Source organism: Micromonospora sp. CNZ295, from assembly GCF_004217535.1.
Map to the genome: position 1 here is coordinate 1,376,003 of NZ_SHKZ01000001.1, position 57,068 is coordinate 1,433,070.

A 57,068-nucleotide genomic window follows, 5' to 3' on the forward strand; every position below is an offset into this window, starting at 1 on the left:
GTCATCGTGGACGCGGTACTGCGCACCCCGTTGATGCGGGCCTCGTGGGACGCGGACCTGTGGCTCAAGCCGGAGAGCCTGCAGCCCGTCGGGTCGTTCAAGCTGCGGGGCGCCACCCACGCGGTCGCCCGGCTCACGGCGGCCGAGCGGGCGCGCGGCGTCGTCACCCACTCGTCCGGCAACCACGGCCTGGCCCTGGCGTACGCGGCGCGCGCGGCCGGCGTGCCCTGCCGGATCGTGGTGCCGGAGGGCGCCCCGGCGGCCAAGGTCGAGCGGATCCGGGCGCTCGGCGTCGAGGTGGTCCCGGTGCCTCCGCCGCGACGGGGGCCCGAGGCCGAGCGGATCGCCGCGGCGACCGGGGCGGTGCTGGTGCCGCCGTTCGACGACCGGCGGATCATCGCCGGGCAGGGCACCGTCGGCCTGGAGATCGTCGAGGACCTGCCGGACGTCGACGTCGTGCTGGTGCCGGTCGGCGGGGGCGGCCTCTCCTCGGGCGTCGCGACGGCGGTGAAGGCGGTCCGACCGGCGGCCGTGGTGATCGGCGTCGAGCCGGAGCTGGCGGCCGACACCCGCGACTCGCTCGCGGCCGGTGCGGTCGTGGCGTGGGGCGAGGAGCGCACCTACCGGACGATGGCCGACGGTTTGCGGCTGCCGCCGTCCGAGCTGACCCTCGCGCACCTGCTGGACCGCCTCGACGGCATCGTCACGGTGTCCGAGGAGGAGATCCGCGTGGCGATGGGCCGGCTCGTCCGGGACGCGCGCCTGGTGGTGGAGCCCAGCGCCGCGGTGGCGGTGGCCGCCCGGCTGTTCCGCGCCGCCGAGCTGCCGGGCGGGCGTACGGTCGCGGTGGTGACCGGCGGCAACGTGGACGCGGCGGTGCTCGCGGCGGCGTTATGAGAGTTGAGCGGGGCCCCTCGGAGAACGCGAGGCGTCAACAAGGGGCCCCTCCGTTCACGCGTGGCTGAGCTTGTCGAGGATCCAGGCGTTGATGAAGGCCTCCTCGCGCCAGGCGTCGTAGCGGCCGCTCGGGCCGCCGTGCCCGGCACCCATCTCGGTCTTGAGGAGGTAGTCGCCCCGCGGCGCGGTCGCCCGCAGCCGCGCGATCCACTTCGCCGGCTCGTGGTAGAGCACGCGGGTGTCGTTGAGGCTGGTCACCGCGAGGATCGCCGGGTAGTCCACGGCCCGCACGTTCTCGTACGGCGTGTACGACTTCATGTACGCGTACACCTCGGGGTCGTCGAGCGGGTTGCCCCACTCCTCCCACTCGGTGACGGTCAGCGGTAGCGACGGGTCGAGGATCGAGGTGAGCGCGTCCACGAAGGGCACCTGCGCGACGATCCCGGCGAACGCGTCGGGGGCCAGGTTGGCGACGGCGCCCATCAGCAGGCCGCCGGCCGAGGCGCCCCGGGCGACCAGCCGGTCGGCCCCCGTCCAGCCGGCCTTGACCAGGTGCCGGGCGCAGGCCACGAAGTCGGTGAAGGTGTTCTTCTTGGCCAGCAGCTTGCCCTGGTCGTACCAGCGCCGGCCCAACTCGCCGCCGCCCCTGATGTGCGCCACGGCGAAGATGACGCCCCGGTCCAGGAGGGACAGCCGGGCGACCGAGAACCAGGGGTCCATGCTCGCCTCGTACGAGCCGTACCCGTAGATCACGCAGGGCGCGGAGCCGTCGCGCGGCGTACCGGCCCGGCAGACCAGCGAGATCGGCACCCGGGTGCCGTCGTCGGCGAGCGCCCAGTCCCGGTGCTGCTCGTACGCGGCCGGGTCGTACGGGTGGCCGTCCGGCCCGGGCAGCACCGGCTTCTGCCGCCGCAGCGTCATGCGCCGGGTGACCAGGTCGTAGTCGTACACCGAGTCCGGGGTGACCAGGGAGGTGTAGCGCAGCCGGAGCCGAGCCGTGCGGTACTCCGGGTTGCTGTCCAGGCCGACGCTGTACAGCGGCTCCGGGAAGTCGATGTCGTGGGCGTCGCCGCCGCCGACCGGCAGTACGCGCAGCCCGGTGAGCCCGTTGGTGCGCAGGGTGACCACCAGGTGGTTCTCGAACGCGTCGATCGCCTCCAGGCGGGTGCCCGGGGAGTGCTCGATCAGCGGCACCCAGTCGCCCGGGGCGTCCGCCGACGTGTACGCGAGCGCGAAGTCCTCGGCGCCGTCGTTGTGCAGGATGAGGAACCGGTGGCCGTGGTGCTCCACCGTGTACTCCACACCCTGGCGGCGGGGTGCCACGGACGCCGGGGCGCCGGTCGGGTTGCCGGCGGGGATGACCAGGACCTCGCTGGTCACCTTGCTGTGGATGTCGATGAGGATGAACTTCTCCGAGCGGGTCAGCTCGACGCCCACCCAGAACCGCTCGTCGTCCTCCTGGTGGACCACCGCGTCCTCGCTCGACGGGGTGCCCAGCGTGTGCCGCCAGACCCGGTTCGGCCGCCACGCGTCGTCGACGGTGACGTAGAACAGCACCGAGGCGTCGGCGGACCAGGCGGTGCCGTAGAACGTGTCCGGCACCTCGTCGGGGAGCAGTTCCCCGGTGGTGAGGTCCTTGACCCGCAGCGTGAAGCGCTCGTCGCCGGAGAAGTCGGTGGAGTATGCCAGCCAACGCCCGTCCGGGCTGACGTCGAACGCCCCGAGCGCGAAGAAGTCGTGGCCTTCGGCGAGCAGGTTGCCGTCGAGCAGCACCTCCTCGCCCTCCAGGGGCGCGCCGTCGGCGCTCACCGGTGGGTCGGTCTCGCCGTCGCGCACCGCCCGGCGGCAGTGCACGCCGTACTGCTGCCCCTCGACGGTGCGGGTGTAGTACCAGTGGTCGCCCTTGCGGGTGGGCACCGACAGGTCCGTCTCCTGGGTCCGGCGGCGGATCTCCTCGAACAGCCGGGTACGCAGGTCCGCCAGGTGGGCCGTCCGGGCCTCGGTGTACGCGTTCTCCGCGGTCAGGTGGGCGATCGTCGCCGGGTCGTCCTTGGCGGCGAGCCAGGCGTACTCGTCGACGACCGTGTCGCCGTGGTGGCTGCGCTCCGTCGGAACCCGCTTGGCGACGGGCGGTGGGGTCTCGGTGGTCACGGCGTCACGTTACCGGTCCGCGACCCGGTCACCCGCTCGTGCGACATGCCTTCCGCAACTTTCGAACATGTGTACGATGGCCGGCATGGCGGCAGCAGCGAGTTCCACGGACCGGCCCGGCGCCCTCGACATCACCCGGCGGCTGGCGGAGATCTGCGGGCCGCCCTTCGCCCGCCTCGCGGGCCCCGCCGACGAGGTGGCCGGCCGGCCGGCCCGCTGGGTCGCGGTGCCGGGCAGCACGCGGGCCGCCGCCGAGGTGCTTCGGCTGGCCGCCCGGCACGACCTGACCGTGGTTCCCCGCGGTGCCGGCACGAAGATCGACTGGGGTGCGGCCCCCGACCGGGTGGACATCATGCTCGACACCGGCCGGCTCGCCGGCATCGGTCACCAGCGGGTCGGCGCGCCGACCGCCGAGGTCGGCGCCGGCACCCCGCTGCGCGCGGTCCAGGCGGCCCTCGAGCGCACCGGCCAGCGCCTCGCCCTGGACGCGCCCTCGCCCGGCGCCACGCTCGGCGGGGTGCTGGCGGCCGGTGAGGCCGGCCCGCTGCGGCACCGCCACGGCACGGCCTGCGACCAGCTCGTGGCCCTGCGCTATCTGGACGCCGGCGGCGCGCTGGTCGGCTCCGGTGGCGGCGCCGAAGGGCTGGAGCTGGCCCGCCTGCTCTGCGGTTCCCAGGGCGCGCTCGGTGTGCTGGTCTCCGCGACCCTCCGGGTCCAGGCCGTCCCGGCGAGCCGGATCTGGGTCACCCGACCCGTCTGGACGCCGCTGGAGGTGCACGACCTGGTGCGTACGGTGCTCGCGGCCCGCCTCGACCCGGCGGCCGTCGAGCTGGACCTCCCGGCCGGCGCGGGACCCCAGCCGCGGCAGGGGCGCCGGGCCGCGTCGATGGCGAGCCACCCGTCGATGACGGGGCGCGCCACGGCCGGCCCGGCCCGCGCCGGCACCCTCGTCGTGCTGCTCGAGGGCGGGCCCGCCGACGTCGCGGAACGCGCCGACCGGCTGGTGTCGCTGCTCGGCGCGGGCGCCTCGGCGAGCCACTCGGCGCCGGAGTGGTGGCGACGTTATCCGTTCGGCCCCGGTGACACGGCGCTGCGCCTGGAGGTGCCGATCACCGACCTGCACGCGGCCGTGTACGCGCTCCGCGACGCCGCCGGCACACCGGTCCCGGTCCGCGGCTCCGCCGGCCTGGGCGTGGTGCACGCGGCGCTGCCCGGCGCGATGCCCGCCGAGCGGGTCGCCTCGATCCTCGCCGCGGTCCGCGGGGTCCTGCTCGCCCGGCACGGCCGGTGCGTGGTGGTCTCCGCCCCGGAGCCGGTCCGGCGGGCGGTCGACCTCTGGGGCGAGCTGGCCGGCCTGGCCCGGCTCCGGGCCGCCAAGGAGCACCTCGACCCGCAGCACCGGCTCGCACCGGGCCGCCTCCCCGGCGGCCTGTGAGGCGGCGCCGGCAGTCCAGCCACCAGCGCGTCAGGTCACTGCCGATCGGCGCGAAGCGCAACCCGCTCACGGCCACGCCGGCCACGGTCACCGCGAGCAGCAGCCGCCAGGTGCGGGAAGGGGTCGCCCGGCGGGCGCGGGTCAGCCGGCCTCGTTGCGCAGGACCAGGATCGCGATGTCGTCGCGGGGCGTCTCGGGCGAGAAGCCCAGCGCCGTCGAGCGGAGCCGGGCCGCCACCACGTCCGCCGAGTAGCCGGCCAGGGGGGCCGCCGCGTCCCGGAGCCGGTCCACCCCGAACAGTTCCCGGCCGCGCCGCCGTTCGGTGACCCCGTCGGTGTAGAAGATCAGTGCGTCGCCCGGGCCGAGGGAGAGCTCCGCCGCCGGCGAGGCGATCGAGTCGAGCAGGCCGAGCGCGGTGCCTCCGGTGCCGACGAAGCGCACCCCACCGGCGGCCGTCAGCAGCACCGGCCGGTCGTGGCCGGCGAGATGCAGCGAGACGTCGAGCTGGTCGCCGTCGCCCGGCCCGACCGCGGCCAGGGCCAGCGTGCAGTACCGCCCGCTGCCCCGCTCGACCAGCGCCTCGTTCAGCCGGGTCAGCGCCTCCGGCAGCGGCTTGCCGTCCCCGACCAGCGTGCGGATGACGTCCCGGACCAGGCCGGTGACCGTGGCCGCCTGCACGCCCTTCCCGGAGACGTCGCCGATCACGACCAGCCACCGCCCGTCCGGCAGCGGCAGCACGTCGTAGAAGTCGCCGCCGACGTCGGCGTCGTCGCCGGTCGGGACGTACTCGGCGGCGAAGCCGATCCCCTCGACCACGGGCAGCACCGGCGGCAGCAGCGACTGCTGGAGCGCCTGCGCGACCCGCCGGCGTTCGGCGTGGATGCGGGCGTTGTCGATCGCCAGCGCAGCCCGGCGGGCCACGTCCTCCAGGACGGCGACCTCGTCCGGATCGTGGCGGTGCCGCTGGTGCCGGCCCACCGCGAGGGTGCCGAGCCGCTGGCCGCGGGCGATCAGTGGGACGGCGAACCCCTCGGTGGGCGCGCCGAGCGGCATCTGGGTGCCGTTGCGGGACGCCTCCCGCAGCCGGGCCTGGATCGAGTCCGGCCCGGTCTCCGCGAGCACGGCGTGCAGTTGCGGCAGCACCGACTCGTCCGCGTGACTGGCGGCCGCGAGGCGCAGCCGGCCCCACTCGTCGGTGGTGTGCACCGCGCACCACTGTCCCAGCCGGGGTACCACGAGCTGCGGGATGAGCGCCATGGTCAGTTCGACGTCGAGGGACTGCGCGAGCAGTTCACTGGCCTCGGCGAGGAACGTCAGCCAGGCCTGCCGGCGCACGTCGGCCCGGCGCAGCCGGTCGTTCTCCAGGTGCAACGACAGCCGCTCGGCCATCAGCGACGCCAGCGGCCGGGCGTACGCGGACGGCGCGGCGTCCAACTCCAGCTCACCGGCGTACGGCCGGTGCACGGTCAACGGCACCCGCACCAGCTCGTTGCCGGCCCGGGGTTGGCGGCCGTAGCGGGCCAGCACCTGCGGGCCCTGCCCGTCGCCCCGGTCGAGCCGGACCACGCCGCCGGCCGCGCCGACCATCTCGGCCACCCGGGTCAGCAGGCTGGTCGAGAAGTCCGGGAGCGGGTCCTCGGCGTACGGGTCGGGGGCGGTCTGCATCAGCTCGCTCATCGCCGCCGCGCTCGGCGCGGCGCTGTCCCCGCCGGGGAGGCCGTTCCCGGCGCCGGCCGGGGCCGCCGGGGCCGCGGTGACCGCCGCCCGCGGGGCGGCGCCGGCCGGTCCGGGCCGGTCCAGCCGGAACCAGACACCCTTGCCGCTGGGGTGGTAGGTGGTGCCCCAGCGGCTGGCGAAGTGGTCGACCAGCAGCAGGCCCCGCCCACGCTCGGAGACCTCCGTGATGTCGCTGCTCTCGTTGCGTACCCCGACGGTCAGCTCGTCGACCGGCCCGCCGGCGAAGTCCGAGACGGTGACCGTGAGCCCGGAAGGGTCGGCGACGACCTCGACGTCCAGTTCGGTGCGGGCGTGCTCCACGGCGTTGGTGGAGAGCTCGGTGGTCAGCAGCAGCGCCTCGTTGGTCAGCTCCGCGAGGTCGGCCTCGGCGAGCACGGACCGGACGAGAGCTCGGGCCGCCGCGGGCGTACGGCGGTCGGCGGGGAGGCGGACCCGCCGGACGTGCTCGTCCGGGGCACCGACCGACGCGGTCCCCCGCTCCGCTGACATCCCCGTATCCTCCACCGCCGGCCGCTTGAGTGCCAAGCTTGTCACGCCCGGCGGTCACCGTCCGGCGACCGGTGGTCGCGGAGCGTGTCGGGTCCGGCACCGACCGCGGCCGGTGCCGGCGGCGCTGCCCGGCCGTCCCGGCGGGCCGACAGGGCGCCGCGCGGTCGCGCCGGCCCTGGCGCGGACCGGGTCGTGGGCACAATAGTGGGATGGCCGGCTCCCGGCAGCCGGTGGCCCCCGACGTGAGCGAGGAATGATGACCACGGCGAAACAGCCGGTGGCGGATCCGTCCGCGCCGGACCACGAGGCGGTCCTCGTCGAGCTGACCGAGGCGCTGCGGCGGGTCCGCCGCGGTGATCTCAAGGTCCGGCTGCCCCGCCGGGCGGGCCGGGCCGGCGAGGTGGCGGACGCCTTCAACGAGGTGGTCTCGCTACAGGAGCGGCAGTACCACGACCTGCGGCGGATCAGCCGGATCGTCGGCCGGGACGGCCGGCTCACCGAACGCCTCGACGACGAGGGCCTGGACGGCTCCTGGGCGGAGGGGCAGCGTGCGGTCAACTCGCTGATCGACGACCTCGGGCGGCCGACCACCGAGATCGCCCGCGTCATCGTGGCGGTCGCCGAGGGCGACCTCTCCCAGCACATGGCGCTGGAGATCGACGGCCGGCCGCTGCGCGGCGAGTACCTGCGCATCGGGCGCACGGTGAACACGATGGTGGATCAGCTGTCGTCGTTCGCCGACGAGGTGACCCGGGTGGCCCGCGAGGTGGGCACCGAGGGCAAGCTCGGCGGCCAGGCCGACGTCCGCGGTGTGGCCGGCACCTGGAAGGACCTCACCGACTCGGTGAACACCATGGCGTCGAACCTGACCGGCCAGGTGCGGTCGATCTCGCAAGTGGCGACGGCGATGGCGAAGGGCGACCTGTCGCAGAAGATCACCGTGAGCGCGCGGGGTGAGATCGCCCAGCTGGCCGACACGATGAACTCGCTGACCGACACCCTGCGGCTCTTCGCCGAGCAGGTCACCCGGGTGGCTCGCGAGGTGGGCACGGACGGCAAGCTCGGCGGTCAGGCGGAGGTGCCGAACGTGGCCGGCACCTGGAAGGACCTGACCGACAGTGTGAACTCGATGGCGTCGAACCTGACCTCGCAGGTGCGCAACATCGCCCAGGTGTCGACCGCGGTGGCCCGGGGCGACCTGTCGCAGAAGATCACCGTCGCGGCGCAGGGCGAGATCCTGGAGCTGAAGGACACCGTCAACACGATGGTGGATCAGTTGTCGTCGTTCGCCGACGAGGTGACCCGGGTGGCCCGCGAGGTGGGCATCGAGGGCAAGCTGGGCGGCCAGGCCCAGGTGCGCGGTGTCTCCGGCACCTGGCGGGACCTCACCGAGAACGTCAACCAGCTCGCCGGCAACCTCACCAGCCAGGTCCGCAACATCTCCCAGGTCTCCACCGCCGTGGCGAAGGGTGACCTGTCGCAGAAGATCACGGTGGACGCGCAGGGCGAGATCCTGGAGCTGAAGAACACCGTCAACACGATGGTGGATCAGTTGTCGTCGTTCGCCGACGAGGTGACCCGGGTGGCCCGTGAGGTGGGCACCGAGGGCAAGCTGGGCGGTCAGGCGCAGGTCAAGGGCGTCAGCGGTACGTGGCGGGACCTGACCGACAACGTGAACTCGATGGCGTCGAACCTGACCTCGCAGGTGCGCAACATCGCCTCGGTCACCACGGCGGTGGCGAAGGGCGACCTGAGCCAGAAGATCACCGTGGACGCCCGGGGCGAGATCCTGGAGCTGAAGTCGACGGTGAACACGATGGTGGATCAGTTGTCGTCGTTCGCCGACGAGGTGACCCGGGTGGCCCGCGAGGTGGGCACCGAGGGCAAGCTGGGCGGCCAGGCCCAGGTGCGCGGCGTCGCCGGCACCTGGCGGGACCTGACCGACAACGTGAACTCGATGGCGTCGAACCTGACCTCGCAGGTGCGCAACATCGCCCAGGTGTCCACCGCGGTGGCGAAGGGTGACCTGTCGCAGAAGATCACGGTGGACGCGCAGGGCGAGATCCTGGAGCTGAAGAACACCGTCAACACGATGGTGGATCAGCTGTCGTCGTTCGCCGACGAGGTGACCCGGGTGGCCCGTGAGGTGGGCACCGAGGGCAAGCTGGGCGGTCAGGCGCAGGTCAAGGGCGTCAGCGGTACGTGGCGGGACCTGACCGACAACGTGAACTCGATGGCGTCGAACCTGACCTCGCAGGTGCGCAACATCGCCTCGGTCACCACGGCGGTGGCGAAGGGCGACCTGAGCCAGAAGATCACCGTGGACGCGCAGGGCGAGATCCTGGAGCTGAAGAACACCGTCAACACGATGGTGGATCAGCTGTCGTCGTTCGCCGACGAGCTGACCCGGGTGGGCCGCGAGGTCGGCATCGAGGGCAAGCTGGGCGGTCAGGCGCAGGTCAAGGGTGTCTCCGGCACCTGGCGGGACCTCACCGAGAACGTCAACCAGCTCGCCTCGACCCTGACCACCCAGTTGCGCGCCATCGCGCAGGTCTCCACGTCGGTGACCCGGGGCGACCTGACCCAGCGGATCGCCGTCGAGGCGCAGGGCGAGGTCGCCGAGCTGAAGGACAACATCAACCAGATGATCGTCACCCTCCGGGAGACGACCAAGAAGAACGCCGAGCAGGGCTGGCTGGACTCCAACCTGGCCCGGATCGGCGGTCTGCTCCAGGGACAGCGGGATCTCGGCGAGGTCTGCCGCATGATCATGATGGAGGTGACCCCTCTCGTCGACGCCCAGCTCGGCGCGTTCTTCCTGGTCGACAACTCCGAGGGAAGCCTCCGGCTGCGGCTCGCCGCCTCGTACGGGTACGTCGCCCGGGGGCACGACGTGACGTTCGGCCCGGGTGAGGGCCTGGTCGGGCAGACGGCCCTGTCCCGCCGCACCATCCGGGTCAGCGCGGCACCGGACAACCGGCTCACGCTCCGCTCCGGGCTGGCCGACACGCCGCCGGCCGACCTGGTCGTGCTGCCCGTCCTCTTCGAGGGCGAGCTGCTCGGCGTGATCGAGTTCGCCAGCGTGGCGGCCTTCTCCGACCTGCACCTGTCGTTCCTGGAGCGCCTGGTCCTCACCATCGGCATCGCGGTCAACACGATCCAGGCGAACCGGCGTACGGAGCAGCTGCTCGCCCAGTCGCAGCGACTGGCCCACGAACTGCAGGAGCAGTCGGCCGAGCTCCAGCGCACCAACGCGGAGCTGGAGGACAAGGCGAAGCTGCTGTCCGAGCAGAAGGGCAACATCGAGACGAAGAACCGGGAGATCGAGCTGGCCCGGCTCGGCCTGGAGGAGAAGGCGCAGCAGCTCACCCGGGCCTCGGCGTACAAGTCGGAGTTCCTGGCCAACATGAGCCACGAGCTGCGTACGCCGCTGAACTCCCTGCTGCTCCTGGCCCGGCTCCTCGCGGAGAACTCGGAGCGGAACCTCACCCCGAAGCAGATCGAGTTCGCCCGGACGATCCACAGCGCCGGCTCGGACCTGCTCTCGCTGATCGACGACATCCTCGACCTGTCCAAGATCGAGGCCGGTCGGATGGACGTGGAGCCCACCGAGATCCGGTTCGCCGAGATCCGCGGCTACGTCGAGCAGGCGTTCGTGCCGCAGGCCGAGGAGAAGGGCCTCGGCTTCGAGGTCCAGGTCAGCGGGGACCTGCCGGAGTCGATCGTCACCGACGCCCAGCGGCTCCAGCAGATCCTGCGCAACCTGCTCTCCAACGCGGTGAAGTTCACCGACACCGGCGCGGTGACGCTGACCATCGCCCCGGCCCCGGAGGACGCGGTCTTCGACGTGCCGGCGTTGACCAACGCCCGGCAGGTGATCGCGTTCACCGTGGTCGACACCGGCATCGGGATCTCCGACGACAAGCTCTCCATCATCTTCGAGGCGTTCCAGCAGGCCGACGGCACCACCAGCCGCCGGTACGGCGGCACCGGGCTGGGCCTGTCGATCAGCCGGGACCTGGCCCGGCTGCTGGGCGGCGCGATCAACGTGTCGTCGGCGCCGGGGCAGGGCTCGACGTTCACCCTGTTCGTCCCCGACGTGCTGGCGCCGGACGCGGTGGTGGCGCCGGCCCCGCCGTCGCCCACCCGGGCCGGCCTGCCGTCGTCGCTGCTGATGCCCCCGGTGGAGCTGCTGCCGGAGGCGTCCGAGGCGCCGGCGACCCGCCGGCTGGAGGGCGCGACCGTGCTGATCGTGGACGACGACGTACGGAACGTGTTCGCCCTGACGAGTGCATTGGAGTTGCACGGTATGACCGTGTTGTACTCGGACAACGGGGCGGACGGCGTCCGCCTGCTGGCCGAGCATCCGGAGGTGGACATCGTGCTGATGGACGCCATGATGCCCGACCAGGACGGATACGAGACGACCCGGCAGATCCGGCGCAACCACCGGTTCGCCGACCTGCCGATCGTCTTCCTGACCGCGAAGGCGATGCCCGGTGACCGGGAGTCGGCTCTGGCGGCCGGGGGCAGCGACTACATCACCAAGCCCGTCGACCTGGACGAGCTGATCGAGTTGATGTCGTCCTGGATCGTTGGCGGCCGGAGTGAGGAGAGTTCGTGACCCAGATGGCGAAGGCGCTGCTGGTGGACGACCGCCGGGAGAACCTGATGGCGCTGGAGGCGATCCTCCAGGGGCTCCCGGTGCAGTCGGTGGCCGTGGAGAGCGGTGAGGCCGCCCTGAAGCAGCTCCTCGTGGACGACTTCGCGGTGATCCTCCTCGACGCCCAGATGCCCGACATGGACGGCTTCGAGACGGCCAGCCACATCAAGCGGCGGGAGCGGACCCGGCATGTGCCGATCATCTTCCTCACCGCCGCCGATCGCGACGCCCAGCTGGCCCTGCGCGGGTACGCGGCCGGCGCGGTCGACTACCTCACCAAGCCGTTCGACCCGTGGGTGCTCCGCGCCAAGGTCTCGGTCTTCGTTGAGCTGTGGGTGAAGACCCGGCAGCTCGCGGCCCAGTCCGACCTGGTCCGGGAACGGGACGCCCAGTGGCGGCTGCTGACCGACGCGGTCGACGAGGCGACCGCCCTGCTCCGCGCCGAGTCGGACCCGGAGGCGGCGGCCCGCGCCATCGACCTCCTGGAACAGGCCCGCTGGGGCAACAACCCAGCCTGACCCACCAGCCCTCGCCCCACTCCGCCCTCGCCCCACTCCGCCCTCGTCGCGCTCCTTGCCGCGTCGATCTTGCACTTTCGGCCCGAGATATGCCCGAGTCGCCCCGATTCGTCGGGGTCGAAAGTGCAAGATCGCGGGGCCCGAGGGTGGGGCGTGGGGCCCGAGGGTGGGGCGTGGGGCCCGAGGGTGGGGCGCGGGGGCGGGTGGGTTCGTATCAGGGAGTGGGGGATTCGTTGCGGATCATCAGGGCGCTGCGGAGGCCGGTGATGTCGAGGACGCGAAGCAGGAACTCGCCCACGTTGGTCAGGACCAGCAGGCTCTGCGCGTGACTGGCCTTGCGGCTGAGCACGACCAGCGTGCCCAGGCCCTGCGAGTCGCAGAAGGTGACGCCGGCCAGGTCGAGCACGATCCGCGGCGGTGGGTCGGTCAGCACCTCGTTGACGACGGTCGAGAGCTGGGCGGCCGTCAGCATGTCGATCTCACCGGCGAGACGAAGGACTGCTTCGTCACCCGACCGGTGCAGCGTGATGGACAGTTCGGCACGATCCACCCGGTCAGCCTAGCGCGATCTCGATTCACCGGCCTGTCGGAGACGGGGCCGCCCCGGTTACCCCGGGTGACCGGGGCGGGCCAGGGTGAGCCGGGTAACCCGGGTGCGGGGTGCCTGCCGATCCGGCCGCCGACGCTGACACAATGGCGGCATCGTGACCGACGTGTTTCCCGCCGGATCCGGCCGCTACCCGGCCGACGCGCCGGCCTCCGAGGCCCTGTTCGACCGCGCCCGCGCCATCGTGCCGGGCGGGGTGAACTCCCCTGTGCGGGCGTTCCGTGCCGTCGGCGGCACCCCGCGCTTCATGGTCCGCGGGGCGGGTCCGTGGCTGTACGACGCCGACGGGCGGCGCTACGTCGACCTGGTCTGCTCCTGGGGACCGCTGATCCTCGGGCACGCCCACCCCGAGGTGGTCGAGGCCGTGCAGGCCGCCGCCGCGAAGGGCACCAGCTTCGGCACGCCCACCCCGGGTGAGGTGGAGCTGGCCGCGGAGATCGTCGACCGGACGCCGGTCGAGCAGGTGCGCCTGGTCAATTCGGGCACCGAGGCCACCATGTCGGCGATCCGGCTCGCCCGGGGTTACACCGGCCGCGCGAAGATCATCAAGTTCGCCGGCTGCTACCACGGGCACTCCGACGCGCTGCTCGCCGCCGCGGGCTCCGGTGTCGCCACGTTCGGCCTGCCCGACTCGCCCGGCGTGACCGGCGCGGCGGCCGGTGACACGATCGTGCTGCCGTACAACGACCTCACCGCCGTCGAGGCCGCCTTCGCCGCCGAGGGTCCGCACATCGCCGCGGTCATCACCGAGGCCGCCGCCGGGAACATGGGCGTGGTCGCTCCGCGCGACAACTTCAACCAGCGGCTCGCGTCGATCGCCCACGCGCACGGTGCGCTGCTCATCGTCGACGAGGTGATGACCGGGTTCCGGGTCTCCCGCGCCGGGTGGCACGGCCTCGACGCCTCCGACGCCGACCTCTGGACGTACGGCAAGGTCATGGGCGGTGGCCTGCCCGCCGCGGCGTTCGGCGGGCGCGCGGAGATCATGGCGCGGCTGGCCCCCGCCGGCCCGGTCTACCAGGCCGGCACCCTCTCCGGTAACCCGCTCGCCTGCGCCGCCGGCCTCGCCACGCTGCGGCTCGCCGACGACGCGCTCTACCGCAGGCTGGACGACACGGCCGCCGTGGTGGGCAAGCTCGCGGGCGACGCGCTGGCCGCCGCGGGGGTGCCGCACCGGCTGTCGTACGCCGGCAACATGTTCTCGATCTTCTTCACGGACGCCGAGGTGGTCGACTACGACAGCGCCCGCACCCAGCAGGTGCCGGCGTTCAAGGCGTTCTTCCACGCGATGCTCGCGGCCGGGGTCTACCTGCCGCCGAGCGCGTTCGAGTCGTGGTTCGTGTCGGCGGCGATCGACGACGCCGCCCTGGAGCAGATCGCCGCGGCGCTGCCGTCGGCGGCAGCGGCGGCTGCGGCAGGTCACGGGGGGTAGCGGTGAGCGCGAGGAGTGAGCCGGGTTTGCGAGCCCCGCAGTCGCGAACGAAGGGGGCACGGTCGTGAGTAAGACGGTGGTCCACGTGCTGCGTCACGGGGAGGTACACAACCCGGACGGCATCCTGTACGGGCGGCTGCCCGGCTTCCGCCTCTCCGAGCTGGGCGTGCAGATGGCGAAAGCCGCCGCGCAGGGGCTCGCGGAGCGGGAGGTCGTGCACGTCGTCGCCAGCCCGCTGGAGCGTGCCCAGCAGACCGCCGAGCCGATCGCCGCGCAGTTCGGGCTGCCGGTCGGGGTGGACGAGCGGCTGATCGAGAGCGCCAACTGGTTCGAGGGCAAGAAGGTCTCGCCGGGCGACGGCTCGTTCCGCGACCCGCGCAACTGGTGGGTGCTGCGGGACCCGGTCACCCCGTCCTGGGGCGAGGCGTACCGGGCCATCGCCGAGCGCATGTTCGCCGCCCTGCACGCCGCCCGGGTGGCCGCGGAGGGGCGGGAGGCGGTGCTGGTCTCCCACCAGCTGCCGATCTGGACGCTGCGCCGGTACGTCGAGCGGAAGCGCCTCTGGCACGACCCGCGTAAGCGGCAGTGTGGCCTGGCCAGCCTCACCACGTTCCACTTCGAGGGTGCCAAGGTGGTCGGGATCGGCTACTCCGAGCCGGCCGCGCACCTGATCGCGATATCGCCGACCGCCCGGACGGCCAAGGGGGCCTGATGAACGCCCGGAGGAGGTTGGGCGCCGGTCTGCTCGCCGCCGTCGCCACGGTGGCGCTGACCGCCTGCTCCTCGTCGACGGGCGAGGAGGCGTGCGCCACCAGCACCGACGGCGTCTTCGAGTGCGCTCCCGAGCAGCGTTCGGCGGCCCCGAAGCTCGCCGGTGAGCTGCTCGACGGCGGCAGCTACGACGTGGCGAAGGACCGCGGGCAGGTCGTCGTGGTCAACTTCTGGGGTTCCTGGTGCGCGCCCTGCCGGGCCGAGGCCGACGACCTGGAGGCCACCTACCAGGCCACCAAGGGCTCCGGCGTGACCTTCCTCGGGGTCAACGTGCAGGACCAGCGGGACAAGGCGAAGGCGTTCGAGGCGGGCCGGGTCACCTACCCGAGCCTCTTCGACCCAGGCAGCCGGCTGGCGCTCGACCTGGACATCCCGCCGAACACGGTCCCCGCGACCGTCGTGCTGGACCGGGACGGCCGGATCGCCGCGGTGATCCGGGCCGCGGTCAAACAGCAGGGCCTGCAGCCCATCGTCGAGCGGATCGCCGCGGAGTCCCCCGCACCGACCGGCGAACGCTGATGGGCGAGACCTTCCGCGAGATCGCCCAGTCCGGCCCGCTGCTGCTCGCCATCGGCGCGGCGGCGCTGGCCGGCCTGGTCAGCTTCCTCTCGCCGTGCGTGCTTCCGCTGATGCCGGGTTACCTGTCGTACGTGACCGGCCTGGCCGGCGCCGACCTGGAGGGGGCAAGGAAGGGCCCCCTCTTGACGCCTCCGGTAGCGGACGGGTCCCTTGGCGACGCGCCGAGGGACGGGGGGGTCGCGCTTCGGGAACGCACCGCCCGGGCCGCCGTCGCCGCCGTCGCCGTGGTCAAGGGGCGGGTGCTCGCGGGGACGCTGCTCTTCATCGCCGGCTTCACGGTGGTCTTCACCGCCACCGCCGTTCTCTTCTCCACCGTCGGCAAGATCTTCTTCGAGTACGAGCGGGCGCTGGAAATCGGCATCGGCGCCCTGGTCGTGGTGCTCGGCCTCGGCTACCTCGGGCTGATCCCCGGCCTGCAACGCGAGCTGCGCATCCAGCGGCTGCCCGCCGCCGGGTTGCTCGGCGCGCCCGTGCTCGGGGCGGTCTTCGCGCTCAGCTGGCTGCCCTGCACGGGGCCGACCCTGGGCGCGGTGCTCGGCATGGCCACCGTCGAGGGGCAGACCGACCGGGCCGTGGTGCTGGCCGTGGCGTACTGCCTCGGGCTGGGGGTACCGTTCGTCGTCTTCGGGCTGGGCTTCCAGCGCCTGCTCGGGGTCTTCCGCGCCGTCCGGCGCAACAGCCGGTGGGTCACCCGGATCGGCGGCGCGCTGCTGATCGTCATCGGCCTGGCGCTCGTGAGCGGCGGCTGGACCAACGTCGTGATCTGGCTGCAGACCACCGTCGGGGTGGGTGAGGTGAGCATCTGATGAGCGTCGTGGACGAGCGGCCGGCTCCGCCGGCCGAGGCGCCCCGGCGCCGTGCCAACCCGGTCCTGGCGCTGCTGCGCAACTCGTGGCGGCAGCTCACCAGCATGCGTACGGCGCTGGTCCTGCTCTTCCTGCTCGCGATCGCCGCGATCCCCGGCTCGGTGCTGCCGCAACGCGGCGTCAACCCGGAGGACGTCCGGGACTACTTCGCCGCGCACCCCGACCTGGCGCCGGTGCTGGACCGGATCGGCGCGTTCGAGGCGTTCGGCTCGGTCTGGTTCTCCGCGATCTACCTGCTGCTGTTCACCTCGCTGATCGGCTGCATCACGCCCCGCCTGCGGGACCACTTCCGGGCCCTGCGGTCGCAGCCCCCGCCGGTGCCGAAGCGGCTGGACCGGCTGCCCCAGCACGCGGTGTTCGCCGGGCCGGCCGGTGGTGCGGCCGCGATCGCCGAGTCGCTGCGCCGCCGCCGCTGGCGGGTGGTGGTCCGTGGCGACGAGGTCTCCGCGGAGAAGGGCTACCTCAAGGAGACCGGCAACCTGCTCTTCCACACCTCGATGGTGGTGGTGCTGGTCGGCGTCGCGCTCGGCTCCTGGTACGGCTGGAGCGGCAACCGCCTCCTGGTCGCCGGCGCGGACAACGCGTTCTGCAACACCAAGCAGCAGTACGCCGAGACGAAGTTCGGCCCCCGCGTCGGCAGCGGCGACCTGCCCCGGTTCTGCATGACGCTGGACGACTTCGAGGCGGAGTTCCTGGCGGCCAACGGCCAGCCGGAGTCCTTCAACGCCAAGGTCACGGTCGACGAGGACGGCGGGGCGCCCCGGGCGGCCGAGTTCTCGGTGAACTCGCCGCTGCGGCTGGACGGTGCCAACGTCTACCTGCTCGGCCACGGGTACGCCCCGGTGCTCCGCTACACCGATCGCTTCGGCAACGGCCAGACCAGCGCGACCCCCTTCCTCGCGACCGGTGACATCGGGCTGACCGGGGAGGGCGCGGCCCTCTTCCCCGACGCGAACGTCGACCCGGCGACCGGCGAGCGGGATTCGAGCCTCCAGATGGCCTTCACCGGCCTCTACCTGCCGACGGCCCCGCAGGAGGGCCCGTTCGTCCGGTCCGAGTTCCCGACCGAGCGCAACCCGCTGCTCAACCTGGTCGCGTACCGGGGGAACCTGGGTCTGGACGCGGGCATCCCCGGCTCGGTCTACGAGCTGGACCAGCGGCAGGTGCAGTCCGGCCGGGTCAAGGAGGTCGGCACCGAGCTGCTCAAGGTCGGCGAGACGTGGACGCTGGACGACGGCACCACGCTCGAGTTCCTCGGCACCGAGCCGTACATCGTCCTGTCCGTGCGGTACGACCCCGGCTCGACCCTGCTGCTGGTCAGCTCCGGCGCGCTGCTGCTCGGCCTGATGGGCTCGCTCTTCGGCCGCCGGCGGCGGGTCTTCTTCCGGGTGCTCCCGGCGGACCCCGGGTACGGATCTCCGACGAGCGGTAGTAGTTTGGTGGAGGCCGGTGGCCTGCCGCGCACCGACCATCCCGGGTTCGCCGACGAGTTCGCGCAGCTCGTGGCCACGGTCGGTGACGGGGAGCGGGACGAGCGGGCCGGCGCCGACGACCGGGCCGGAGCGCGAGAAGGAGCCGAGTGATGTCCGCACTCTCCGACCAGCTGGTGACGTTCGCGATCCTGGCGTACCTGGTCGCGATGATCAGCCACGCCGTCGAGTACGCGCTCGGCAACTCCCGTACCCGGGTCGCCGCGCCCGCCCGCGAGCTGGTCGGCGCCGGCGTCGGAGGGCCCGGCGACGTGGTCGCGACGGTGCCGGCAGCCGAGGGTGCGCCGACGGGTGCCGAGCGGACCGCCGCGCGGGCCCGGCTGGCCGGCCTGGTAGCCGTCGGCGTGACCGCCGTCGGCGCCCTGCTGCACGTCAGCGCGCTGGTCACGCGCGGCCTCGCCGCCGACCGGATGCCCTGGGGCAACATGTACGAGTTCGTGCTGACCGGCACCTGGATCGGGGTCGCCGCCTGGCTGGTGGTGCTCTGGAAGCGGCCACAGCTGCGCCGCCTCGGGCTGTTCCTCTCGCTGGTGATGGTGCTGCTGGTGGCCACGGCCGAGCTGGTGCTCTACACCCCGATCGTCCCGCTGGTGCCGGCGCTCAACTCGTACTGGTTCGTCATCCACGTGTCGACGGTCGTCTTCGCCTCCGGCATCTTCCTGCTGGGCGTGGTGCCGGCGGTGGCGTTCCTGATCCGCTCCGGCTACGAGCAGGGCCGGCGCAGCTTCCCGTACACCCTGGCCAAGCGGCTGCCGACGGCGGCGGCCCTGGAGCGGCTCACGTTCATGCTGCACGCCTTCGCGTTCCCGGTCTTCACCTTCGCGGTGATCGCCGGTGCGATCTGGGCGGAGGCGGCCTGGGGGCGGCCGTGGGGTTGGGACCCGAAGGAGACCTGGTCGTTCATCTCCTGGGTCATCTACGCCGGCTACCTGCACGCCCGGGCCACGCCGAGCGTGAAACGGAACGTGGCGACCTGGCTCGCCGTGCTCGGGTTCGCCTCGATGCTGATGAACCTGTTCGGCGTGAACATCTTCTTCGAGGGCTTGCACTCGTACGCCGGCATCGACTGAACCTGCAAAATGTATAACTACACTTATTAGAAGTGTAGTTATACTTCTTGCTGTGGACCTGGTTAAGCCTTCCGAGATCTTCGACCGCGATGTCGAGTGGGCTGAGCTGGTCCGTTTCGCCACGGACGACCGTCCTGGCGCAACCCTGGGCGTGGTGAGCGGCCGTCGACGGCAGGGCAAGACCCTGCTGCTGTACGAGCTGGCTCGTGCCACAGGCGGCTTCTACTTCGGTGCCACTGAGGCGACCCCGACGGAATCGCTGCGTCGGCTGGGCGAGGCGCTCGGTCGGCACACCGGTGCCCCCGGGCCGCTGCACCTGACGGACTGGTCGAGTGCGGTCGACGCACTGCTTGGCCTTGGCCGCGACCGACCGCTCACAGTGGTGATCGACGAGTTCCCCTACTTGGCACGGGCGAGCCGCGACCTGCCGTCGGTGATCCAGCACGCGCTCACCCCCGGCCGGGCCGAGCGAACCGGCTCCCGTGCCCGTCTCCTGTTGTGTGGTTCGGCACTTTCGTTCATGGGTGGGCTACTGGCCGGCTCCGCCCCGCTGCGCGGGCGAGCCGGACTCGAACTGCCCGTCGCGCCCCTGGACTACCGGGCGGCGGCCACCTTCTGGGGCCTTCGCGACCCGATGCTGGCCGCTCGGGTCTTCGCCATCGTCGGGGGTACGCCGGCCTACCGGCGGGAGTACGTGCAGGACGACGCGCCCGACGGCCCGGACGACTTCGATGACTGGGTCGTGCGGGCGGTGCTAAATCCCGCCCGTCCACTGTTCCGCGAGGCGCGCTATCTGCTTGCCGAGGATCCGGACCTACGGGACACCGCGCTCTACCACTCGGTGCTGTCGTCGGTCGCCGAAGGCAACGGCACCCGGGGTGGGATCGCCGGCTTCATCGGCCGGAAGGCCACCGATCTGCATCATCCACTCACGGTGCTCGAGGACGCCGGGCTCCTGGCACGGGACCCGGACCCGCTGCGTAGCGGTCGCAGCCGCTACCGCATCGCCGAGCCCCTCATCACCTTCTACCAGGCCGTGATGCGCCCGGCCTGGACGGCGCTGGAGCAGCGGCGCGGTGCGGACGTCTGGCGCCGATCCCAGCGCCGGTTCGCCAGTGCGGTGCTCGGACCGGCATTCGAAGAGATCGTCCGGCAGTGGGCGCTGCGATTCGCTGATCCGGAGACGTTGGGCGGCCTTGTCGCGGAAGCAAGCCCGGCCGTCCTCACCGATCCGTCCGCGCGAAGCAGCCACGAACTCGACCTCGTCGCGCTGGGTGAGCCACCGCTCGGCGATGGTCCGCGTCCCCTACTCGCGATCGGTGAGGTCAAGTGGGGCCGGCTGCTGGGACGGCCCGACCTGGATCGACTTGAGCGTTGCCGCGAGCTTCTCATCGCCCGCCCCGGGTTGGACGCGCGCAACGCGCGACTGTTGCTGGCCAGCGCCGAGGGCTTCACCGACGAATTGCGGCAAGTCGCCGACCATCGCACGGATGTGGTCCTGGTGGATCCAGGCCGGCTCTACTCGGGCGATTAACGTCCGTTCGCCTCAGCGTCCAGCCCGCTCGCCCCGTCCGTGGCGAGCCCTTACCGGAAGCGTTGGCTCAGGGTCTCGTTGACGCGCAGGGTGATCTGGTATGCGACCTCCGGTAGGTCGGCAAGGTCGAGCCGCTCGGCGCGTAGCGCGAACTGTGCGTGCAACTCGCGGGCGACCGCGTCGCGCAGCCTGGCCTGTAGCGGCGACAACCCGTCCGGATCGCCGACAACGTACGCGTCCAACATGCGGCAATCCTGTCCAGCGTTGGCGGCCTCGGCACAGAGGCAGTGAGATATATCGCCGCGGTCGCTCGGTTCGAACGGCAACTGTCCAAGATCTCGAAGTTGTGGTGACGAGACGTCGACAAGGGCCCCCTCCTTGCACCTCCGGGCGGTGGGGGAGACTTGCGGGCATGGCGGCTCGTGGCTTCCCGTACACCGATCTCCAGGACTTCCTCGCCGCGCTGGAACGCGCGGGTGAGCTGCGGCGGGTCAGCGCCCCGGTGGACCCGACCCTGGAGATCAGCGAGATCGTGACCCGGACGGTGCGGGCCGGGGGCCCGGCGCTGCTCTTCGAGCGGCCGACCCGGGGCGAGATGCCCGTCGCGATCAACCTCTTCGGCACCGAGAAGCGGATGGCGATGGCGCTCGGGGTCGAGCACCTCGACGAGATCGGCGAGCGGCTGGGCAACATGCTCAAGCCGGAACTGCCGGTCGGGCTCTCCGGGATGATGGAGGGCCTCGGCAAGGTCATGCAGCTCAAGTCGATGCCGCCGAAGAAGGTGCGGACCGCCCCCTGCCAGCAGGTGGTCTACCGCGGCGCCGACGTCGACCTGAACCGGCTTCCGGGGTTGCAGGTCTGGCCGGGCGACGGCGGGATCTTCCACAACTTCGGGCTGACGCACACCAAGCACCCCGAGACCGGCAAGCGCAACCTGGGGTTGTACCGGTTGCAGCAGCACTCGCACAACACGCTCGGCATGCACTGGCAGATCCACAAGAACTCGACCGCGCACCACGCGGTCGCCGAGCGGCTCGGGCAGCGGCTGCCGGTGGCGATCGCGATCGGCGCCGACCCGGTGGTCGCGTACTCGGCCAGCGCGCCGCTCCCCGCCGACATCGACGAATACCTCTTTGCGGGGTACCTGCGCGGCGAGCGCGTCGAGATGGTGGACTGCCTGACGGTCCCGCTGCAGGTGCCGGCCCACGCGCAGGTGGTCCTGGAGGGCTACCTCGAGCCCGGCGAGCGGCTCCCGGAGGGCCCGTTCGGCGACCACACCGGCTTCTACACACCGGTGGAGCCGTTCCCGGTGCTGCACGTCGAGTGCATGACCATGCAGCGCGACCCGGTCTACCACTCGATCGTCACGTCCCAGCCGCCGCAGGAGGACCACGGCCTCGGCAAGGCCACCGAGCGGATCTTCGCGCCGCTGCTGCGCTTCCTGATCCCGGACATCGTCGACTACGACCTGCCGGCGGCCGGTGTCTTCCACAACTGCGCGATCGTGTCGATCCGCAAGCGCTACCCGAAGCACGCGCAGAAGGTGATGAACGCGATCTGGGGCGCGCACATGATGTCGCTGACCAAGCTGATCGTGGTCGTCGACGAGGACTGCGACGTGCACGACTACAACGAGGTCGCCTTCCGCGCCTTCGGCAACGTCGACTACGCCCGGGACCTGCTGCTCACCGAGGGGCCGGTCGACCACCTGGACCACGCGTCGTACCAGCAGTTCTGGGGCGGCAAGGCCGGCGTCGACGCCACCCGCAAGCTCCCCGAGGAGGGCTACACGCGGGGCTGGCCGGAGGAGATGAGCATGTCGCCGGAGGTTGTCGCCCTGGTCGACAAGCGGTGGAAGGAGTACGGCATCTGATGGCCGTCGTCGACGCGCCGGCCGAGCGGCCGGGCCGGGTGAAGTCCTTCCTGAAGCTGGTGGCGATCGAGCACTCGGTGTTCGCGCTGCCGTTCGCGTACCTGTCGGCGCTGACCGCCATGCAGCTGAACGGCGGGCGGGTCCGCTGGCTCGACCTGCTGCTGATCACCGTGGCGATGGTCGGCGCGCGGACGTTCGCGATGGCCGCCAACCGGATCCTGGACCGGCGGATCGACGCGCGGAACCCGCGCACCGCCAACCGGGAGCTCGTCACCGGAGCGGTGAGCGTCCGGACGGCCTGGACCGGGGCGGCGGTCGCGCTGGTGGTGTTCCTGGCCGCCGCCGCGCTGCTCAACCCGCTCTGCCTGGTGCTCGCGCCGCTCGCGGTGGTGCCGCTCGTCGTCTACCCGTACGGCAAGCGGTTCACCAACTGGCCGCACGCGATCCTGGCGGTGGCGCAGGCGGTCGGCCCGGTCGGCGCGTGGCTGGCGGTCACCGGCACGTTCGCCGGCTCGTGGCCGGCCTGGCTGCTCGGCGCGGCGGTCGGGCTGTGGATCGGCGGGTTCGACCTGATCTACGCCTGCCAGGACGCCGAGGTGGACCGGGCGATCGGCGTGCGCAGCGTGCCGGCCCGCTACGGGCTGCGCTTCGCACTGCACGCCTCGACCGTGGCGCACGTGGTGACGTTCGCGTTGTTCGTGTGGTTCGGTGCGCTGGTCGGCTTCGGCTGGCTGTGGTGGATCGGGCTGGCGCTGACCGCGGTCGCCTTCGCATACCAGCACGTGGTGGTCAGCCCGACCGACCTGAGCCGGGTCAACCGCGCGTTCTTCACGGCGAACGGCTTCGTGGGCATCGCGCTCTTCGTCTTCGCGCTGCTCGACCTGGTGGTCCGCCTCGGCCTGCGGCCCTGACGGCCCGGCGGAGCGTCAAGAGGCGGCCCCTGCTCTACCGGAGGCGTTGAGAAGGGGCCCCTCCTCACCCGCGTAGCGGGTGCTCTCGAGGGTCCAGTCGATCGTGCCGCGGACGGCGTTGGCGACCACGTCGAGATGGTCCGTGACGGCCGCGTCCAGCGCCGGCCCGAACGACGGTACGGACGCGCGCAGCTCGACGAACCGGCGCAGCGACGCGCGCCAGCGGTCGGCTGCCAGCCGCACCGCGTCGGCCACCGGCACGCGCTGCTCGCCGGCGATCGCGAGGACCAGGTTGTGCCCGACGGCGATGGGCTCCTCGCGCTCCAACGAGGCCAGGTCGTTGAACCAGGACAGCAGGTCGTTGCCCGTGTCGGCGACCTGGCGCAGCAGCGGATGGTGGTAGACCGGATCCGGCAGCGGGCGCCCGGTCACGAACTCCACCAGCGGGTACGAGACGTACGCCGCCGAGGTGGCGCGGCGCAGCTCGACGTACTCGGCCACGCCCGGCCGGTGGCCGGTGGCCTTCCCGACGGCCTCGCGCCAGGTGCCGTCGAGATGGTGGGCGACCGCCTCGGCGATCCGTGCCCGCCACCGCGCCGGCATCCGGCGGCGCGGCTCCCGCCACGCCCGGACCAGCAGCTGGCGCAGGCCGCCGTCCAGACCGGGCGACCGGAAGCGGGCCCCGCCGTGCAGCACCGTCAGCGCGCCCGTGCGCAGCGCCCGGATCTGGTCCGGGGTGAGCCGCTCCGGCCCGTCGCAGGCGTCGTCGACCAGGAAGAACCAGGTGAAGAGCGCGGCGAGGACCCGGAGATCGGCCTCCGTCGCGCCGGGGTAGAGCCGGCCGGCGTACCGGGCGACGCCGGCGGCGGCCAGCCGTCGGCCGGCCGCCGCGTCCAGCGGCAGGTCGAGGTCGGGCAGCAGCTCGTCGACGAGCCACCGCTGCACCCCGTCGGCGTACGGCGAGAGGCGGGGCGGGATCGGGCACTCCGCCCGTAGCGACCAGAGGACCTCGCCGGTCGTCACCATTCCTCCCGCCCACGATCCGTCCGTCCGTAATTTCGCGGCACAGCATGTCAGGTCGGCGGGAAGCCCGCGCTCCCGGGCGGACAATGCAGGCCGTCCGGCGGCATCCATCGCCCACCCGGACAAACCGGGGGTGCCTGCTCGCGGACACCGGCGACCAGGCAGGCTGGAGACATGCGCGAACCATGGGTGGTCGGTGTCTCCGGGGCCTCCGGCACGCCGTACGCGGCCGCCGTCCTGCGGGCGCTGCTCGACGCCGGGGAACCGGTGGACCTGATCGTGTCCCGGGCCGCTCGGTTGACCATCCTCGACGAGACGGGCCGGCCGTTCCGTGACGGGCACTGGGCCGAGGACCTCGCCGCGTGGCTGGGGCGGGACCTCGCCGGCGCCGACATCCGCCACTGGGCCGCCGGCGACCTCGCCGCCGGCCCGAGCAGCGGCTCCTACCGGGTACGCGGCATGGTGGTCGTCCCGGCGAGCACGGCGGCCTGCGCCGGAATCGCCATCGGGCTCTCCAAGGATCTGCTGCAACGGGCGGCCGAGGTCAACCTGAAGGAGCGCCGGCCGGTGGTCGTCGTGCCCCGCGAGACCCCGGTGACCCGCAGCCACCTGGAGCACCTGATCGCGCTGCACGACGCCGGCGCGGTGGTGCTACCGGCCAGCCCCGGCTTCTACGGTGCGGGAGCGGCGGCCTCCGCCGCCCAACTGGTCGACTTCGTCGCCGGCAAGGTGCTGGACGTGCTGAGCGTGTCGCACACGCTCTTCCGCCGCTGGGCGGGCGAGTTGGGTGCGGCGCGCGACTGAACGAACCGCGCGCCGGCACACCACCTCAGTACATGCCGGCGTTCGCCGGACCGGACCCGGTCGAGGCGGTTGGACCCGCGTTCCGCGGCTTGCCCATGTCCTCCGCCTCGTCCAACATGCCCTCCCCCTCGAGCAACGCTCGCACCTCGGATTCCCGAAACCGGCGGTGCCCGCCTGGAGTCCGGATGCTGCCTATCCGGCCCGCCGCCGCCCACCTGGTCACAGTCTTGGGATCAACCCGAAACAGCGCGGCGACCTCACCCGGTGTCAGCAGGCGATCTCCAGTGTCCACAGCCCCCTCCTCGCATCGACGAAGCCCCCGGCTGAACACACTGCCCCCGGCCGGTGCGAGCCCAGAGCCGTCATGAGGGACGTATGGCAATTACAGCACCAGCGACCTGGCCTGTCCGCCAAACGCGAAAAAAGCACTGAGTGGGAAGTTAGGAAATGTTACCTGCGAACGGCTCCCTTCACGGTGAGTTTGTGAACAATTACGACTCGTAAGCATGGCCGGGTCGCCGCGCCCTGCCTCACCCCGTTACGACTAGGGTCTACAGTCCGTGGACTCGATCGACCTGAGCATCGTTGAGCTGCTGCGCGGCAACGCCCGCCTCTCGTACGCCGAGCTGGCCCGCCAGGTGGGCCTCTCCGCCCCGGCCGTCCACGAGCGGGTCGGGAAGCTGGAGTCCAGCGGTGTGATCCGCGCGTACCGGGCCGAGGTGGAGCCGGAGAGCATCGGGCTCGGCGTGACGGCGCTCATCGGCATCGTCGAGGACTCCGGCGCGGACACCGACGACGTGCTGGAGGCGTTCCGCGCCATCCCCGAGATCGAGTCCTGCTACTTCATGGCCGGTGTGGAGTCGTTCCTGCTCAAGGCGAGGGTCGGCACCATCGCCGAGTTGGAGCAGCTCATCGTGCGGTTGAGCCGCATCCCGGGCGTCGCCTCCACCCGGACCAGCATCGCCCTGTCGACAAAGTGGGAGAACCGCCCCCAGCCCGTGACCTCACCGCCCGCCTGAGCGCCCCTCGCCCGGTCGCTCAGCGCAACCTCGTGGCGGTGGTGCACCCGCCATTTCGCCGCCTTTGCTCTGCTTACCAATACGCGACAGTCACGGACCGTGCTTGCCTGTGCCGGGCAACCGCCGTGGGGGCGCAGGCAAAGCCCTGCTCAGGTCGGTGGTGCGTACAGGTAAGCAGAGCAAAGGGGCGTGAGCGGTGGTTGTTCCCTGGTGGGCTGCTCACTCACCGTCAAGTCTCATCCCCGGCTACCGTCCGTCACCCTCATCCTGGCTCTGGCGCCCGCCCAACGGCGGTAGTAGCCTGCGCCGATGACCAACCGGACGGCCCGGCCCTGCGGCGCCACCCCCGGCACCGCCGTCGTGACCGGGGCCGCCGGTGGCCTCGGGCAGGCGATCGCCGCGGCCCTGCACGCCGACGGCTGGCGGGTGCTCCTCACCGACCTCGACGCCGATGCGGTGGCCGCCGCCGCGGCGCCGCTGGGCGGGTGGTCCCGGGTGCTCGACGTCCGGGACGAGGCGGCCTGCGCCGAGGTCGCCGCCGAGGCGGCCGCGGCCGGCCCGGGGCCGGCGGGCACGCCCGGGACAGCGGAACCGGCGGGACGCGGCGGCGGGCTCGGGCTCTGGGTCAACAACGCCGGCATCCTGGTCACCGGTGCCTCCTGGGAGCACGACCCGGCCACCCGGCGCCGGGTGGTCGAGGTGAACGCCCTCGGGGCGATGAACGGCACGCTCGCCGCCCTGGCCGTCATGCGTGCCCAGGGGTACGGGCACGTGCTCAACGTCGTCTCGCTCGCCGGCCTGGTCGCGGCCCCGGGCGAGACCGTGTACGCGGCCAGCAAGCACGCTCTCGTGGCGTTCAGCATCGGCACGCTCGCCGACCTGCGGCTGGCCGGGCACCGGGACGTACACGTGTCATGCCTCTGCCCGGACGGGATCTGGACGCCGATGCTGCACGACCGGCTGGACGACCCCGCGGCCGCCGCCTCCTTCACCGGGAAGCTGCTCACGCCCGAGCGGGTGGCCCGGCGGGCCGCCCGGTTGGCCCGGCGGCCGCGACCGGTGGTCGCCGTCCCGCGCTGGCGCGGCGCGCAGGTCCGCCTGCTCGACGCGCTGCCCGGCCTGTCGCTGCGGCTGCTGCCGCTGGTGATGGCGATGGGCCGGGCCGGTCAGCGACGGCAGCGTCGCCGGACCGGGGCCGGGCCGCGCTGACCAGGCTTGCTAGGTTTCCGGCGTGACTCAACTGGACCGGTGCGACGAGGCAGGCCGGCGGTGGGTGACCGAGGCGATCGCCGCCGTGGAGGCGGACGCCAACCGGTCCGCCGACACCCACCTGCTGCCGTTCCCGCTGCCCAGGGAGTGGGGCATCGACCTGTACCTCAAGGACGAGTCGGTGCACCCGACCGGTTCCCTGAAGCACCGGCTGGCCCGTTCGCTGTTCCTGTACGGGCTCTGCAACGGCTGGATCGGACCCGACACCACGATCGTCGAGGCGTCGTCCGGGTCGACGGCGGTCTCCGAGGCGTACTTCGCCCGGATGCTCGGCCTGCCGTTCATCGCGGTGATGCCCGCCTCCACCTCGCCCGAGAAGATCGCGAAGATCGAGTTCCAGGGCGGCCGGTGCCACCTCGTGGACGACCCGGCGAAGGTCGTGGTCGAGGCGCGCTGGCTGGCCGAGGACACCGGCGGCCATTTCATGGACCAGTTCACGTACGCCGAGCGGGCCACCGACTGGCGGGGCAACAACAACATCGCCGAGTCGATCTTCTCCCAGCTGGCCCTGGAGCGGCACCCGGTGCCGGCGTGGATCGTGGTCGGCGCCGGCACCGGCGGCACCAGCGCCACCATCGGCCGGTACGCCCGCTACCGCCGGCTGCCCACCAAGCTCTGCGTGGTGGACCCGGAGAACTCGGCGTTCTACCCGGCCTGGCAGGCCGCCGACTGGTCGGTACGCACCGGCCGCGGCTCCCGGATCGAGGGCATCGGCCGGCCGACCGTGGAGGCGTCCTTCCTGCCGTCGGTGGTGGACCGGATGGTCCAGGTGCCCGACGCCGCCTCGCTGGCCGCCATGCGGGCCGGCTCCGCGGTGCTCGGCCGGCGGGTCGGCGGCTCGACCGGCACCAACCTCTGGGGCGCGTTCGGGCTGATCGCCGAACTGCTCGCCGACGGGCGGAACGGGTCGGTGGTCACCCTGATCTGTGACGCCGGCGACCGGTACGCCGACACCTACTACGCCGACGACTGGGTGACCGCCCAGGGCCTGGACCTGGCCCCGCACCTGGCGACCGTCGAGCGCTTCCTCGCCACCGGCGCCTGGCCGGGCTGACCGCGCCGTTACCGGCCGGGCCACGCCGCAACCGGCCGGGCCGCAACCGGCCGGGCTCCAGCGGGCCGGCCCTGCCTCAGCCGGCGTCGGCCCGCTGGGCGAGCCCGGGGTAGCGCAGCACGTACCCGTCGTCGTCCAGGTCCAGCTCGGCGGTGAACGAGTCGCTGGCGAAGCCCACCCGCCCCGGACCCAGCGCCGTGTAGACCTGTTCGGCGGCGACCACCACCAGGCTCGGCACCAGCACCCAGGCCACCGGCACGGTGTGCCCGGTCCCGGCGGGCGCGCCGGTCAACCCGAGCCGGCGTACCGGCAGGGTGTTGAACAGCGCCGACCCGCCCAGGTCGACGTCCCGGGCATCGAAGAGGCGGTCCGGGTCGTCGGTACCCGGCAGGCCGGCCGGCGGGTGACCGGCGGCGGCCAGCGCCGCGTCCAGGTCACCCTGCTCGGCGGTCGTCACCCGCCACCGGTCGACCGCCCGTTCCAGGCGTACGCTGCGCAGCCAGCCCGAACCCTCCGCCTCGACCACCAGCCCGGTGGTGACCCATTCCGGGTCGGTGGTGAGCTGATAACGGCAGGTGTAGGGGACCGGGTCGACGGCGAGTTGGGTGCCCCGCGCCGTCAGGCCCCGCCCGTCGTCGACGAGGGCGTGCTCGGCGCCGGCCGTGTCCGTCCGGGTCCACAGGTACGACTTCGGCATGGTCGGCATGAACCGACGCTACGCGAAACACCCGGCGCGGGCAGCGCAGTCGTCGGGCCGGGCCGTCGGCCTCCGGCCTAGACGCGCCACCGGGCGTGCTCGGATACGGCTGAGCGACCCGCCGCGCCGACGCGGTGGCCGCTCAGCCGAACCGATCGGTCAGTACGTGCCGGCCGGCCGCCCGCCGAGGCGCCGGTCACCCGAGCGCCGCTCGGAGCGACCGTCGGCCGGCCGGCCCGGGTGGCGGCGCTCGCCGAACCGGCGGTGCTCGCCCCGCTCGCCGAACCGCCGGTCGTCGGACCGCTCACCGGCACGCCGAGACTCGCCGGGCTCACCGAACTGCCCGCGCTCGCCGAACCGCCCGGGCTCCCGGCGCTCGCCGAACCGACCGGGCTCCGCGCCGAACCGCCGGTGGTCGCCGCGCCCGCTGAACCGCCCGGGCTCGCCGCGCCCGGGCCGGTCGCCGAAGCGGCGCGGACCGGCCGGCCGGTCGGTGTGGCGGCGGGGCTCGGGCTCGTCCCGGACCGGGACGCCGCTCGGCTCCCGGGCCCCGATCAGCTCGGCCAGGGCCGGGTCGCCGGCCCGGACCCGGGTCTGGGCCGGCTCGACGCCGGCCTTCTCCAGCATGGCCAGCGTGCTGCGGCGCTGCTTGGGAAGGACGAGGGTCGCCACGGCGCCGGACTCGCCGGCCCGCGCGGTGCGTCCGGCCCGGTGCAGGTAGTCCTTCGGGTCCTTCGGCGGGTCGACGTGCAGCACCAGCGAGACGCCGTCGACGTGGATGCCCCGGGCCGCCACGTCGGTGGCGACCAGGACGTTCATCCGGCCCTCCCGGAACTCGGCGAGGGTGCGGGTGCGCATCCGCTGGGTCTTGCCGCCGTGCAGGCCGCCGGCGCGTACGCCGACCGCCGCCAGCTGCTGCACCAGCCGGTCCACGCCGAGCTGGGTGCGGGCGAACACCATCGTCCGCCCCTCCCGCGCCGCGATGGACGCGGCGACCGGGAACTTGTCGTGCGGCGGGATCAGCAGCAGGTGGTGGTCCATCGTGGAGACCGCCGCGGTCGGCGGGGCGGTGGAGTGGGTGACGGGATCGGTCATGAACCGCTTGACCAGCGCGTCGACGTCACCGTCCAAGGTGGCCGAGAAGAGTAGGCGCTGCGCACCGGCCGGGGTCTTCGCCAGCAGCTCGGTGACCTCGGGCAGGAAACCCATGTCGGCCATCTGGTCCGCCTCGTCCAGCACGGTCACCTCGACGTCGTCGAGGTTGCAGACGCCACGGTCGATGAGGTCGCCGAGCCGCCCCGGCGTGGCCACCACGACCTCCACACCGCGGCGGAGGGCGTCGATCTGCCGGTCGTACGGCACGCCGCCGACGGCGGTCTTGACGAACACGCCGACCGCGCGGCCGAGCGGGAACAGGGCGTCGTTGACCTGCATGGCGAGTTCCCGGGTGGGCACCAGGATGAGCGCGCGCGGGTGCCGGGGCCGGGCCCGCTCCCCGTCGGCGAGCCGGGCCAGGAGCGGCAGGCCGAACGCCAGCGTCTTGCCGGAGCCGGTCTGACCGCGACCGAGCACGTCCCGGCCGGCGAGCGCGTCCGGCACGGTGGCGCGCTGGATCTCGAACGGGGTGGTGATGCCCTGCCGGGCCAGCGCCCGGACCAGGGGCTGGGGCAGCCCGAGGGCGGCGAAGTCGAGCATGGTGTCGGCGGCGGACGTGGGCGTGCCAGGGTCGTGCGAGGTGGTCAAGAAATGCCTTTCGAGCGGGGCGCATCTTCGCGATGGCCCGCCGCGGCAGAATGCCGCCGGATCGCCCGCAAGACCGCCCAAGGGGCGCACGCGAGGGCGCGCCGGGTCAGTGATCTCCACCAGTGTACGGCGACCGACCCGGCTCGCCACGCCGTCGCCGCCGCGCAGTGGGCGGGCTCACCCGCTCAGCAGGTTGCCGACCAGCCCGTCCAGGGCGTCATTGGCCAGCAGTACGACCAGCACACTGATCGCGACCAGCAGGCCCAGCGACGCGGCGAGGACGACCAGCACGCGGGCGTTGCTGGACCGTTCCTCGGCCGGCGTCTCCGTCCAGCCCTGGGCGAGGATGTGCCCGGTCAGCGAGCCCGACGTCTCGAGCGAACTGGCCGGGAAGGCCACCGTGGAGAAGCCCGGCCCGTCCGTGGCGCCGCCGTAGAGCCCGCTCAGGTCGCCCTCGTACCGGTCGGGGTGACCGCCGCCCGCGGGCCGCCAGGGATCGGCGCCGCCCGCCGGTTGGGCCGGGTTACCGCCGGCGGGCGCGGCCGGCGCGGAAGCCGGTTCCCGCCGGCTGGCCGGACTCGCCGGTGGCGGCCAGGCTGGCAGCGCCGGCTCCGGCACGACGACCGGCGGGGTGGGCGGGCCGGGCGGGGCGGAGACCGGGGCGGCGGCGCGGGCACCGGCCTGGCCGGGCGGGGCGGAGACCGGTGGCGCAGGTGGCCCGGCGGCCGGCGGAGCGGAGACCGGTGGCGCGGCCGCGGGCGGCGCGGACACCGATGCGGCCGCGCGGGGGCCGGGGACCGGAGCCGGAACGGCGGCCCGACCGGTGAGCCGGTGCGGCTCGGCTGACCCACCCGACGTGGCTGGTGGCGGCGGGAACGGGGGTGCCGGGGTCGGGCCGGGCGGTGGTGGTGGCGGCGGGACCGGCGGGCCGGGCGGCGGCGCCGGTGGGCCGGGCGGAACCGGGCCGGGAGGCGTCGGCCGAGGCGGGACGGGCCCCGGCGGGTACGGCCCGGGGGTGGGCGGCGTCGGGCCCGGAACGGGAGGGCTCGGCGAGGGCGGTTTCGGCCCGGGCACAGGCGGGACCGGGGTCGGCGCGGGCTCCGGATCCGGGACGGAGGGCTTGGGTGGCTGCGCCGGCTCCGGTGGCTGTGCCGGCTCGGGCGGCTCCGGGTTCGGGCCGGCCCGGTAGATCCGGGCCTCCCCGGTCACCGAGCGGATGGCCGCCGCCTCGGCCACCGACACCCGGCTCGCGCCGGGCACCGGCGCGCTGGCCCGGGCCGCACCCGTGACCTCGGGCGAGGCGTCCGCCGGCTCGCTGCCGGCCGAGGGCTGCGCCGGCTCACCGGCCGAGGACTCCGCCGGGCCGGTCGCCCCGCCGGCCGGAGCCGTCGTCTCCGGTGCGTCCTCCGCCCCGGCGTCGCCGCCACGCTGACCGGGAACGGCGGCCGGGGACTGCAAGGCGGCGGAGCCGGTGGCCCGGTACGTGGTGGTGCCGGGGGCCGGCGGGACCGCCCCGGCCGACGGCGGCGCGACCGCGGTGGCGACGCTCGCCCGGGCCCGGGTGGGCACGGAGGACGCGGACCCGGGCCGCTTGGCGTCGGCGTCCGCAGGAGCCGGTCCGGCGGGCGGCGCGGACGTCGGGGCCTCACCCGCCGGCTCGCCGGGCGTGCCGTCGAGCTCGGGGGCGGACGGATCCACCGGGACTTTCTGCTCGGCCATGCTCGCCCTCCGCGCCACGCTCGCACCCGGATCCTTGCCGCCGGACCGGGCGTGCCTGAGTCTCACCGTGCCACATTCCGGGCCGGTGGCACAGCCGGAGTGGCCGCCGGCCGGTACGGCTCAGCTGTCGGCGCTGGCCGAGGCGCTGGCCGAGGCGCTGGCCGAGGGCCCCAGGCTGCTCGCGGCCGTGGTGGGCACAGCGCGGCTGGTGGTCGTGCTGGGCGACGGCGCCGAGGGCTCGGCGGTGGGGCTGGACGGCTCGGTGGTGGACGGCGCGCTCGTCTCGGGGGCGGGCGTGCTGCCGGTCGGCGACGGCGACGGGGAGGTCGTCCCGGTCGGGGTCGGCGACGGCGATGTGGTCGGTGAGGTCGTGGCCGACGGCGTCGGCGTCGGGGTGATCGGCGCCGTCGGCGTCGGCGTCGGCGAGGTGCTCGGCTTGGGCGTGGTGCTCGGGGTGGGGGAGGTCGTCGGCGCGGGGACCGCCCCGACGACCCGGGTGGCGGCGTAGAGGCGGGACCAGCGCACCGTCGAGATCTTGACCACGTCGCCGGTGCTCGGGGCGTGGATCATCTTGCCGCCGCCCACGTACATGCCGATGTGGTGGATGCTCGTCCAGCTCGATCCGGAGGCGAAGAAGAGCAGGTCGCCGGGGAGCAGGGCGGTGCGGGCCACGGTGCGGTGGCGGGTCGCGTAGTACTGGTCACGGGAGACCCGGGGCAGGTCGTGGTAACCGGCCGACCGGTACGCGGCCCAGATCAGGCCCGAGCAGTCGAACCGGTCCGGCCCTTCGGCCGCCCACAGGTACGGGTCCCCGAGCTGGGCCTTCGCGTACGCGACCGCCTTCCGGGCGGTGGGGTGCGCGGCGAGCCCGTTCGCCGTCTCGTTGGCGATGTACGCGGCGCCGAGCGCCTGCTCGGCCGCCTCCTGCTGGCGTTCCAGCTCGAGGAGTTGGGCGGCGTTGTCCCGGCGCAGCTTGGCGAGCTTCGCCTCCTCGGCGCGCAGCGCCTGCTCGCCGGCCGTGTACGCGGTGCTCGCGAACCGCACCCGGGTCTGCGCCGCCGTCAGCGCCTGCTGGGCGGCCTGTTCTCCGGTGCGGGCCCGGTTGAGTTCCCGGGTCGCGGCGGTGGTGTCGCCGCCCTCGACCTCCTCGCCGCGGGCGATCCGGGACAGCTGGCTGAGGTCGTGCAGGTCGGTCGCGAACTCGCCGGGCGGCAGCGCGGCGGCGGCCTTGATCGCGTCGGCGACGGCGGTGTCGGCCCGCTCCTGTGCCCGGGCCAGCGCGTCCCGGGCCAGGGCCAGGTCGCGCTCGGCGGCGGCGAGCTGCGCCTCCGCCTCCGTCCGCTGCTGCCGCAGCAGGAGCAGTTCGTCGCCGAGCTGGCCGGTCCGCGCTTCGGCGGCGTAGATCTGCGCGGCGAGCGGCCCGTTGACGAGACTGGTGACGGGCGTGCCGGCGCCGGGGGTCGGTGTGAGCGGCACGCCGCCGGGCAGGGTGAACGCCCCGGAGACCACCGGCCGGGCGCCCGAGTCGGGCACGGTGCCGGGCAGCGGCGGGTCGGCGTACGCGGGTGCGCTCAGAACGGCGGCGGCGACGGCGCCGAGCAGGGCCGACCAGAGCACTGGGCGCAGCACCGGCGAGATCGCCGGATTCCGCCGAGCCTGTCGTCGTCCGTGGCCGCTGTAAGGCATTCCGCTCCCGTCCGGCGTCGGCACCGCGCCTCGTGCGCGCGGCGTCAGGACGCTACCAGTGGTGTCTGTCGCGCCCCACCCTGTCTTACCGCACGTGGGCAACGATGTCGATGCGTGGCGTGGTAACGGCTGGCTGAGAGTCCGGTGAAGTGTGTCGCTGCCCGCCGACCGCGCTGACGGTGGGCCGGCCGGCCGACGTAGGCTCGACCGGGACCGCAGGTGGAAGGGACGGGGCTGGACATGGACGCCGGACTCAAGCGTGAGCTCGAAGCGAAGGTGTACGCCGGCGAGCGGCTGACCCGGGAGGACGGGATCGCCCTCTACGAGAGCGACGACCTGACCTGGCTGGGGCGGCTCGCGCACCACCGCCGGACGGAGCTGAACGGTGACCGGGTGATGTTCAACGTCAACCGGCACCTCAACCTGACCAACGTGTGCAGCGCGAGCTGTGCGTACTGCTCCTTCCAGCGCAAGCCGGGCGAGAAGGACGCGTACACGATGCGCATCGACGAGGCGGTCCGCAAGGCCAAGGAGATGGAGGACGAGCAGCTCACCGAGCTGCACATCGTCAACGGCCTGCACCCGACCCTGCCCTGGCGCTACTACCCCAAGGTGCTGCGGGAGCTGAAGGCGGCCCTGCCGAACGTGAAGCTCAAGTGCTTCACCGCGACCGAGGTGCAGTGGTTCGAGAAGATCAGCGGCCTGAGCGCCGACGAGATCCTCGACGAGCTGATGGACGCGGGCCTGGAGTCGCTGACCGGTGGTGGCGCGGAGATCTTCGACTGGGAGGTGCGGCAGCACATCGTCGACCACGCCTGCCACTGGGAGGACTGGTCGCGGATCCACGCGCTGGCCCACAGCAAGGGCATGAAGACCCCGGCGACGATGCTCTACGGCCACATCGAGGAGCCCCGGCACCGCGTCGACCACGTGCTGCGCCTGCGCGAGCTGCAGGACGAGACGGGCGGCTTCGTGGTCTTCATCCCGCTGCGCTACCAGCACGACTTCGTCGACTCGGCGGACGGCAAGGTCCGCAACCGGATCCAGGCGCGTACCACGATGGCCTCCCCGGCGGAGTCGCTGAAGACGTTCGCGGTGTCCCGGCTGCTCTTCGACAACGTCCCGCATGTGAAGTGCTTCTGGGTGATGCACGGGCTCTCGGTGGCCCAGCTCTCGCTCAACTTCGGCGTGGACGACCTGGATGGCTCCGTCGTCGAATACAAGATCACCCACGATGCGGACTCGTACGGCACGCCCAGCACCATGCACCGCGAGGACCTGCTGAACCTGATCTGGGACGCGGGCTTCCGCCCGGTCGAGCGCAACACCCGCTACGAGGTGGTGCGCGAGTACGACGCCGCGCCGACGCTGGCGCAGCGGCGGGCCGAGCCGCAGCAGGTCTGGGCCTGACCGGCACGTACCCTCGTAGGACCATGACCGACCAGCAGAGCGGCTTTCCCCGGCGCGACGCCGAGGGCCGCATCGCGACCCTGGGCGACCTGCTCGGGGTGAGCCTGGCCGGCCTCGTCATCGGGGTGCTGGCCGTGGTGCTCTTCGACTGGGGGTTCGCCACGTTCGGCGCCGGCGGGTTCGGCCGGGCCAACGGGTGGTTGGCGGTGATCCTGCCGGTCTGGCTCTACTGGGACGACTTCCGCGCCTGGGAGTTCGGCGCCGCACGCGTGGTGGCGGCCCTGGTCGGCGCCGCGGTGGCGCTGACCGCCGGGCTGGTGATGGCCGGGCTGGCGGCCGGCCTGCCGCCGTTGGTGTCGGGCGGGCTGGGCGCGGCGACCTTCACCCTGGCGTACGCGGTGGTGTGGTTCCACGGCGTGCGGTGGCTCGCCCGGCGGACGGGCTGAGACCGTCGCCGGCCGGCGGCGGAGAACGGAGTACGCAGATGAGCGCGGCGGTCAAGTACACGCTGGGCCGGATCGGGCTGTTCGCCGTCGTGCTGGCGGCCCTCTGGTTCGTCGAGCTGAACCTGTTCCTCAAGCTGCTGGTGGCCCTCGTCTTCTCGGCGGCCGCCTCGTTCTTCCTGCTGCGCCCCTGGCGGGACGAGATGGCCGAGGAGATGGCGGCGGCCGCCGAGCGCCGCCGGACCGAGAAGGAGCGGCTGCGCTCCGCCCTGGCCGGCGAGGACGAGGACCCGGGGAAGTCCTGACCGGGAGGGCGCGCGCCCTCCCGGCCAGGTCCGTCACCAGTTGGTGCTGCCCGGCACGTGCGGCCAGGGAAGTCGCTCGGGCTTGATCAGGTAGACCACGCCACCGGAACCGCCGGACACCCCGCCGCTGGCGTTGATCCGCTTGGTCCGCAGCCAGATCTGCTCGAACTGCTCCCGCTTGTAGACGTTGCGCACCACGTCGTTGCTCGACGAGGCCGGGTCGTTGACGATCACGTCGCCGTCGGCGGTGAACCCGACGATCACGAAGAGGTGCCCGGAGGTGCCGTAGTTCGCCCCGTCCAGCTCGCTGGCGAGGAAGGACTGGCTGGTCACCACGGGGATGCCGGCGGCGATGAAGCGCTCCACCTCGTCCAGCGAGTGCAGCCGGGTGACCCGTCCCTCGAGGCCCTGGAAGCTGGCCGCGTACGCGGTGTTGAACGGCCAGTTCCCCGCGCCGTCGTAGGTGTAGTCGAAGACCATCCGGGCGGCGTGGTTGACGGTCGGGTCCGGGTAGGTCGGGTCCACCCAGGCGGTGTCCTCTTCGGACGCCTTCCGGCCCCAGTACTCGATCACCATGGTGGTGGAGGTCGGCGAGCACCAGGCCTGGCCGCCGCCGTCGTACTCGGGGTAGTGGCCGGAGTGGATGTTCTGTGAGTAGCGGGGCACGGGCAGCTCGACTCCCCAGGCGATGCCGCCGGCGCTCGGGGTGACGGTGAACCGGTCCGGCACCGTGGAGCTCATCGCGCCGAGCATCCGCACCAACGGCGCGGCCCGCTGGCCCGGCGCCCGGTACAGGGTGAGCCGCAGCTGGTACGCCCGCAGCAGCACTCCGGCGTCGGCGTCGTCGATGCTGAAGGTGTCGGTCCAGATCGTCGACCAGGGGTCGCCCTGCCGGTTCACGCTGGTGCGCTTGATGTCGGCGTCACCGGAGGCCCAGCGCCCCATGACGTACCACGGGGTCTGGTCGCCGGTGTTGTAGGTGCCCTGCATCTCGATCTGGATCCAGGTGCCGGCCGGGGTCTCCGCGTTCCAGGAGGCGATCAGCTCGGTGGCGTCGAACCCGACCCGGGTCATCGGTCCGGTCCAGGTCGCGTACTCCCAGGTGCGGGTGGTCCCGGTGTGCGGGTCGGCGTAGGTGGTGGTCCCGGCCGGGCGGTCGAGGGTCAGGCCCGGGCGGGCGCCGGGCACCGCCCGCGTGCCGGCGTGGGTGCCGCGACGCCAGTCGGGGTAGCGGGACCACTCGTGGAAGGTGATCTGTTCGTCGTGGACGACCGGCCGGCCGGCCGGGGCCGCGAGCGGCGCCGCGCCGGCGGGTGTCGTCGTGCCGAGGAGGGCGAGCGCGGTGAGGCCGGCGAGGGCGGCCGCGCCCAGACGTCGTCTGTGCATCGGTACTCCACGGGAGAGGTGGGGCATCGTCGCCGGTCAGTCTCTCGCCTGGAGGGAAGTTTCGCTATAGGTCGACGGACCGAAAATACTTGCCGATGCGAGGATCAGGCTGGCATGGAAAGTAGAGATGGATGGATGTTGATATGACCATGTGACGGGTGGTGGAGTGTGCCCACCCGCGGGAAAGATCTCCCGCGCCGCCCAGGAGGTTGTCCATGGCCTTCCGCACCCCCACCCTCCGCCGCCGCCTCGCGCTCGTGTTCGCCGTGGGGCTCGGCACGCTCACCCTCGCCGCGCCGCCGGTCTCCGCGAAGCCGAGCCCGGACCGCTCCGGCGAGCCGGCCGCCACCCAGTACCGGGTGCTCGGCCCGCGTACGGTGGCCGACCGCACCGCGGTCGCCCGCACCGGCGCGGCGATCGACTACTCCGAACACGGGGTCCTGCACGTCTCCGCCACCAGCGCCGAGGCCGCCGCCATCACCCGCCTGGGCTTCCGGCTCGAGGCGGTCGCCGCACCGCCCACCGACCGGGGCCACGAGCACGCCGACGGTGAGCTGGGCACCCTCGACTTCCCGCCCGCCGACTCCGCCTACCACAACTACGCCGAGCTGACCGCCGCGGTGAACAAGGTGGTCGCCGACCACCCCACCATCGCCCGCAAGATCAGCATCGGCACCTCGTACGAGGGCCGGGACCTGATGGCGGTGAAGATCTCCGACAACGTCGCGACCGACGAGAACGAGCCGGAGATCCTCATCAACGCCCAGCAGCACGCCCGGGAGCACCTGACCGTCGAGATGGCGGTCTACCTGCTCAACCTCTTCACCGACAGCTACGGCAGCGACTCCCGGATCACCAACATCGTCAACAGCCGGGAACTCTGGATCGTGCCGACGGTCAACCCGGACGGCAGCGAGTACGACATCGCCACCGGCTCGTACCGCTCCTGGCGGAAGAACCGGCAGCCGAACAGCGGCTCGTCATACGTCGGCACCGACCTGAACCGCAACTGGTCGTACCAGTGGGGCTGCTGCGGCGGCTCCTCCGGCTCCACCTCGTCGGAGACCTACCGGGGTCCGTCGGCCTTCTCCGCGCCGGAGACCCGGGCGCTGCGCGACTTCGTCAACAGCCGGGTGGTCGGCGGCGTGCAGCAGATCAAGGCCAACATCGACTTCCACACCTACTCCCAGCTGGTGCTGTGGCCGTTCGGCTACACGTACAACAACACCGCCCCGGGGATGAGCGCCGACCAGTACAACACCTTCGCCACCATCGGCCAGCAGATGGCCGCCACCAACGGCTACACCCCGCAGCAGTCGAGTGACCTCTACATCACCGACGGCGACAGCATCGACTGGATGTGGGGGCAGCACGGGATCTGGGCGTACACCTTCGAGATGTACCCCGGCTCGGCCGGCGGCGGCGGCTTCTACCCGCCCGACGAGGTCATCCCGCGCGAGACCTCGCGTAACCGCGACGCGGTGCTGATCCTCGCCGAGTACGCCGACTGCCCGTACCGGGCGATCGGCAAGCAGAGCCAGTACTGCGGCGGCGGTGGCGGCGGCACCACGGTCTGGTCGGACACCTTCGAGACCGCGACCGGCTGGACGATCAACCCGAACGGCACCGACACCGCGACCACCGGCCAGTGGGAGCGGGGCGCCGCGCAGGCGACCACCTCCAGCGGCGCCAAGCAACTCACCCCGTACGCGGGCAGCAACGACCTGGTCACCGGCCGGCTCGCCGGGACCGGCGCGGGTGACTACGACATCGACGGCGGCGTGACCAGCGCCCGCTCCCCGGCGGTGACCCTGCCGTCGAGCGGCACGCTGACGCTGTCCCTGGCGTGGTACCTGGCACACGGCTCGAACGCGTCCTCGGCCGACTACTTCCGGGTCAGCGTCGTGCACAACGGCGGCACCACCACCCTGCTCAACCAGGCCGGCGCGGCGACCAACCGCAACGGTTCCTGGGCGGTGGCGAGCCTGAACCTGACCCCGTACGCCGGCCAGTCCGTCCGGATCCAGGTGGAGGCGGCGGACGCCTCCGGAGCCAGCCTCGTCGAGGCCGCGGTGGACAACGTCACCATCACCGCCTCCTGAGAACAGGTGGGGCCCCGCCCCGCCCCCCGGCGGGGCCCCACCTCCACCCACACCTCAGTGGGGACGGTCCGGAGGGTGCGCTACCGTCTTACCGACCAGCCCGCAGCGAAGCCGGTGTGAAACCGGCGCTGTCCCGCAACTGTGATGCCCCGAGACCCGGGGACGAGCCAGGTCGCCTGCGGTTGGTCGCGAAACGCGCTCTCGAGGAAGGGCGCCTCGCGGACGGGCGCCCCGGCTCCCTGTCGGCGAAGCACCAGATCCTCGACCGACAGGAGGACCGATGTCCAGACGTACCCCCCGGCTCTTCGCCGCGGCCCTCGCGGTGGCCGCGCTCGCCCTCGGCGCCTGCGCCGAGAAGACCTCCGACACCCCCGCGGCCGGCGGCAGCCCGTCGGGCGCCGCCGCCTTCCCGGTGACCGTCGGCTCGCTGACCCTCGACAAGCAGCCGGAGAAGATCATCTCGCTGGCGCCGACCGCGACCGAGATGCTCTTCGCGATCGGTGCCGGCAAGCAGGTGGTCGCCGTCGACGACCAGTCCAACCACCCGGCCGAGGCGCCGAAGAGCGACCTCTCCGGCTTCCAGCCGAACGCCGAGGCCATCGCCGCCAAGAGCCCCGACCTGGTCGTGCTCTCCGACGACCGCAACAAGGTCGTGGAGCAGCTCACCAAGCTGAAGATCCCGGTCTTCCGCACGCCGGCCGCCGCCACCCTGGACGACACCTACCGCCAGCTCACCGACCTGGGCGCGCTGACCGGGCACCCCACCGAGGCCGCCGACGTGGCCCAGCGGATGAAGGACGACATCGCGAAGCTGGTCGCCGACCTGCCGCAGCGCCCGGCGAAGCTCACCTACTTCCACGAACTCGGCCCGGAGCTGTACACGGCCACCAGCAAGACCTTCATCGGCTCGATCTATGCGCTCGCCGGCCTGGCGAACATCGCCGACCCGGCCGACGCGGACGGCAAGAGCGCGGGCTACCCGCAACTCTCCCAGGAGATCATCGTCCAGGCGAACCCGGACTTCGTCTTCCTCTCCGACACCAAGTGCTGCCAGCAGAGCGCGGAGACGGTCAAGGCCCGGGCCGGCTGGGCGGGGATCACCGCGGTGAAGAACAACCAGATCGTCGAGCTCGACGACGACATCGCCTCCCGCTGGGGGCCGCGGGTCGTGGACCTGCTGCGCACGATCATCGAGGCGACCGCCAAGGTGCCCGCGTGACGGTCGCCGGAACCTTCCCGTGCAGCAGGCGTTGAGGAGGGGCCCGTCCAGCCCGCCGGCCGCGGCGCCGCAGACGTCCCGGCCGGCGGGCCTCCGCCCGCGCTGGCTGGTCATCGGCGTGGCCGCGGTGCTGGTCGCCCTGGTCGCGGGCGTGTCGCTCGGTCCGGTCAGCCTGCCGCCCGGCAGCGTCGCGGTCGAGCTGCTCAACCTCCTTCCGGGGGTGCGCCTCGACAGCGGGCTGACCGAGCGGGAGATCGCCATCGTCACCGAGCTGCGGCTGCCCCGGGCCGTGCTCGGGCTGCTGGTCGGCGGGCTGCTCGCCCTGGCCGGCGGCGCCTACCAGGGCGTGTTCCGCAACCCGCTGGCCGATCCGTACCTGCTCGGCGTCGCCGCCGGGGCCGGGCTGGCGGTCACCGTGGCGATCACCGCCGGAGTGGGGGCCGGTGGCGCGATCACCGGGCTTCCGGTCACCGTCCCGCTGGCCGCGTTCGTCGGCGCGATCGGGGCGGTCCTCATGACGTACCTGCTCGGGTCGTCCGGTGGTCGGGGCCGCTCCCCGGCGACCCTGATCCTGGCCGGGGTGGCGGTCGCCGCGTTCCTCTCCGCCGGGCAGACCTACCTCCTGCAGCGCAACTCGGACAGCATCCAGCAGGTCTACTCATGGCTGCTCGGCCGGCTCGCCACCGCCGGCTGGCACGACGTCCGGCTCGTCCTGCCGTACTTCCTGCTCACCGCCGTGGTGGTGCTGCTGCACCGGCGCGAGCTGGACGTGCTGTCGGTCGGTGACGACGAGGCGACCAGCCTGGGCCTGCACCCGCAACGGTCGCGCTACCTGCTGATCGCCGCCGCCTCGCTCGGCACCGCGGCCGCCGTCTCCGCGTCCGGGCTGATCGGGTTCGTGGGGATCATCGTGCCGCACACCGTGCGGCTGCTCGCCGGGTCCAGCTACCGGGTGATCCTGCCGCTGTCCATGCTCTTCGGCGGGGCGTTCCTGACCCTGACCGATGTCATCGCGCGGACCGCCGCCGCACCGGAGGAGATCCCGATCGGCGTGGTCACCGCCCTGCTCGGCGGCCCGTTCTTCGTCCTGGTCCTGCGGACCACCCGGCGGGGGGTGGTCGGGTGAGCGGCGACTCCGCCCCCGCCGTGGCGGTGCGGGACCTGCACGTCCGGCTGGACGGCGTACCGATCCTCGCCGGTGTGGACCTGACCGTCGCGCCCGGCGAGTGGGTCACGGTGATCGGTCCGAACGGCGCCGGCAAATCCACCCTGCTGCGGGCCGTCGGCGGCCTGCTCCCCGCCGCCGGCGCGGTCGCCCTCTTCGGTACGCCGATCCAGGCGCTGCGCCGCCGGGACCGGGCCCGGGTGGTGGCGACGGTGGCCCAGTCCCCGGTGGTCCCGGCCGGCATGTCGGTGCTGGACTACGTCCTGCTCGGCCGTACCCCGTACATCCCGCCGCTGGGCCGGGAGTCCGCCGCCGACCTGACCGCCGCGTACGACGTGCTGGACCGGCTGGACCTCACCGGCTTCCACACCCGGGAGCTGGCCACCCTCTCCGGCGGCGAGCGGCAGCGTGTCTTCCTGGCCCGCGCGCTGGCCCAGGGGGCGGGCCTGCTGCTCCTCGACGAGCCGACCAGCGCCCTGGACATCGGTCACCAGCAGGAGGTCCTCGAACTGGTCGACCAGCTCCGGCGCGCCCATGGCCTGACCGTGGTGGCCACCATGCACGACCTCTCGATCGCCGGTGAGTACGCCGACCGCATGGTGCTGCTGGCCGACGGCCGGGTCGCCGCGACGGGCACCCCCCGTGCGGTCCTGACGGAGCAGCTCCTGTCCCGCCACTACCGGGCCACGGTCCGCGTCATCGAGGGCGACCACGGCCCCCTGGTGGTCCCCGTCCGCCGCTGACCGCCTCCCCTCTCACCGCGATCTTGCACTTGCTGCCCCGACAAACAGGGCAAACAGCGCGTTTCGGGGGCCGAAAGTGCAAGATCGCGCGGGGTGGGGTGGGGTGGGGGTCAGGGCGGGGTGAGGGTGTTGAAGAGGGCGCCCTGGGGGTCGCGGAGGGACGTGTAGCGGCCCGCCGGGATCGAGCGGGGTGGGACGAGGATCTCGCCGCCCAGCGCGGCGGCGCGCCCGGCCGCGGCGTCGACGTCGGCCGCGCCGAAATACACCGACCAGTACGCGGGCGTGTCCGCCGGGAAGTCGCCGAGCGGGGCGGTCATCCCGGCGACGATCTGGGTGCCGAGGCGCCAACCGGTGTGCCCGCCGGTCGGCTGGTCCTCCGGCTGCCAGCCGAAGACCAGCTCGTAGAAGACCTTCGCGCCCTCCGGGTCGGGGGTGACCAGCTCCGTCCAGCTCAGCGAGCCCGGCACCCCGAAGACCTCCCCACCCGGCATCGCCATCGGCTGCCACACACTGAAGGCCGCACCCGCCGGGTCGCTGAAGACCGCCATCCGCCCCCGGTCGAACACCGCGAAGGGCGGCACCACGACCTGCCCGCCGGCCCGTTCGACGCGACCCGCCACCAGGTCGGCGTCGTCGGTGGCGAAGTACACCGACCAGATCGGCACCTGGTCGGGGATCGCCGGCGGCCCGGCACCGGCCACCGCCTGCCCGCGCAGCAGAAAGACGGTGTAGCCGCCGGCCTCCGGCTCCGGAGCGATCCGGCCGGTCCAGCCGAACAGCTCCGGGTAGAAGCGCCGCGCGTCGGTGAGGTCCGGCGTGGCCAGGTCGGTCCAGCAGGGCGTACCCGGCGGGACGGTGCTCACGTGGGCCCCTCTCGGTCAGGGGCCGCCGGACGGGCGGGCCCTGCCCGCATGGTGGCACCGCCGGAGCCTGGTCCGGCGTGTGAACGGGGGAAACGTCAACTGAACCGGCGACCCTCGTCCCGCCGGTACGCCCAGCCGGCCACCGCGGCGAGCCCCACGACCCAGACTCCGAGCATGGTCATCGACAACGGGTTCAGCGGATAGTCGCCGACCGCCGCCCACATCAGCTCGACCGCCCCGCGGGTCGGCAGGAACGGCGCCACCGCCTCGATGAAGCCGGGCGCCGCGTCCGGTGCGGTGAGCAGGCCACCGCCGACGGCGAGCGGAAAGAAGACCACCTGCGCCACCACGATCGCCGCGCGGCTCGGCAGCGAGTAGCCGATGGTGAGCCCCAGCAGCGTGAACGGCACCGAGACCACGGCGACGGTGGCGGCCGCCAGCAGGAACGCCCCGGCGCTGACCCGCGCCTCGGTCAGCGTCGCCGCGATCAGCACCACCGGCGTCAGGGACAGGTAGGTGATCGCGAGCCCGGCCAGGATCCGGCCGACGAAGCGTGGTGCCGGCCCGGCCGGCAGGGTCCGGGTGTACGGGTCCCAGGGCTGGTCGCGGTCCTCCGCCACGCCCACCCCGTACTGGAAGACGTTGGCGCTGAGCACCGAGAAGGTGACCATCGAGGCGGTGGCGAAGGTCGCGCCGACCGGATCGTCCCCGGCGAACGGCACCACGAAGAAGAGCATCGCGGCGGCCGGGAAGAACGCGCTGCCGACCACCGCCACCGGGATCCGGAGCGTCTCCAGCAGCTGGTATCGGGCGTGGACCAGGGCGAGTTGCACGGCGTCCTCTCAGCTGCTCACGGTGCCGGCGGGCGCCGGACCGCTCGGGGTGGCGGGGGCCGCTCCGCCCTCGGGGGTGGTGATGGCGAGGAACGCCTCCTCCAGCGAGGTCGGCCGCACCTCCAGGTCGCGGAACGGGACCCCGGCCCGGACCAGCGCCCGGACCAGCTCGTCGGCGTCGGCGGTGAACAGGTGGGTACGCGCGTCGACCCGCTCGCTGCGGACGACGCCGGGCAGCGCGGGCAGCTCACCGTCGGCCACGAGGCTGACCCGGCGTACGCCGACGATGCCCCGCACCGCGTCGACCGTGTCGTCCGCGAGCACTCGACCCTGGCCGATCACCACCACCCGCTGGGCGAGTGCCTCGATCTCCTCCAGGTAGTGGCTGCTCAGCAGCACCGTGCCCCCGTCGGCGTGGAAGGCGCGGATGGCGTCCCACAGGGTGCGCCGGGCCGCCACGTCCAGGCCGGTGGTCGGTTCGTCCAGCAGGACCAGCCGGGGCCGGCCGACGAACGCCAGTGCCACGGCCAGCCGCCGCCGCTGCCCGCCGGAGAGCCCGCCGGTCTGCCGCCGCGCCAGCTCGCCCAGGCCGAACCGGTCGAGCAACTCGTCGCGCGGGATCGGGTCGGGGTAGTGCGCGGAGATGAAGTCGACCACCTCGCCCACCCGCAGCGTCCGGGGAACCCCGGTCTCCTGCGGCGTCACGCCGATCAGCCGGCGGCTGGCCGGGTCGCGCGGGTCGCCCCCGAACAGCTCCACCCGGCCGCCCGTCGGACGGCGGACCCCGACCAGCAGGTTGAGCAGCGTGCTCTTCCCGGCGCCGTTCGGGCCGAGCAACCCGACCAGCTCGCCGGCGCGCACCTCCAGGTCGACGCCGTCGAGGGCGAGCACGTCTCCGTAGCGGCGGGTCGCCTGGACGGCACGGGCGAGGATCACGGTGCTCCCATCGGGGTGGCGGCATCCGGGCGCCCCCAGGTCTACCACCCGGGCGCCACCGCCGGCACCCCGCAGCCGCGGAGCGGGACAGCCCGGGACGGGCACGCCCGGCCCGCCCTTGCCGAACGGGACGGCCGGGACGGGCGGCGCCGCAGGGCGGCCCGCGCCGAGCGGGACAACCGGGACGGCACCGGTCGCCTATCGTGAGCATCGCCGGCGGTTGATCCGGCACTCAGCAGACGGGGAGGTTTCGTTGGCGGGTCCGGCCAGGGAGTTGGATGTCCAGCCGGAGGCGCTGACCGCGTTCGCGGCGGCGTCGCGGGACCGCGCGGAGCGGTTCGGCGAGCTGCACCGCGCGTTCGGGGACGGGCACGTCCCGCGCCACGCCTTCGGCGTGCTGCCGGCGTCGTTCGGGCTCGCCGCCGCGTACGCGGAGCAGTTCGAGGCGTGCCTTCAGGGGTTGGCGGACGCCGCCGAGGTGATGGCGGACATCGCCGAGGGGCTGACCGACACCGCCGACGCCTACACCGGCACCGATGTCGCCAACACCGGCCTCTTCGTGCCGGGCCGCCCCGCGGCTCCGGACGTGGTGGCCCCGGGCCCGGGCTTCGGCGCCAACTGAGGGGGCGGGATGAGCACCGAGGCGCTGCACCGCAACAAGACGTACTTCGAGCAGATCGTGTCCGGCACGCCGGATCCGTTCAAGCCGCTGTCGAACGCGGTCCTCTGGCCGTTCGAGCAGTTGCTGGAACTGGTGGCCGGCGAGCCCGACGACCTGATGCGGGCGGCGCAGCTCTGCCTGACCACCGGGGAGGCGGTCCGGGAGATCGCCGGCGGGCAGGTCGCCGACCGGGCCCGGCTGCGGGGTGCCTGGAGCGGGGACGCCGCGGAGAGCTTCCACGCGTCGATGGAGTCCGTGGAGGAGGCCATCGAGGAGCTGGCCCGCGGTCTGGACGGCACCAAGGAGGTGCTGGTCGACGCGGCGAACGCGGCGGTGGACGCGTTCAACCTGCTCGTCGAGCTGATCCTGGAGTTCCTGCTCTGGTTCCTCACCGAGGTCATCATCGCGGCGGTCGCGGCGGCGCTCAGCGCCGGCGTGTCGCTGGCCGCGACGGTGGTCCGCGTGCTGGCCCGGCTCGCCACCACGGTCGGCCGGATGGTCAAGATCGTCGCCCGGTTCGCCGAGGTGCTGGCGAAGCTGGCCACGAAGCTGCAGCGGGTCGCGCAGCTGCTGACGAAGTACCGTCAGGCGGTGATGGAGCTGCGCCGGGCGAAGAAGGCGTACAAGATGTGGAACAAGTCGGGTTGGACGCCGGAGGGCCGGGCGTTCCAGATCGAGCGGTTCAAGACCCTCTTCCCCGGCAAGTTCGTCATCAACCAGGTCTCCCCGGTCAACATCCCCGGTCTGGGCGGGGCGCTGCTGGACACCGGCGTCGGCCTGCACGACGTCTCGGACGGCACGAAGGGCCGGAACTACCTGGTGGACGGCACGTACCGTGAGGACCTCGGCCCGTACACCAAGGGTGTGCAGAACGTCTTCGATTCCATCCTGAACTAGCGCAAGAGGAACGACATGACCTTTCCCGGCCTGGACCGGATCGAGGCGCTGGCCCGCAACCTGGACGGTTGGCAGCGGGAGCTGGCGGCTCGGCTGAGCGAGATCGAGGAGACCAGCGCGGTGGGGGTCAGCGACTCCGGGCTGGTGCGGGTCACCGCTGCCGCCGACGGGAAGATCCTGTCGTCCGAACTGGACGCCCGGGCGATGCGGCTCGATTCGTACACCCTCGCCGATGAGTTCACCGCCGCGGCCCGTCGCGCCCAGGAGGCTGCGGCGGCCCAGGTCCGCGACCTGGTGGGCGAGGTCATCGGTGACCGGGCGGGCGGTCCGGCCGGGGCCGCCGACGACGCGGGGCGCTGAGCGGTGGACCACCATCGGGAGCGGTACGCGGAGGGCCTGGCCCGGCTGCTCGACCCGGGCGAGCAGGTACGGGCGCTCGCGCCGGCCCGCGGCGGGATGGGGCAGGGCCCCGCGGATCCGCAGCCGCCGCAGCCCACGGCCGGCCGCGGCGGGCCCGGCTTCCTCGGCGTCGTGCTCAACGTGCTGAGTCCGATCATCACCTTCGGCGGCCTGGACGACGCCGTCACCCGGCTCTTCCTCGGCCTCGGCGGTCAGGGCGAGGCCGGCTCGGCGGCGTCCCTGCTGCACCACGCACTGACCGCCGGCAAGGTCACCGACCTGCGCGAGAGCGTCCTGGCGGTGACCGACCGGCGGCTGCTGCTCGCCACCACCGGCCGGATGACGCTCACCTCCAGCCAGGCGGAGGACGACCGGGCCCGGTCCAATCTCGAGATCCGGTTCGCGCTGCCCCGGGCGGCCGTGGCGCGGGCACGCGTCGGGTGGTACAGGCTCAACCCGCGCCGGTTGCGGATCGACTTCACCGACGGGTCCTGGCTGGCCTTCACCGTGCCGCTCGGAGAGTCCGCCCGGCCGCTGCGGGAGGTCGCCTCAGCCCTGTCCGGCTGAGCCGCCGGTCAGCGGAGCGGGCAGCGGCGCGTGGTGCAGCACCGCGAGCCGGGAGACCGCACGGGTGAGCACCACGTACAGGCGGTGCAGGCCGCGCGGCTCGGCCGCCACGATGTCCGCCGGCTCGACCACGACGACGTGGTCGTACTCCAGGCCCTTGACCAGAGTCGCGGGCACCACGGTGACCCGCGCCGCGGCGGCCGGGTCGTCGGCGGTCGCGGTCTCGACGCCGGCCACGGCGAGGGCGGACCGCAACCGGTCGACCGTGTCGTCCGCCGCGATCACGGCCACCGAACCCTCGTGCGCCAGCGCCGCCCGCACCTCGGCCACCGCTGCCGCCACCGGATCCTCGACGGTACGCACGTCGAGCGCGCCGTCGCGGCGCAGCGACTCGGCCGGCGGCACGTCCACCGCGAGCGACGGAAGCAGCCGGTTGGCGAACGCGACCACCGCGGCGGGCACCCGGAAGCCGACCGTCAGGGGCACCACCGCCGCGTCCGGCTTGCCGAGGTGGCGCAGCGTCTCGCGCCAGTCGCGGGCCGCCCACGGCGCGGTGCCCTGGGCGAGGTCGCCGAGCAGGGTGATCGAGCCGTGCTCGCTGCGCCGGGCGATGGCCCGGCACTGCATCGGGGAGAGGTCCTGCGCCTCGTCCACCACCACGTGCCCGTAGCCGGCCGGCCGCTCGATCAGGCCGGCGGCCTCGTCGAGGAGCACCGCCTCGGCGGCGGTCCAGCGGGTCGCCTTCGGCGTCCGGCCCCGCTTGGTGCCGGCGCCCGGGGTGGTGAGCAGGGCCTGCTCCTCGGGGGTGAGCACGCCGTCCGCCGCACCGGCCAGTCGTTGCGGATCGGCGAGCAGCGCGTGGACCAGAGCCTCCGGGGTGAGCGCCGGCCACACCGCGTCCAGGAAGGTGGTCACCGGCTTCGACCTCGCCATCCGGCGCAGCCAGGCGTCGCTCGGCGACTCGGCCCGGCGGGCCTCCGTCTGCCGTTGCAGCAGGCCGACCACCCGCGCCCGGACCCGTTCCCGGCCGACGCCGTACGGCAGCCCCTCCCGGCGGGTCTCCTCGACCACCCGGTGCAGCGGGTCCAGCCCGATCCGCCACCGGAACGACCCGTCGGAGACCATGATCGGCTCGACCGGCTCCCCGATGTGCGCGTCGACCGCCCGCCGCAGCACGTCGGCCATCCGGATGTCGTGCTTGACCGCCGCGACGGCGGGTTCGTCGACCGCGCGCACCGGCACCCGGGCGACCAGGTCCTCCACGGTGGCCTGCTCGACCTCCACCTCGCCGAGCGCCGGCAGGACCGCCGCGATGTATGACAGGAAGGCCCGGTTCGGCCCGACGATCAGCACGCCGGCCCGGCGCAGCCGTTCCCGGTGCAGGTAGAGCAGGTAGGCGGCCCGGTGCAGGCCGACCGCCGTCTTCCCGGTGCCCGGCGCCCCCTGTACGCAGATCGAGTCGGCCAGGTCGGCCCGGACCAGTTCGTCCTGCTCCGGCTGGATGGTGGCCACGATGTCGCGCATCGGTCCGACGCGGGGGCGCTCGATCTCGGCGGTGAGGATCCGGCTGGCCGTCCCCAGCTCCTCGCCCCGGTCCAGGTGCTCGTCCTCGAAGCTGGTCAGCACGCCGTTGTTGAAGCCGAAGCGCCGGCGTACCGCCACGCCCTGCGGGTCGCGGGCGCTGGCCCGGTAGAAGGACCGGGACACCGGGGCCCGCCAGTCCAGCACCAGCGGCTCGCCCAGGTCGTCGGTGACGTGCCGGCGGCCGACGTGGTAGCGCCGCCCGGTGTGGTCCGGGTCCCCGTCGCCGAAGTCGAGCCGGCCGAAGAAGAGCGGCGTGGTGGGGTCGTCGGCGAGTTCGGCGACCCGGCGGGCGAGATGCCGGCCGAGCTGCTCGGCGGTGTACGCGTCGCCGGCGACCGTGTCGCCGGCGGCGAAGAGCGCCTCGGCACGCTCGCGCATCCGCCGCAGGGCGGCCCGGGAGACGTCGAGATGTTGGCGTTCCGCGGCGAGGTCGTCGTCCAGACTGAGGTCGGTTGCGGTCACGCTGATTTCCCCTTGAGGTCATCGGCTGATCGCTCGCGTGTCCGGGCGCGGATGGCCGGCGCCCGGCGCGGGGACGTCCGGTGCGGTGCGAAGCTCACCTCGGCCGTCAAGCGGCCTGCCAGCTTACGCCGACGTCGCGTACCCCTCCACCGATTTCCGGCTCCGACGCCGTGCCGGCGATGCCGATCGTCGGGGTGATTGGCCCGGCCGGCCCGGGCGGCGGGATCATGTCGGTATGACCGAGCCGCACACCGAGGCGCGCCGGACGATCAGCGACCCGCAGGTGATGCGGGCGCTGGCCCACCCGGCCCGGATCGCGATCCTGGAGCACCTGAGCACCAACGAGGGCGGTGCGACGGCAACCGACTGCGCCGAGATCGTCGGGTTGTCGCCGAGCGCGACGAGCTACCACCTGCGGGCGCTCGCGAAGTTCGGCCTGGTCGAGGTGGCGCCCAGCCGGGGTGACGCGCGGGAGCGGGTCTGGCGAGCCGTGGGCCGGGGCTTGATGGTCGACCCCGGTCAGGATGCCGGTCCGGAGGCCCGGGCCGCCGAGCAGGCCCTCGTCGAGGCGTACGCGGTCCGCGAACTGGAGCGGACCCGGGACTGGTTGCGGCGGGCCGGCGACGAGCCGACCGAGTGGTACGAGGCGGCGCTGTTCAGCGACAGCACCCTGGTGTTGACGGCCGAGGAGCTGGCGGAGCTGAACCGGTCGGTGGCGGATCTGCTCGACCCGTACCGGAAACGGAACCGGCCGGAGCCACCGGCCGGGGCCCGCGCGGTCGCGATCCACTACAAGGTCGTGCCGTTGGCATAGGGCCGGGGCTTGCACGACCAGTTGTGAAGGACTATTTTCGAAACATGTCCTTCACAACTGGTCCGTCGCGCTGGCGTGACGTCTGGCTGGCCACCACGGCCCGCGGCACCACCATCTGCGGGGAGTTCCTCGCCACCACGGCGCTGGCCCTGGCCCTCCAGGCCCGGGGCGCGGACGGGCTGGCCGTCTCGGGGCTGCTCCTCGCGGCGACGCTGCCACTCGTGGTGCTGGCGCCGCTCACCGGCCGGCTGGCCGACCGGGTCGACAGCCGGGTGCTGCTGGTCGCCGTCGGTGCCGCCCAGTCCCTGATCTGCGTGGTGCTCGCGCACACCGAGCACCCGATGGCGGTCGTCGCGCTGGTGGGCGTGCTCGCCTGCGGGCTCGCGGTGACCCAACCCTGCCTGGCCGCCCTCCTCCCGGCCATGGTCCGCCGGGAGGACCTGCCCCGGGCCAGCGCCATCCAGCAGACCGCCGTCTCCGTCGGCGCCCTCGGCGGGCCGGTGCTCGCCGGTCTCCTGGTGGGCCAGTTCGGCACCCGCGTACCGCTGCTGCTGAACGCGGTGTGCTACCTCGCCCTGGTGGCGGCGGGCCTGCTGCTGCGCACCCGCCGGGGTGGCCGGCGCGCGGTCGCGGCACCCGGCGCGGCCGCCCCGGCGCCGGAGTGGCGGCTGCGGCGGGACCCGTTGCTGCTGGTGATGGTGCTGACGACGGCGGCGGTCATCACCGCGATCGGCGGCATGAGCGTGGTCGAGGTGTTCTTCATCCGGGAGACCCTGGGCAGCTCGGCCACCATGTACGGCCTGGTCAGCGCCGCCTGGATGGCCGGCCTGCTGCCGGGCAGCTGGCTGGCGGCGCGGCTGGCCAAGCGGCTCAACGACGACCCCGCGCTGGTCCGTGGGGTCCTGCTGACCCTCGGCGGATGCGCGTTGGTGGTGGCGCTGGCCGCCGTCGTCCCGGCGGCGGCGCTGCTCATCCCGCTCTGGGTGGCCGGTGGCGCCGCCAACGGCGCCGACAACGTCTTCGCCAACGTGCTCACCGCGCGGCGGGTGCCCGAGTCGTCGCGCGCCCGGGCGTACGCGGTCAACGGAGCGGTCCTGCAGGGCGGCTCCATGGCGGGCTACCTGATCGGCGGTGTCCTGCTGGCGGTGGCACCGCCCCGCTCGGTGATGGCCGGTCTCGGAGTGGCGGGCCTGCTCGTCGTCGTGGCGTTCGTGCCGGTCGTCGCCCGCGCCGCCCGGCCGGACCGGGCCGGCGCGAACGCCACGCCCCGCGCCGACCTCGACCCCCCGCACGCGGCTGCGGTGTTGGCCACTCCCGCCCGACCCGGCGAGCCGGCCCAGGTCACGGGGGATACGGTCGGGGCATGGTCGAGCACGTCGCGCGCCCCCGGGTCGGGCACATCCAGTTCCTGAACTGCCTCCCGATCTACTGGGGCCTGATGCGCTCCGGTGCCCTGATCGACGTCGACCTGCACAAGGACTCACCGGACCGGTTGAGCGCCGCCCTGGTCGCCGGTGACCTGGACATCGGCCCGATCACGCTGGTCGAGTACCTGAAGAACGCCGACGACCTGCTGCTGCTGCCCGACCTGGCGGTGGGCAGCGACGGCCCGGTGCTCTCGGTCAACGTCGTCTCCACCCGGCCGCTGGCCGACCTGGACCAGCGCCGGGTGGCGCTCGGCTCGACCTCGCGGACCGGCGTCCTGCTGGCCCAGCTGCTGCTCGCCGACCGGTACGGGGTGCACCCCGAGTACTTCCGCTGCCCGCCGGACCTCACCCAGATGCTGCTGGAGGCGGACGCCGGGGTCCTGATCGGCGACGTGGCGTTGCGTGCCCTCTACGAGGCGCCGCAGCGCGGCCTCACGGTGACCGACCTCGGGCAGGCCTGGCGCGAGTGGAGCGGCCTGCCGATGGTCTTCGCGGTCTGGGCGGTACGCCGGGACTTCGCCGCCGCCCACCCGGGCCTGGCGAAGGAGGTGCACGAGGCGTTCCTGCGCTCGCGGGACCTGTGCCTCGCCGAGCTGGACCAGGTGGCCGAGGCGGCCGCCCGCTGGGAGTCCTTCGACGCGGAGACGCTGGCGACGTACTTCCGTACGCTCGACTTCAGCCTCGGTGACCGGCAGGTGGCCGGGCTGCGCGAGTTCGCCCGCCGCGCCGCCGCAGCCGGCGCCGTCCCCGAGCTGCCGGACGGTCCCGCCTTCTTCGAGGGCTGACCGGCCCCGCTCTAGGGGCGGGTGAGCAGGGCTGCCGTGATCTTCTGGCAGCCCTGCATGCCGTACTCGTAGCCCTTGGCGATCGGGTAGCGGAGCATCACGCCCATCGTCCAGGTGTCGCCGATCGCCAGGCAGTTGACGTGGTTCTCCTGCTCCCGGGTCCGGTCCACCCAACCGTTCTTGATCGCGATGGTCTTGCGCTCGGCCGCCGGGAACGCCTTGCGGATGCCGAAGTCACCCGCGCCGCGGACCAGCCGCATCTCGTTGAGCAGCCACTCCGTCCACTTCGGGCCGGCGGCCCGGCCCTCCGCGATGCACTGGCCGAGGCGGGCGGTGTCCCGCGGGGACAGGTTGGTGCGGCTCCAGCCGCGGTCGGCCGCGACGCTGCTGTCGGTCAGCTTGCAGACGGACAGCAGCCGCTTGATCGACGCCGAACCGCCGAGGCTGTTGTAGAACTGCTGGGTCCGGGTGTTGTCGCTGTCCCGGATGATCTTGGTGGCGTCGGCCAGCTTCGCGTCGCTCGGGGTCTTGCCCGCCTCCGCCGTACGGCGCAGGTAGTCGGCGACGATCCAGGACTTGATCAGCGAGGCGGTGGTGCTGGTCTCGGCCATGTTCTCCGAGCCGATGATCTCGCCGGTGCGGCGGTCCAGCACGCTCCACGCGTACCAGCCGTCGAGGTCCAGGTCGGTCAGGTCGTTCGCCGCGAAGGGCAGCGGCTCGAGCGACGGGCTGGGCGACGGCGACGGGCGGACGCTGCGGTCGGTGGGTGCACTGGTGGACCGGCCCGCCGGCGCGGCCGAGCCACCCCAGCGGGCCGCGGCCTCGGACTCGAACGGCGAGCCGGGCAGCAGGCGCAGCGAGACGAGCACGAGCCCGATCAGGATCGACGCGATGGCGACCGACCGGATCGCGGCGGTGGCGCCGCGCCGGGTGCGGCGCTCGCGGGCCATCAGAGCTTCCCGGCCGGCTGCTGCGGCACCTTGAGGGCGGCGCCGGGCTGCGGGGTGACGAGTTGGGCGGCGACGCTCGCGCAGACCTGCGCGCCGTAGTCGAGGCCGCTCCGCTGCGGGTACCGGAGCATCACCGCGAGACTCCACTTGTCGGTGACCGCCAGGCAGTTGACGTGCCAGTTGCCGTCGTAGTTCAGCGGGGTCCAGCCGTTCTTCATGGCGACCGGACCCTGGCTGGTGATCGACTCCGGCAGGCCGTCGATGATCCCCCAGCGGCCACCGCCGGAGCGCTGCTTCTGGTCCTTGGCGGCGGTCGTGCCGCGAACCTTGCTCATCTCGTCCAACAGGTAGTCGGTCCACTTCGGGCCGGCGGCCTCGCCGTCGGCGATGCAGTCACCGAGCCGGACCGCGTCCCGGGGCGACATCTCGGTGAAGCTCCACCAGCCGATGTAGCCCGGAACGGTGCCGGGCTTGGTTTCGGTCAGGCCGCACGTGTTGACCATCCGCTTGATGGTGGCCGACCGGCCGACCGCCCCGTACAGCGCGTTCGCCGCGTCGTCGTTGCTGTCCCGGATGGCGGTGGTGATGTTCTTCTTCATCGCCGCCGAGGGTGCCTTGTCCCCGAGTTGCCGCAGGTAGTCCGCGGCGAACCAGGCCTTGATCATCGACTCGGTCGAGCTGGTCGCGGTCATGTTCTTCGCACCGGAGATCGTGCCGGTCGCGCGGTCCATCAGCGCCCAGGAGAAGAAGTCGCCCTTGAAGGTCACGGACACCGGTGCGGCGGCCAGGGTCGGCGGCGGGGGCGGGGCGGGGGCGGGCGCCGCGACGCTCTCGGCACCGCCGCCGCCCCCACCGTCGCCGTTGGCGAGCCGGGCGTACGCGGCGGGGACGAGCAGGGCGCTACCGAGGAGGACCGCCGCGACGGCGAGCACCAGGGTCACGCGGGATCGCATGAGTGGGTGAGCTCCAGATGTCAGGGCCGGGGGGACCGGCTTGCGTTGTCCGGACGATCGGCGGCCGTCGCGGCCGGGGGGTGGCCTCAGCTGCATCAACGATCGTCGGCAGCCGATCGGTGTGACGGAGGAAGTCTACGTGCGGATCGGCGGTGCGCCGAGATCGCGCGAGCGGCAACTTGCCGTGAACGGCGGCATATCTGGACCCTTCGCGCCTTCTGGGGGGATTCATTGACGCGAAGTGATTCAGGTCATATGCCGTCCGGTCACTCAGCGTGTTTGGCCGGCCCCGGTTTCCGGCTAATCCTGTTACACCCACTGGAGTTCCACGCGCAAAGCTGTAACACTTGGGGAATGTATGGCAATGACTTCCCCGCCGACGACGCGTCCGGCGGCCTCCTCGGCGAGGTCGAGGCGGCCGAGGCGGCGCTGCGGGAGGCCGCCGAGCGCGGGCGGCGAGGCGCTGCCGCCGGTGCGGACCTGGGGGCCTACTTCACCGAGGTCATCGACGCCGACCAGAAGGTCGAGCCGCGGGACTGGATGCCGGAGGCGTACCGGAAGACGCTGATCCGGCAGATCGCGCAGCACGCCCACTCCGAGATCATCGGGATGCAGCCGGAGGGCAACTGGATCACCCGCGCGCCCTCCCTCAAGCGCAAGGCGATCCTGCTCGCCAAGGTGCAGGACGAGGCCGGGCACGGGCTCTACCTCTACGCCGCCGCCGAGACCCTGGGCGTCAGCCGGGACGAACTGGTCGACCTGCTGCTCAGCGGCCGGCAGAAGTACAGCTCGATCTTCAACTACCCGACCCTCACCTGGGCCGACGTGGGCGCGATCGGGTGGCTGGTCGACGGCGCGGCGATCGTCAACCAGGTGCCCCTGTGCCGCTGCTCCTACGGGCCGTACGCGCGGGCGATGATCCGGATCTGCAAGGAGGAGTCGTTCCACCAGCGGCAGGGCTACGAGATCCTCTACACCCTCGCCCACGGCACCCCCGACCAGAAGGCGATGGCCCAGGACGCGGTGGACCGGTGGTGGTACCCGTCGCTGGCCATGTTCGGCCCACCGGACTCCGACTCCACCCACTCCGCCCAGTCCATGGCCTGGAAGATCAAGCGCTTCTCCAACGACGAGCTGCGCCAGCGCTTCGTGGACATGTGCGTCCAGCAGGCCGAGGTGCTCGGGCTCACGCTCCCCGACCCGGAGCTGCGCTGGAACGACGAGCGCGGCGCGTACGACTACACCCAGCCCGACTACGACGAGCTGATGCGGGTGATCAAGGGCGACGGCCCGTGCAACCGGCAGCGGATGGAGCACCGCCGGCGGGCGCACCGCGAGGGCGCCTGGGTCCGCGAAGCCGCCGCGGCGTACGCGGCCAAGCGAGCAGAGCAGAAGGAGAAGGTCGCGGCATGACCGAGCAGTCCCCCCTCTGGGAGGTCTTCGTCCGTGCCCGGCGCGGGCTGTCCCACACCCACGTGGGCAGCCTCCACGCGCCCGACGCCGAGCTGGCCCTGCGCAACGCGCGGGACCTGTACACCCGGCGGCAGGAGGGCGTGTCGATCTGGGTGGTGCCGGCGAGCGCCATCACCGCCTCCAGCCCGGACGAGAAGGACGCCTTCTTCGACCCGGCGGCCGACAAGGTCTACCGCCACCCCACCTTCTACGCGGTGCCGGACGGGGTGGCGCACCTGTGAGCGAGCGCAGCGAGCGAACCGGCCGGCTCCGCACCGGGGCGCGTCGCGCCGCCGCCGAGCGGAGTGAGGTGGCGGCGTGAACGGCCCGTTCGGCTTCACCCTCCGGCTCGGCGACGACGCGCTGATCGCGGCGCAGCGGCTCGCCGAGTGGTCCGCCCGCGCGCCGGAGATGGAGGAGGACATCGCGCTGTCCAACATTGCCCTCGACCAGCTCGGCGCCGCGCGCCTGCTGCTGACGTACGCGGGCGAGTTGGAGGGCGCCGGCCGGGACGAGGACGCGCTCGCGTACCTGCGGGACGACCGGGAGTTCCGCAACTGCCTCCTGGTGGAGCTGCCCAACGGCGACTTCGCGGTGACGATGGCGAAGCTGTTCTTCCTGTCGGCGTACCAGCTGCCGCTCTACACCGCCCTGTCCGGGTGCGCCGACGAGCGG

At 73.1% G+C, this 57,068-nt stretch carries 51 protein-coding genes and 1 riboswitch (2 of these 52 running past the window's edge); of the genes, 34 read left to right on the forward strand and 17 right to left on the reverse strand.

The window, feature by feature from the left end; genetic code table 11:
- Positions 1-897, forward strand: partial view of a pyridoxal-phosphate dependent enzyme gene (locus EV376_RS06595; RefSeq protein ID WP_130321241.1) — the 3' portion only. Its footprint begins 42 nt before the window's first position; 897 of the gene's 939 nt are visible here — the last part of the coding sequence; its start codon lies beyond the left edge, outside the window; the stop codon is at positions 895-897.
- A gap of 54 nt (positions 898-951) precedes the next feature.
- On the opposite strand, the gene EV376_RS06600 is transcribed toward EV376_RS06595, so the two are convergent.
- The gene (locus EV376_RS06600) at positions 952-3,048 is read right to left on the reverse strand and encodes a S9 family peptidase (protein WP_130321242.1); all 2,097 of its coding nucleotides are present in this window, start codon (positions 3,046-3,048) and stop codon (positions 952-954) included.
- A gap of 85 nt (positions 3,049-3,133) precedes the next feature.
- On the opposite strand from EV376_RS06600, the gene EV376_RS06605 reads away from it, so the two are divergent.
- Positions 3,134-4,483 carry an FAD-binding oxidoreductase gene (locus tag EV376_RS06605; protein ID WP_130321243.1) on the forward strand — a complete coding sequence of 450 codons (1,350 nt, stop codon included), beginning with the start codon at positions 3,134-3,136 and terminating at the stop codon, positions 4,481-4,483.
- A 141-nt stretch (positions 4,484-4,624) separates the two neighbouring features.
- On the opposite strand, the gene EV376_RS06610 is transcribed toward EV376_RS06605, so the two are convergent.
- Positions 4,625-6,709 (reverse strand): SpoIIE family protein phosphatase, encoded by a 2,085-nt coding sequence (locus EV376_RS06610; protein ID WP_130321244.1) that lies wholly within the window; start codon positions 6,707-6,709, stop codon positions 4,625-4,627.
- Between the two features lie 253 nt (positions 6,710-6,962).
- On the opposite strand from EV376_RS06610, the gene EV376_RS06615 reads away from it, so the two are divergent.
- Together EV376_RS06615 and EV376_RS06620 are read left to right on the forward strand one after the other, a co-directional pair.
- Complete coding sequence (locus tag EV376_RS06615; protein ID WP_486482539.1) at positions 6,963-11,333, forward strand: HAMP domain-containing protein; 4,371 nt, start codon at positions 6,963-6,965, stop codon at positions 11,331-11,333.
- The gene (locus tag EV376_RS06620) at positions 11,330-11,890 is read left to right on the forward strand and encodes a response regulator (RefSeq protein ID WP_130321246.1); all 561 of its coding nucleotides are present in this window, start codon (positions 11,330-11,332) and stop codon (positions 11,888-11,890) included. The genes EV376_RS06615 and EV376_RS06620 overlap by 4 nt, the downstream gene beginning before the upstream one ends.
- A gap of 214 nt (positions 11,891-12,104) precedes the next feature.
- Here the strand turns inward: EV376_RS06620 and EV376_RS06625 are convergent, their stop codons facing one another.
- Positions 12,105-12,440 (reverse strand): STAS domain-containing protein, encoded by a 336-nt coding sequence (locus EV376_RS06625; RefSeq protein ID WP_130321247.1) that lies wholly within the window; start codon positions 12,438-12,440, stop codon positions 12,105-12,107.
- 154 nt (positions 12,441-12,594) lie between these two features.
- On the opposite strand from EV376_RS06625, the gene hemL reads away from it, so the two are divergent.
- From hemL to EV376_RS06660, 7 genes are all read left to right on the forward strand, one after another.
- A complete protein-coding gene (gene hemL / locus EV376_RS06630) occupies positions 12,595-13,929 on the forward strand; it encodes a glutamate-1-semialdehyde 2,1-aminomutase (protein WP_130321248.1) in 1,335 nt (444 codons plus the stop codon).
- A 64-nt stretch (positions 13,930-13,993) separates the two neighbouring features.
- Complete coding sequence (locus EV376_RS06635) at positions 13,994-14,641, forward strand: histidine phosphatase family protein (RefSeq protein WP_130321249.1); 648 nt, start codon at positions 13,994-13,996, stop codon at positions 14,639-14,641.
- On the forward strand, positions 14,641-15,219 hold the full coding sequence (locus EV376_RS06640) for a TlpA disulfide reductase family protein (RefSeq protein ID WP_130321250.1): 579 nt from the start codon (positions 14,641-14,643) through the stop codon (positions 15,217-15,219). Before EV376_RS06635 ends, EV376_RS06640 begins: the two co-directional genes overlap by 1 nt.
- On the forward strand, positions 15,219-16,085 hold the full coding sequence (locus EV376_RS06645; protein ID WP_130321251.1) for a sulfite exporter TauE/SafE family protein: 867 nt from the start codon (positions 15,219-15,221) through the stop codon (positions 16,083-16,085). The genes EV376_RS06640 and EV376_RS06645 overlap by 1 nt, the downstream gene beginning before the upstream one ends.
- On the forward strand, positions 16,085-17,728 hold the full coding sequence (gene resB / locus EV376_RS06650) for a cytochrome c biogenesis protein ResB (RefSeq protein ID WP_130321252.1): 1,644 nt from the start codon (positions 16,085-16,087) through the stop codon (positions 17,726-17,728). Before EV376_RS06645 ends, resB begins: the two co-directional genes overlap by 1 nt.
- Positions 17,728-18,705 (forward strand): c-type cytochrome biogenesis protein CcsB, encoded by a 978-nt coding sequence (gene ccsB / locus EV376_RS06655; protein ID WP_130321253.1) that lies wholly within the window; start codon positions 17,728-17,730, stop codon positions 18,703-18,705. Before resB ends, ccsB begins: the two co-directional genes overlap by 1 nt.
- Before the next feature lie 52 nt (positions 18,706-18,757).
- On the forward strand, positions 18,758-20,239 hold the full coding sequence (locus tag EV376_RS06660) for an ATP-binding protein (RefSeq protein WP_486482540.1): 1,482 nt from the start codon (positions 18,758-18,760) through the stop codon (positions 20,237-20,239).
- 50 nt (positions 20,240-20,289) lie between these two features.
- Here EV376_RS06660 and EV376_RS06665 read toward each other — a convergent pair whose 3' ends face one another.
- Positions 20,290-20,484: a hypothetical protein gene (locus tag EV376_RS06665; RefSeq protein WP_130321254.1), complete on the reverse strand. Its 195-nt coding sequence runs from the start codon at positions 20,482-20,484 to the stop codon at positions 20,290-20,292.
- 167 nt (positions 20,485-20,651) lie between these two features.
- On the opposite strand from EV376_RS06665, the gene EV376_RS06670 reads away from it, so the two are divergent.
- Together EV376_RS06670 and mqnP are read left to right on the forward strand one after the other, a co-directional pair.
- Complete coding sequence (locus EV376_RS06670) at positions 20,652-22,112, forward strand: menaquinone biosynthesis decarboxylase (RefSeq protein WP_130321255.1); 1,461 nt, start codon at positions 20,652-20,654, stop codon at positions 22,110-22,112.
- The gene (mqnP, locus tag EV376_RS06675; RefSeq protein WP_130321256.1) at positions 22,112-23,023 is read left to right on the forward strand and encodes a menaquinone biosynthesis prenyltransferase MqnP; all 912 of its coding nucleotides are present in this window, start codon (positions 22,112-22,114) and stop codon (positions 23,021-23,023) included. The genes EV376_RS06670 and mqnP overlap by 1 nt, the downstream gene beginning before the upstream one ends.
- 15 nt (positions 23,024-23,038) lie before the next feature.
- On the opposite strand, the gene EV376_RS06680 is transcribed toward mqnP, so the two are convergent.
- Positions 23,039-24,046: an isoprenoid biosynthesis enzyme family protein gene (locus EV376_RS06680; RefSeq protein WP_486482541.1), complete on the reverse strand. Its 1,008-nt coding sequence runs from the start codon at positions 24,044-24,046 to the stop codon at positions 23,039-23,041.
- Between the two features lie 174 nt (positions 24,047-24,220).
- Between EV376_RS06680 and EV376_RS06685 the strand changes: the two genes are divergently transcribed.
- On the forward strand, positions 24,221-24,850 hold the full coding sequence (locus EV376_RS06685; RefSeq protein WP_130321258.1) for a UbiX family flavin prenyltransferase: 630 nt from the start codon (positions 24,221-24,223) through the stop codon (positions 24,848-24,850).
- A gap of 25 nt (positions 24,851-24,875) precedes the next feature.
- On the opposite strand, the gene EV376_RS06690 is transcribed toward EV376_RS06685, so the two are convergent.
- Complete coding sequence (locus EV376_RS06690; protein ID WP_130321259.1) at positions 24,876-25,142, reverse strand: BldC family transcriptional regulator; 267 nt, start codon at positions 25,140-25,142, stop codon at positions 24,876-24,878.
- A gap of 268 nt (positions 25,143-25,410) precedes the next feature.
- On the opposite strand from EV376_RS06690, the gene EV376_RS06695 reads away from it, so the two are divergent.
- From EV376_RS06695 to cds1, 3 genes are all read left to right on the forward strand, one after another.
- The gene (locus tag EV376_RS06695; RefSeq protein ID WP_130321260.1) at positions 25,411-25,869 is read left to right on the forward strand and encodes an Lrp/AsnC family transcriptional regulator; all 459 of its coding nucleotides are present in this window, start codon (positions 25,411-25,413) and stop codon (positions 25,867-25,869) included.
- Positions 25,870-26,178: 309 nt separating this feature from the next.
- Complete coding sequence (locus EV376_RS06700; RefSeq protein WP_130321261.1) at positions 26,179-27,078, forward strand: SDR family oxidoreductase; 900 nt, start codon at positions 26,179-26,181, stop codon at positions 27,076-27,078.
- A 22-nt stretch (positions 27,079-27,100) separates the two neighbouring features.
- Positions 27,101-28,192: an L-cysteine desulfhydrase Cds1 gene (cds1, locus tag EV376_RS06705; RefSeq protein ID WP_130321262.1), complete on the forward strand. Its 1,092-nt coding sequence runs from the start codon at positions 27,101-27,103 to the stop codon at positions 28,190-28,192.
- A gap of 76 nt (positions 28,193-28,268) precedes the next feature.
- Here cds1 and EV376_RS06710 read toward each other — a convergent pair whose 3' ends face one another.
- The 4 genes from EV376_RS06710 to EV376_RS06725 form a co-directional block, all read right to left on the reverse strand.
- A complete protein-coding gene (locus tag EV376_RS06710; RefSeq protein WP_486482542.1) occupies positions 28,269-28,898 on the reverse strand; it encodes a putative glycolipid-binding domain-containing protein in 630 nt (209 codons plus the stop codon).
- 150 nt (positions 28,899-29,048) lie between these two features.
- Complete coding sequence (locus EV376_RS06715; protein ID WP_486482543.1) at positions 29,049-30,632, reverse strand: DEAD/DEAH box helicase; 1,584 nt, start codon at positions 30,630-30,632, stop codon at positions 29,049-29,051.
- A gap of 177 nt (positions 30,633-30,809) precedes the next feature.
- A complete protein-coding gene (locus EV376_RS30750; RefSeq protein WP_486482544.1) occupies positions 30,810-32,351 on the reverse strand; it encodes a hypothetical protein in 1,542 nt (513 codons plus the stop codon).
- A gap of 120 nt (positions 32,352-32,471) precedes the next feature.
- Positions 32,472-34,037, reverse strand: a complete 1,566-nt coding sequence (locus EV376_RS06725) for a C40 family peptidase (RefSeq protein ID WP_130321263.1) — start codon at positions 34,035-34,037, stop codon at positions 32,472-32,474.
- Positions 34,038-34,277: 240 nt separating this feature from the next.
- Here EV376_RS06725 and mqnE point away from each other — a divergent pair, with 240 nt between their 5' ends.
- From mqnE to EV376_RS06740, 3 genes are read left to right on the forward strand one after another with little or no spacing between them, the layout of a single operon-like run.
- Entirely contained in the window at positions 34,278-35,447 is a 1,170-nt protein-coding gene (gene mqnE, locus EV376_RS06730) for an aminofutalosine synthase MqnE (RefSeq protein WP_130321264.1), read from the forward strand.
- Positions 35,448-35,470: 23 nt separating this feature from the next.
- On the forward strand, positions 35,471-35,893 hold the full coding sequence (locus EV376_RS06735; protein WP_130321265.1) for a hypothetical protein: 423 nt from the start codon (positions 35,471-35,473) through the stop codon (positions 35,891-35,893).
- Positions 35,894-35,931: 38 nt separating this feature from the next.
- Positions 35,932-36,195, forward strand: coding sequence for a DUF4229 domain-containing protein (locus tag EV376_RS06740; protein WP_130321266.1), 264 nt, complete (start codon positions 35,932-35,934; stop codon positions 36,193-36,195).
- Between the two features lie 33 nt (positions 36,196-36,228).
- Here the strand turns inward: EV376_RS06740 and EV376_RS06745 are convergent, their stop codons facing one another.
- Positions 36,229-37,581, reverse strand: coding sequence for a C39 family peptidase (locus EV376_RS06745; protein ID WP_130321267.1), 1,353 nt, complete (start codon positions 37,579-37,581; stop codon positions 36,229-36,231).
- Positions 37,582-37,796: 215 nt separating this feature from the next.
- On the opposite strand from EV376_RS06745, the gene EV376_RS06750 reads away from it, so the two are divergent.
- From EV376_RS06750 to EV376_RS06765, 4 genes are all read left to right on the forward strand, one after another.
- On the forward strand, positions 37,797-39,683 hold the full coding sequence (locus tag EV376_RS06750) for a M14 family metallopeptidase (RefSeq protein WP_130321268.1): 1,887 nt from the start codon (positions 37,797-37,799) through the stop codon (positions 39,681-39,683).
- Between the two features lie 66 nt (positions 39,684-39,749).
- Positions 39,750-39,881: riboswitch (cobalamin riboswitch) on the forward strand.
- An 82-nt stretch (positions 39,882-39,963) separates the two neighbouring features.
- Positions 39,964-40,902: an ABC transporter substrate-binding protein gene (locus EV376_RS06755; RefSeq protein WP_130321269.1), complete on the forward strand. Its 939-nt coding sequence runs from the start codon at positions 39,964-39,966 to the stop codon at positions 40,900-40,902.
- Positions 40,903-40,933: 31 nt separating this feature from the next.
- Positions 40,934-42,028: an iron ABC transporter permease gene (locus tag EV376_RS06760; protein WP_130328552.1), complete on the forward strand. Its 1,095-nt coding sequence runs from the start codon at positions 40,934-40,936 to the stop codon at positions 42,026-42,028.
- A 20-nt stretch (positions 42,029-42,048) separates the two neighbouring features.
- Entirely contained in the window at positions 42,049-42,810 is a 762-nt protein-coding gene (locus EV376_RS06765; protein ID WP_130328553.1) for an ABC transporter ATP-binding protein, read from the forward strand.
- 110 nt (positions 42,811-42,920) lie between these two features.
- On the opposite strand, the gene EV376_RS06770 is transcribed toward EV376_RS06765, so the two are convergent.
- From EV376_RS06770 to EV376_RS06780, 3 genes are all read right to left on the reverse strand, one after another.
- The gene (locus EV376_RS06770) at positions 42,921-43,673 is read right to left on the reverse strand and encodes a VOC family protein (RefSeq protein ID WP_130321270.1); all 753 of its coding nucleotides are present in this window, start codon (positions 43,671-43,673) and stop codon (positions 42,921-42,923) included.
- A gap of 95 nt (positions 43,674-43,768) precedes the next feature.
- Positions 43,769-44,506 (reverse strand): ABC transporter permease, encoded by a 738-nt coding sequence (locus EV376_RS06775; RefSeq protein WP_130321271.1) that lies wholly within the window; start codon positions 44,504-44,506, stop codon positions 43,769-43,771.
- A 9-nt stretch (positions 44,507-44,515) separates the two neighbouring features.
- Entirely contained in the window at positions 44,516-45,442 is a 927-nt protein-coding gene (locus tag EV376_RS06780; protein WP_130321272.1) for an ABC transporter ATP-binding protein, read from the reverse strand.
- 253 nt (positions 45,443-45,695) lie between these two features.
- On the opposite strand from EV376_RS06780, the gene EV376_RS06785 reads away from it, so the two are divergent.
- Genes EV376_RS06785 through EV376_RS06800 form a run of 4 tightly spaced genes read left to right on the forward strand, consistent with a single transcriptional unit; the run spans position 45,696 to position 47,966 of the window.
- Complete coding sequence (locus EV376_RS06785) at positions 45,696-46,064, forward strand: type VII secretion target (protein WP_130321273.1); 369 nt, start codon at positions 45,696-45,698, stop codon at positions 46,062-46,064.
- Positions 46,065-46,073: 9 nt separating this feature from the next.
- On the forward strand, positions 46,074-47,000 hold the full coding sequence (locus tag EV376_RS06790; RefSeq protein WP_130321274.1) for a WXG100 family type VII secretion target: 927 nt from the start codon (positions 46,074-46,076) through the stop codon (positions 46,998-47,000).
- Between the two features lie 15 nt (positions 47,001-47,015).
- A complete protein-coding gene (locus EV376_RS06795; protein ID WP_130321275.1) occupies positions 47,016-47,360 on the forward strand; it encodes a YbaB/EbfC family nucleoid-associated protein in 345 nt (114 codons plus the stop codon).
- 3 nt (positions 47,361-47,363) lie between these two features.
- Positions 47,364-47,966 (forward strand): hypothetical protein, encoded by a 603-nt coding sequence (locus EV376_RS06800; RefSeq protein WP_130321276.1) that lies wholly within the window; start codon positions 47,364-47,366, stop codon positions 47,964-47,966.
- On the opposite strand, the gene EV376_RS06805 is transcribed toward EV376_RS06800, so the two are convergent.
- Positions 47,949-50,012 carry a helicase domain-containing protein gene (locus EV376_RS06805; protein ID WP_130321277.1) on the reverse strand — a complete coding sequence of 688 codons (2,064 nt, stop codon included), beginning with the start codon at positions 50,010-50,012 and terminating at the stop codon, positions 47,949-47,951. The two genes, EV376_RS06800 and EV376_RS06805, sit on opposite strands and share 18 nt — an antisense overlap.
- Before the next feature lie 235 nt (positions 50,013-50,247).
- Here EV376_RS06805 and EV376_RS06810 point away from each other — a divergent pair, with 235 nt between their 5' ends.
- Genes EV376_RS06810 through EV376_RS06820 form a run of 3 tightly spaced genes read left to right on the forward strand, consistent with a single transcriptional unit; the run spans position 50,248 to position 53,038 of the window.
- Positions 50,248-50,826 (forward strand): helix-turn-helix domain-containing protein, encoded by a 579-nt coding sequence (locus tag EV376_RS06810; RefSeq protein ID WP_130321278.1) that lies wholly within the window; start codon positions 50,248-50,250, stop codon positions 50,824-50,826.
- 44 nt (positions 50,827-50,870) lie between these two features.
- Complete coding sequence (locus EV376_RS06815) at positions 50,871-52,238, forward strand: MFS transporter (protein ID WP_130321279.1); 1,368 nt, start codon at positions 50,871-50,873, stop codon at positions 52,236-52,238.
- Positions 52,190-53,038 carry a menaquinone biosynthesis protein gene (locus EV376_RS06820; protein ID WP_130321280.1) on the forward strand — a complete coding sequence of 283 codons (849 nt, stop codon included), beginning with the start codon at positions 52,190-52,192 and terminating at the stop codon, positions 53,036-53,038. The genes EV376_RS06815 and EV376_RS06820 overlap by 49 nt, the downstream gene beginning before the upstream one ends.
- An 11-nt stretch (positions 53,039-53,049) precedes the next feature.
- On the opposite strand, the gene EV376_RS06825 is transcribed toward EV376_RS06820, so the two are convergent.
- Entirely contained in the window at positions 53,050-53,988 is a 939-nt protein-coding gene (locus tag EV376_RS06825; protein ID WP_130321281.1) for a serine hydrolase family protein, read from the reverse strand.
- On the reverse strand, positions 53,988-54,941 hold the full coding sequence (locus EV376_RS06830; RefSeq protein WP_130321282.1) for a hypothetical protein: 954 nt from the start codon (positions 54,939-54,941) through the stop codon (positions 53,988-53,990). The genes EV376_RS06825 and EV376_RS06830 overlap by 1 nt, the downstream gene beginning before the upstream one ends.
- Before the next feature lie 354 nt (positions 54,942-55,295).
- Between EV376_RS06830 and paaA the strand changes: the two genes are divergently transcribed.
- The 3 genes from paaA to paaC all read left to right on the forward strand — a co-directional run.
- Entirely contained in the window at positions 55,296-56,354 is a 1,059-nt protein-coding gene (paaA, locus tag EV376_RS06835) for a 1,2-phenylacetyl-CoA epoxidase subunit PaaA (protein WP_130321283.1), read from the forward strand.
- Complete coding sequence (gene paaB, locus EV376_RS06840; RefSeq protein ID WP_130321284.1) at positions 56,351-56,635, forward strand: 1,2-phenylacetyl-CoA epoxidase subunit PaaB; 285 nt, start codon at positions 56,351-56,353, stop codon at positions 56,633-56,635. The genes paaA and paaB overlap by 4 nt, the downstream gene beginning before the upstream one ends.
- Before the next feature lie 76 nt (positions 56,636-56,711).
- Positions 56,712-57,068, forward strand: the 5' portion of a protein-coding gene (gene paaC / locus EV376_RS06845) for a 1,2-phenylacetyl-CoA epoxidase subunit PaaC (RefSeq protein ID WP_130321285.1). The gene runs 369 nt beyond the window's last position; the window shows 357 of its 726 coding nt (coding positions 1-357); its start codon is at positions 56,712-56,714; its stop codon lies off the right edge, out of view.

Excerpts from the sequence above, each read along its gene's own strand:
- EV376_RS06605 (WP_130321243.1), top strand. The coding sequence starts at position 3,134 with ATGGCGGCAGCAGCGAGTTCCACGGACCGGCCCGGCGCCCTCGACATC.
- EV376_RS06610 (WP_130321244.1), bottom strand. The coding sequence starts at position 6,709 with ATGTCAGCGGAGCGGGGGACCGCGTCGGTCGGTGCCCCGGACGAGCAC.
- EV376_RS06615 (WP_486482539.1), top strand. The coding sequence starts at position 6,963 with ATGATGACCACGGCGAAACAGCCGGTGGCGGATCCGTCCGCGCCGGAC.
- EV376_RS06640 (WP_130321250.1), top strand. The coding sequence starts at position 14,641 with ATGAACGCCCGGAGGAGGTTGGGCGCCGGTCTGCTCGCCGCCGTCGCC.
- EV376_RS06645 (WP_130321251.1), top strand. The coding sequence starts at position 15,219 with ATGGGCGAGACCTTCCGCGAGATCGCCCAGTCCGGCCCGCTGCTGCTC.
- resB (WP_130321252.1), top strand. The coding sequence starts at position 16,085 with ATGAGCGTCGTGGACGAGCGGCCGGCTCCGCCGGCCGAGGCGCCCCGG.
- ccsB (WP_130321253.1), top strand. The coding sequence starts at position 17,728 with ATGTCCGCACTCTCCGACCAGCTGGTGACGTTCGCGATCCTGGCGTAC.
- EV376_RS06665 (WP_130321254.1), bottom strand. The coding sequence starts at position 20,484 with ATGTTGGACGCGTACGTTGTCGGCGATCCGGACGGGTTGTCGCCGCTA.
- EV376_RS06670 (WP_130321255.1), top strand. The coding sequence starts at position 20,652 with ATGGCGGCTCGTGGCTTCCCGTACACCGATCTCCAGGACTTCCTCGCC.
- mqnP (WP_130321256.1), top strand. The coding sequence starts at position 22,112 with ATGGCCGTCGTCGACGCGCCGGCCGAGCGGCCGGGCCGGGTGAAGTCC.
- EV376_RS06685 (WP_130321258.1), top strand. The coding sequence starts at position 24,221 with ATGCGCGAACCATGGGTGGTCGGTGTCTCCGGGGCCTCCGGCACGCCG.
- EV376_RS06700 (WP_130321261.1), top strand. The coding sequence starts at position 26,179 with ATGACCAACCGGACGGCCCGGCCCTGCGGCGCCACCCCCGGCACCGCC.
- EV376_RS06710 (WP_486482542.1), bottom strand. The coding sequence starts at position 28,898 with ATGCCGACCATGCCGAAGTCGTACCTGTGGACCCGGACGGACACGGCC.
- EV376_RS30750 (WP_486482544.1), bottom strand. The coding sequence starts at position 32,351 with ATGGCCGAGCAGAAAGTCCCGGTGGATCCGTCCGCCCCCGAGCTCGAC.
- EV376_RS06725 (WP_130321263.1), bottom strand. The coding sequence starts at position 34,037 with ATGCCTTACAGCGGCCACGGACGACGACAGGCTCGGCGGAATCCGGCG.
- mqnE (WP_130321264.1), top strand. The coding sequence starts at position 34,278 with ATGGACGCCGGACTCAAGCGTGAGCTCGAAGCGAAGGTGTACGCCGGC.
- EV376_RS06735 (WP_130321265.1), top strand. The coding sequence starts at position 35,471 with ATGACCGACCAGCAGAGCGGCTTTCCCCGGCGCGACGCCGAGGGCCGC.
- EV376_RS06740 (WP_130321266.1), top strand. The coding sequence starts at position 35,932 with ATGAGCGCGGCGGTCAAGTACACGCTGGGCCGGATCGGGCTGTTCGCC.
- EV376_RS06745 (WP_130321267.1), bottom strand. The coding sequence starts at position 37,581 with ATGCACAGACGACGTCTGGGCGCGGCCGCCCTCGCCGGCCTCACCGCG.
- EV376_RS06750 (WP_130321268.1), top strand. The coding sequence starts at position 37,797 with ATGGCCTTCCGCACCCCCACCCTCCGCCGCCGCCTCGCGCTCGTGTTC.
- EV376_RS06755 (WP_130321269.1), top strand. The coding sequence starts at position 39,964 with ATGTCCAGACGTACCCCCCGGCTCTTCGCCGCGGCCCTCGCGGTGGCC.
- EV376_RS06790 (WP_130321274.1), top strand. The coding sequence starts at position 46,074 with ATGAGCACCGAGGCGCTGCACCGCAACAAGACGTACTTCGAGCAGATC.
- EV376_RS06795 (WP_130321275.1), top strand. The coding sequence starts at position 47,016 with ATGACCTTTCCCGGCCTGGACCGGATCGAGGCGCTGGCCCGCAACCTG.
- EV376_RS06810 (WP_130321278.1), top strand. The coding sequence starts at position 50,248 with ATGACCGAGCCGCACACCGAGGCGCGCCGGACGATCAGCGACCCGCAG.
- EV376_RS06815 (WP_130321279.1), top strand. The coding sequence starts at position 50,871 with ATGTCCTTCACAACTGGTCCGTCGCGCTGGCGTGACGTCTGGCTGGCC.
- EV376_RS06820 (WP_130321280.1), top strand. The coding sequence starts at position 52,190 with ATGGTCGAGCACGTCGCGCGCCCCCGGGTCGGGCACATCCAGTTCCTG.
- EV376_RS06825 (WP_130321281.1), bottom strand. The coding sequence starts at position 53,988 with ATGGCCCGCGAGCGCCGCACCCGGCGCGGCGCCACCGCCGCGATCCGG.
- EV376_RS06830 (WP_130321282.1), bottom strand. The coding sequence starts at position 54,941 with ATGCGATCCCGCGTGACCCTGGTGCTCGCCGTCGCGGCGGTCCTCCTC.
- paaA (WP_130321283.1), top strand. The coding sequence starts at position 55,296 with ATGTATGGCAATGACTTCCCCGCCGACGACGCGTCCGGCGGCCTCCTC.
- paaB (WP_130321284.1), top strand. The coding sequence starts at position 56,351 with ATGACCGAGCAGTCCCCCCTCTGGGAGGTCTTCGTCCGTGCCCGGCGC.